Annotated in this window: 50 protein-coding genes and 3 pseudogenes; 25 read left to right on the forward strand and 28 right to left on the reverse strand. The window is 63.3% G+C overall.

From position 1 onward, the window contains the following. Positions 1-271: 271 nt before the first annotated feature. The 3 genes from NKJ91_RS26400 to NKJ91_RS26410 all read right to left on the reverse strand — a co-directional run bounded on the left by NKJ91_RS26400 (position 272) and on the right by NKJ91_RS26410 (position 4,950). On the reverse strand, positions 272-2,473 hold the full coding sequence (locus tag NKJ91_RS26400) for a mechanosensitive ion channel family protein (protein WP_352457874.1): 2,202 nt from the start codon (positions 2,471-2,473) through the stop codon (positions 272-274). A gap of 102 nt (positions 2,474-2,575) precedes the next feature. Then, positions 2,576-3,580, reverse strand: a complete 1,005-nt coding sequence (locus NKJ91_RS26405; protein WP_352457875.1) for a cytochrome d ubiquinol oxidase subunit II — start codon at positions 3,578-3,580, stop codon at positions 2,576-2,578. Beyond that, entirely contained in the window at positions 3,577-4,950 is a 1,374-nt protein-coding gene (locus NKJ91_RS26410; RefSeq protein WP_352457876.1) for a cytochrome ubiquinol oxidase subunit I, read from the reverse strand. The genes NKJ91_RS26405 and NKJ91_RS26410 overlap by 4 nt, the downstream gene beginning before the upstream one ends. 263 nt (positions 4,951-5,213) lie before the next feature. Between NKJ91_RS26410 and NKJ91_RS26415 the strand changes: the two genes are divergently transcribed. The 4 genes from NKJ91_RS26415 to NKJ91_RS26430 all read left to right on the forward strand — a co-directional run bounded on the left by NKJ91_RS26415 (position 5,214) and on the right by NKJ91_RS26430 (position 8,255). Further along, complete coding sequence (locus NKJ91_RS26415) at positions 5,214-6,140, forward strand: ABC transporter ATP-binding protein (protein ID WP_352457877.1); 927 nt, start codon at positions 5,214-5,216, stop codon at positions 6,138-6,140. 14 nt (positions 6,141-6,154) lie between these two features. Further along, a complete protein-coding gene (locus NKJ91_RS26420; protein ID WP_352451914.1) occupies positions 6,155-6,916 on the forward strand; it encodes an ABC transporter permease in 762 nt (253 codons plus the stop codon). A gap of 170 nt (positions 6,917-7,086) precedes the next feature. Continuing rightward, on the forward strand, positions 7,087-7,578 hold the full coding sequence (locus tag NKJ91_RS26425) for a MarR family winged helix-turn-helix transcriptional regulator (RefSeq protein WP_352451845.1): 492 nt from the start codon (positions 7,087-7,089) through the stop codon (positions 7,576-7,578). After that, entirely contained in the window at positions 7,575-8,255 is a 681-nt protein-coding gene (locus NKJ91_RS26430; protein ID WP_352457878.1) for a GNAT family N-acetyltransferase, read from the forward strand. Before NKJ91_RS26425 ends, NKJ91_RS26430 begins: the two co-directional genes overlap by 4 nt. Before the next feature lie 100 nt (positions 8,256-8,355). Here NKJ91_RS26430 and NKJ91_RS26435 read toward each other — a convergent pair whose 3' ends face one another. Next, the gene (locus NKJ91_RS26435; RefSeq protein ID WP_352457879.1) at positions 8,356-10,347 is read right to left on the reverse strand and encodes a PhoX family protein; all 1,992 of its coding nucleotides are present in this window, start codon (positions 10,345-10,347) and stop codon (positions 8,356-8,358) included. Positions 10,348-10,548: 201 nt separating this feature from the next. Here NKJ91_RS26435 and NKJ91_RS26440 point away from each other — a divergent pair, with 201 nt between their 5' ends. From NKJ91_RS26440 to NKJ91_RS26450, 3 genes and pseudogenes are all read left to right on the forward strand, one after another. Further along, positions 10,549-10,887 (forward strand): hypothetical protein, encoded by a 339-nt coding sequence (locus tag NKJ91_RS26440; protein WP_023679017.1) that lies wholly within the window; start codon positions 10,549-10,551, stop codon positions 10,885-10,887. A 14-nt stretch (positions 10,888-10,901) separates the two neighbouring features. Further along, the gene (locus tag NKJ91_RS26445) at positions 10,902-11,603 is read left to right on the forward strand and encodes a phosphatase PAP2 family protein (protein ID WP_352457880.1); all 702 of its coding nucleotides are present in this window, start codon (positions 10,902-10,904) and stop codon (positions 11,601-11,603) included. Positions 11,604-11,858: 255 nt separating this feature from the next. Beyond that, positions 11,859-12,072: pseudogene (locus tag NKJ91_RS26450) on the forward strand (STAS domain-containing protein); the annotation flags it as partial. A 36-nt stretch (positions 12,073-12,108) separates the two neighbouring features. On the opposite strand, the gene NKJ91_RS26455 reads toward NKJ91_RS26450, so the two are convergent. Then, on the reverse strand, positions 12,109-12,969 hold the full coding sequence (locus NKJ91_RS26455) for an SMP-30/gluconolactonase/LRE family protein (RefSeq protein ID WP_352457881.1): 861 nt from the start codon (positions 12,967-12,969) through the stop codon (positions 12,109-12,111). A gap of 115 nt (positions 12,970-13,084) precedes the next feature. Between NKJ91_RS26455 and NKJ91_RS26460 the strand changes: the two genes are divergently transcribed. Beyond that, positions 13,085-13,873: a helix-turn-helix domain-containing protein gene (locus NKJ91_RS26460; RefSeq protein ID WP_352457882.1), complete on the forward strand. Its 789-nt coding sequence runs from the start codon at positions 13,085-13,087 to the stop codon at positions 13,871-13,873. Here the strand turns inward: NKJ91_RS26460 and NKJ91_RS26465 are convergent. From NKJ91_RS26465 to NKJ91_RS26475, 3 genes and pseudogenes are all read right to left on the reverse strand, one after another. Further along, positions 13,870-14,687: pseudogene (locus NKJ91_RS26465) on the reverse strand (C40 family peptidase). The gene NKJ91_RS26460 and the pseudogene NKJ91_RS26465 overlap by 4 nt on opposite strands. A 41-nt stretch (positions 14,688-14,728) precedes the next feature. Continuing rightward, on the reverse strand, positions 14,729-15,670 hold the full coding sequence (locus tag NKJ91_RS26470) for a CHAD domain-containing protein (RefSeq protein WP_352457883.1): 942 nt from the start codon (positions 15,668-15,670) through the stop codon (positions 14,729-14,731). After that, positions 15,667-16,140 (reverse strand): CYTH domain-containing protein, encoded by a 474-nt coding sequence (locus tag NKJ91_RS26475; RefSeq protein WP_023679010.1) that lies wholly within the window; start codon positions 16,138-16,140, stop codon positions 15,667-15,669. The genes NKJ91_RS26470 and NKJ91_RS26475 overlap by 4 nt, the downstream gene beginning before the upstream one ends. Positions 16,141-16,228: 88 nt before the next feature. Between NKJ91_RS26475 and NKJ91_RS26480 the strand changes: the two genes are divergently transcribed. From NKJ91_RS26480 to NKJ91_RS26495, 4 genes are read left to right on the forward strand one after another with little or no spacing between them, the layout of a single operon-like run. Beyond that, positions 16,229-16,945 (forward strand): CerR family C-terminal domain-containing protein, encoded by a 717-nt coding sequence (locus NKJ91_RS26480; protein ID WP_352457901.1) that lies wholly within the window; start codon positions 16,229-16,231, stop codon positions 16,943-16,945. Then, entirely contained in the window at positions 16,942-17,895 is a 954-nt protein-coding gene (locus tag NKJ91_RS26485) for an HlyD family secretion protein (RefSeq protein ID WP_352457884.1), read from the forward strand. The genes NKJ91_RS26480 and NKJ91_RS26485 overlap by 4 nt, the downstream gene beginning before the upstream one ends. Further along, on the forward strand, positions 17,892-18,812 hold the full coding sequence (locus NKJ91_RS26490; RefSeq protein WP_352457885.1) for an ABC transporter ATP-binding protein: 921 nt from the start codon (positions 17,892-17,894) through the stop codon (positions 18,810-18,812). Before NKJ91_RS26485 ends, NKJ91_RS26490 begins: the two co-directional genes overlap by 4 nt. An 8-nt stretch (positions 18,813-18,820) precedes the next feature. Next, a complete protein-coding gene (locus NKJ91_RS26495) occupies positions 18,821-19,957 on the forward strand; it encodes an ABC transporter permease (RefSeq protein WP_352457902.1) in 1,137 nt (378 codons plus the stop codon). A gap of 36 nt (positions 19,958-19,993) precedes the next feature. On the opposite strand, the pseudogene NKJ91_RS26500 reads toward NKJ91_RS26495, so the two are convergent. The 3 genes and pseudogenes from NKJ91_RS26500 to NKJ91_RS26510 form a co-directional block, all read right to left on the reverse strand. Further along, positions 19,994-20,646: pseudogene (locus tag NKJ91_RS26500) on the reverse strand (glutathione S-transferase family protein). A 92-nt stretch (positions 20,647-20,738) separates the two neighbouring features. After that, positions 20,739-21,716: a threonine ammonia-lyase gene (locus NKJ91_RS26505; protein ID WP_352457886.1), complete on the reverse strand. Its 978-nt coding sequence runs from the start codon at positions 21,714-21,716 to the stop codon at positions 20,739-20,741. Positions 21,717-21,922: 206 nt separating this feature from the next. Further along, positions 21,923-22,240 (reverse strand): hypothetical protein, encoded by a 318-nt coding sequence (locus NKJ91_RS26510; protein WP_023679003.1) that lies wholly within the window; start codon positions 22,238-22,240, stop codon positions 21,923-21,925. A gap of 181 nt (positions 22,241-22,421) precedes the next feature. On the opposite strand from NKJ91_RS26510, the gene mbfA reads away from it, so the two are divergent. Next, a complete protein-coding gene (gene mbfA / locus NKJ91_RS26515) occupies positions 22,422-23,405 on the forward strand; it encodes an iron exporter MbfA (protein ID WP_352451856.1) in 984 nt (327 codons plus the stop codon). A gap of 6 nt (positions 23,406-23,411) precedes the next feature. Here mbfA and NKJ91_RS26520 read toward each other — a convergent pair whose 3' ends face one another. The 3 genes from NKJ91_RS26520 to NKJ91_RS26530 form a co-directional block, all read right to left on the reverse strand. Further along, entirely contained in the window at positions 23,412-23,756 is a 345-nt protein-coding gene (locus tag NKJ91_RS26520) for an antibiotic biosynthesis monooxygenase family protein (RefSeq protein WP_023679001.1), read from the reverse strand. Beyond that, positions 23,753-24,085 carry an NIPSNAP family protein gene (locus NKJ91_RS26525; RefSeq protein WP_352451858.1) on the reverse strand — a complete coding sequence of 111 codons (333 nt, stop codon included), beginning with the start codon at positions 24,083-24,085 and terminating at the stop codon, positions 23,753-23,755. Before NKJ91_RS26525 ends, NKJ91_RS26520 begins: the two co-directional genes overlap by 4 nt. A 96-nt stretch (positions 24,086-24,181) precedes the next feature. Beyond that, the gene (locus tag NKJ91_RS26530; RefSeq protein WP_352451859.1) at positions 24,182-24,397 is read right to left on the reverse strand and encodes a DUF1127 domain-containing protein; all 216 of its coding nucleotides are present in this window, start codon (positions 24,395-24,397) and stop codon (positions 24,182-24,184) included. A gap of 69 nt (positions 24,398-24,466) precedes the next feature. Here NKJ91_RS26530 and NKJ91_RS26535 point away from each other — a divergent pair, with 69 nt between their 5' ends. Continuing rightward, positions 24,467-25,141, forward strand: coding sequence for an ArsR/SmtB family transcription factor (locus NKJ91_RS26535; protein ID WP_352457887.1), 675 nt, complete (start codon positions 24,467-24,469; stop codon positions 25,139-25,141). Positions 25,142-25,260: 119 nt separating this feature from the next. Here the strand turns inward: NKJ91_RS26535 and ligD are convergent, their stop codons facing one another. The 3 genes from ligD to NKJ91_RS26550 form a co-directional block, all read right to left on the reverse strand. Continuing rightward, a complete protein-coding gene (ligD, locus tag NKJ91_RS26540; protein ID WP_352457888.1) occupies positions 25,261-27,762 on the reverse strand; it encodes a DNA ligase D in 2,502 nt (833 codons plus the stop codon). 9 nt (positions 27,763-27,771) lie between these two features. Further along, positions 27,772-28,623 carry a non-homologous end joining protein Ku gene (gene ku, locus NKJ91_RS26545; RefSeq protein WP_352451862.1) on the reverse strand — a complete coding sequence of 284 codons (852 nt, stop codon included), beginning with the start codon at positions 28,621-28,623 and terminating at the stop codon, positions 27,772-27,774. A 136-nt stretch (positions 28,624-28,759) separates the two neighbouring features. Beyond that, on the reverse strand, positions 28,760-29,266 hold the full coding sequence (locus tag NKJ91_RS26550) for a YciE/YciF ferroxidase family protein (protein WP_352451918.1): 507 nt from the start codon (positions 29,264-29,266) through the stop codon (positions 28,760-28,762). Between the two features lie 407 nt (positions 29,267-29,673). Here NKJ91_RS26550 and NKJ91_RS26555 point away from each other — a divergent pair, with 407 nt between their 5' ends. The 3 genes from NKJ91_RS26555 (at position 29,674) to NKJ91_RS26565 (ending at position 32,259) form a co-directional block, all read left to right on the forward strand. Next, positions 29,674-29,820 (forward strand): hypothetical protein, encoded by a 147-nt coding sequence (locus NKJ91_RS26555; RefSeq protein ID WP_023678994.1) that lies wholly within the window; start codon positions 29,674-29,676, stop codon positions 29,818-29,820. A gap of 257 nt (positions 29,821-30,077) precedes the next feature. Then, positions 30,078-30,458, forward strand: coding sequence for a thiol-disulfide oxidoreductase DCC family protein (locus NKJ91_RS26560; protein WP_352457903.1), 381 nt, complete (start codon positions 30,078-30,080; stop codon positions 30,456-30,458). Between the two features lie 49 nt (positions 30,459-30,507). Further along, positions 30,508-32,259: a saccharopine dehydrogenase family protein gene (locus NKJ91_RS26565; RefSeq protein ID WP_352457889.1), complete on the forward strand. Its 1,752-nt coding sequence runs from the start codon at positions 30,508-30,510 to the stop codon at positions 32,257-32,259. Here NKJ91_RS26565 and NKJ91_RS26570 read toward each other — a convergent pair. From NKJ91_RS26570 to NKJ91_RS26580, 3 genes are all read right to left on the reverse strand, one after another. Next, the gene (locus NKJ91_RS26570; protein WP_352457890.1) at positions 32,148-32,531 is read right to left on the reverse strand and encodes a DUF1850 domain-containing protein; all 384 of its coding nucleotides are present in this window, start codon (positions 32,529-32,531) and stop codon (positions 32,148-32,150) included. The genes NKJ91_RS26565 and NKJ91_RS26570 overlap by 112 nt on opposite strands. Then, on the reverse strand, positions 32,528-34,624 hold the full coding sequence (locus NKJ91_RS26575) for a TRAP transporter permease (RefSeq protein WP_352457891.1): 2,097 nt from the start codon (positions 34,622-34,624) through the stop codon (positions 32,528-32,530). The genes NKJ91_RS26570 and NKJ91_RS26575 overlap by 4 nt, the downstream gene beginning before the upstream one ends. A gap of 161 nt (positions 34,625-34,785) precedes the next feature. Further along, a complete protein-coding gene (locus NKJ91_RS26580) occupies positions 34,786-35,745 on the reverse strand; it encodes a TAXI family TRAP transporter solute-binding subunit (protein WP_352457892.1) in 960 nt (319 codons plus the stop codon). Between the two features lie 253 nt (positions 35,746-35,998). Between NKJ91_RS26580 and NKJ91_RS26585 the strand changes: the two genes are divergently transcribed. Both NKJ91_RS26585 and NKJ91_RS26590 read left to right on the forward strand, forming a co-directional pair. Further along, entirely contained in the window at positions 35,999-36,352 is a 354-nt protein-coding gene (locus NKJ91_RS26585) for a YciI family protein (protein ID WP_352451868.1), read from the forward strand. Next, positions 36,352-37,608 carry an RNA polymerase sigma factor gene (locus NKJ91_RS26590; protein ID WP_352457893.1) on the forward strand — a complete coding sequence of 419 codons (1,257 nt, stop codon included), beginning with the start codon at positions 36,352-36,354 and terminating at the stop codon, positions 37,606-37,608. The genes NKJ91_RS26585 and NKJ91_RS26590 overlap by 1 nt, the downstream gene beginning before the upstream one ends. A 15-nt stretch (positions 37,609-37,623) precedes the next feature. On the opposite strand, the gene NKJ91_RS26595 is transcribed toward NKJ91_RS26590, so the two are convergent. The 6 genes from NKJ91_RS26595 to hrcA form a co-directional block, all read right to left on the reverse strand. Further along, positions 37,624-38,244, reverse strand: coding sequence for a glutathione S-transferase family protein (locus NKJ91_RS26595; RefSeq protein ID WP_352457894.1), 621 nt, complete (start codon positions 38,242-38,244; stop codon positions 37,624-37,626). 134 nt (positions 38,245-38,378) lie between these two features. After that, the gene (gene cysK, locus NKJ91_RS26600; RefSeq protein ID WP_352457895.1) at positions 38,379-39,359 is read right to left on the reverse strand and encodes a cysteine synthase A; all 981 of its coding nucleotides are present in this window, start codon (positions 39,357-39,359) and stop codon (positions 38,379-38,381) included. Positions 39,360-39,525: 166 nt separating this feature from the next. Beyond that, positions 39,526-40,143: a LysE family translocator gene (locus NKJ91_RS26605; protein WP_352451872.1), complete on the reverse strand. Its 618-nt coding sequence runs from the start codon at positions 40,141-40,143 to the stop codon at positions 39,526-39,528. 87 nt (positions 40,144-40,230) lie between these two features. Continuing rightward, entirely contained in the window at positions 40,231-41,586 is a 1,356-nt protein-coding gene (locus NKJ91_RS26610) for a PQQ-dependent sugar dehydrogenase (RefSeq protein ID WP_352457896.1), read from the reverse strand. A 99-nt stretch (positions 41,587-41,685) separates the two neighbouring features. Then, positions 41,686-41,883: a hypothetical protein gene (locus NKJ91_RS26615; protein ID WP_023678983.1), complete on the reverse strand. Its 198-nt coding sequence runs from the start codon at positions 41,881-41,883 to the stop codon at positions 41,686-41,688. Between the two features lie 36 nt (positions 41,884-41,919). After that, positions 41,920-43,032 (reverse strand): heat-inducible transcriptional repressor HrcA, encoded by a 1,113-nt coding sequence (gene hrcA / locus NKJ91_RS26620; protein ID WP_036239090.1) that lies wholly within the window; start codon positions 43,030-43,032, stop codon positions 41,920-41,922. A gap of 146 nt (positions 43,033-43,178) precedes the next feature. Between hrcA and rph the strand changes: the two genes are divergently transcribed. Genes rph through NKJ91_RS26645 form a run of 5 tightly spaced genes read left to right on the forward strand, consistent with a single transcriptional unit; the run spans position 43,179 to position 46,488 of the window. After that, positions 43,179-43,895, forward strand: coding sequence for a ribonuclease PH (rph, locus tag NKJ91_RS26625; protein ID WP_023678981.1), 717 nt, complete (start codon positions 43,179-43,181; stop codon positions 43,893-43,895). Between the two features lie 32 nt (positions 43,896-43,927). Beyond that, positions 43,928-44,338, forward strand: coding sequence for a VOC family protein (locus NKJ91_RS26630; RefSeq protein ID WP_352457897.1), 411 nt, complete (start codon positions 43,928-43,930; stop codon positions 44,336-44,338). Next, on the forward strand, positions 44,338-45,000 hold the full coding sequence (gene rdgB, locus NKJ91_RS26635) for an RdgB/HAM1 family non-canonical purine NTP pyrophosphatase (protein WP_352457898.1): 663 nt from the start codon (positions 44,338-44,340) through the stop codon (positions 44,998-45,000). The genes NKJ91_RS26630 and rdgB overlap by 1 nt, the downstream gene beginning before the upstream one ends. After that, positions 44,997-46,160, forward strand: a complete 1,164-nt coding sequence (hemW, locus tag NKJ91_RS26640; protein ID WP_352451877.1) for a radical SAM family heme chaperone HemW — start codon at positions 44,997-44,999, stop codon at positions 46,158-46,160. The genes rdgB and hemW overlap by 4 nt, the downstream gene beginning before the upstream one ends. Positions 46,161-46,164: 4 nt before the next feature. Then, positions 46,165-46,488 carry a low molecular weight protein tyrosine phosphatase family protein gene (locus NKJ91_RS26645; protein WP_023678977.1) on the forward strand — a complete coding sequence of 108 codons (324 nt, stop codon included), beginning with the start codon at positions 46,165-46,167 and terminating at the stop codon, positions 46,486-46,488. A 70-nt stretch (positions 46,489-46,558) separates the two neighbouring features. On the opposite strand, the gene NKJ91_RS26650 is transcribed toward NKJ91_RS26645, so the two are convergent. Next, entirely contained in the window at positions 46,559-46,744 is a 186-nt protein-coding gene (locus NKJ91_RS26650; protein ID WP_023678976.1) for a hypothetical protein, read from the reverse strand. Between the two features lie 7 nt (positions 46,745-46,751). Continuing rightward, positions 46,752-46,937 carry a hypothetical protein gene (locus NKJ91_RS26655; RefSeq protein WP_352457899.1) on the reverse strand — a complete coding sequence of 62 codons (186 nt, stop codon included), beginning with the start codon at positions 46,935-46,937 and terminating at the stop codon, positions 46,752-46,754. Positions 46,938-47,113: 176 nt separating this feature from the next. Between NKJ91_RS26655 and NKJ91_RS26660 the strand changes: the two genes are divergently transcribed. Next, on the forward strand, positions 47,114-47,443 hold a 330-nt coding region (locus NKJ91_RS26660; RefSeq protein ID WP_352457900.1), incomplete at its 3' end, for an SAM-dependent methyltransferase.

Raw genomic sequence — 47,443 nt, forward strand, 5'->3', positions numbered from 1 at the left:
GCCGCCGATGCTGCCAAAGTTCCCATCAGCCATCGCATCAAGAAATGCGCCTGGAACGACGACTATCTCATCAATGCCATCACTCATATGCGATAGCCCTGCCCCTTGAGGGGAGATGGCCGGCAGGCCAGAGGGGGCCGGTTCGGTTGGCGCGACGCGGTCCGGCATATCGAGGAAGACGAAGTTGGCACTCCACGCGCGGCGACCCCTCTGTCGCTTTCAGCGACATCTCCCCCTCAAGGGGGGAGATCAGCAGTTTCCGCGCTTCGCACTACTCCCCCTTTTTCCAGGGCAGGCTCCAGCGCACCTTCTCCAGCGTCGCCTTTGCCTCGGCCGAGTCCGGGTCGGGCTCTGTCTCGCGATAATGCGCCGAGCCCTCAGGCGGGTAGGCAAGTGTGTTGTTGAGGGCGAATTTGTCGATCTGGCTGAAGTCGGGGAAAGGCAGGTTTTGCGCCTCGCGCCAATCGCTGACCCTTTTCTCCGCGGCGATGCGTTTTTCGTCGTCGACCGGAAGGTCGGTGGCTCTGTATTCCAGTGACGAAGGGAAGGCGAACTGCGCGCCGGCATCATCCATGATGTTGATCATGGACAACAGGATGTCCTCGCGGATGGCTTGAAAATCGGCCACGTCGGCGGTTTTGATATAAGTGAACACGTCGATATCGAGCGAATAGGCGCCGAAGCCGGCAAAGCGCACGCGGCACGGCTCATCGATGACGCGCGGATGGGCAATCAGCAGCTTGCGCTGCTCGGCCAGGACGTAACGTAGCTGATCGGGCGTCGTTTCGTAGCGCAGCTGCAGCGTCGTCGCGAACCGGGTGCGGTCGCGATGCGCGTAGTTCTCGATCTGCATGCCGGCGAAATCCGAGTTTGGCACCGAGATGATCGTGCGGTCGAGCGACCGGATGCGCGTCGAGCGCATGCCGATATGCTCGATCGTGCCGGACTGGTCGCCGAACTTGCAGAAGTCGCCGACGCTGACCGGCCGGTCGGCATAAAGCGTCAGGCCGGAGAGGAAGTTCTGCAGCGTCGGCTGCGCGGCCAGCGCCACCGCCAGACCGCCGATGCCGAGACCGGCAATGACGCCTTCGTAGGGGATGGCGAGCACTTCGGCCAGCAGCAGGAAGGCGACGACCAGCACGGCGACGCGCGCCACGCCGGTGGACAGCGAAATCAGCATCGGGCCGGCGCGGGTAAGCAGGCCGGGGCTGATCTCGCGGGCGAGGCCACGGGCGATGAAGAACGGGTCGGTGCTGGCGAAGGCGGCGAATTCCGGCGCCACCGGCACGTCTTCGACATCGGCGTAGAGCGCGCGGATGTGGGCGAGCGTCTCGGGCGTGAACTGCCAGATCTTGCCCTTCTCAGTCTCGACCGGGCCGATGACGATGTTGCCGGCGGGATGCTCGAAATAGACGAAGGGGGTGTTGCTCTTCGGATCGTCGGGGATCTCCTGCCAATAGACGTAGCCGATGCGGTCGATGACCTTTTTGAGATAGCGCTCGAGCAGGAACGCCTCGTCGCCACGCACCGCCTGACTGTAGTTGCGCAGGTCGAGCGCCGCCTGGGCCGGGTCGCCGGCTTCGGTGAGGCCGCTCAACAGTACCTTGAACGTGTCGCGCGGCGAGGCGAGCCTGCTCGGATCGTCGACCATGTCGACGGCTTCGCCACGCGCTTCCTGGAATTCGGCGAGCTTGGCCTGGAGCTGGGCAAGTGGCGGCCCGACGATGAACCAGTCGCCATTCTTGCGACGAACAGTGACGTCGAAGGAGATCCTGGTTCCGTATTGCGGCAGCGTCGACGTCACCTCGTCTCCGGAAATCGCATCATGCGGCAGGCTCCACAGACGGAACGTCGCGTTGTCGATGACGGTGAACAGAAGCTTGGTGTAATCGGGCATGTTGAGGCCGCCGCGGTCGGCCTCGGTGACGTCGACGAGACCCGCTGCCAGACCGGCAAGACCCATGCCGCCGCCGGTGGCGCGCGGCACGTTGTCGGCGCCGCTCTCGTTCATCGTCTGCAGGAACGAGCGCATGGTGCTCATCGGGCTCGACTGGTCGACGCGGACGTCCTCGACGGCGCTGACGCGCACGCCTGTCCACCATTCGGCGGTGGCGGCGTCGAAGCGGCCCATGAAGCTGCCGCCGTCGGGCGATTGGACGAAGGTGAAGGCGCCCTGGCGGGCGCCTTCGAACCAGTGGCCGACAAGCTTGTCGCCTTCGGCCTTGGCCTCGATACGGCCGTTATAAAGCGGGTACATGCCCTTTACGTCAGTGCCCGTCTGCTCGAACTTGATCTGGGCGCCGCCGCCGCGCCACTTCGTGTCCCACACGCCCGTCCAGTTGGCCGCGTCCTGGGCATGCGCCTGCGGCATGGCCGGCAGCAGGCCGGCAAGCGCGAGTGCGCCGATCAGCGCGACCGTCCGGATCAGCAAAAGCAGCAGCCGATCCTGTCCTGCCGCAGAAAAGGGGGTCATTCTGTTGCCCTTCTTCTTGCCGGCGATTCTGCTGGGCCGGCCAGAGAAGGTTATTCCGCTTGAAGATGAATATTCTGTTTCAGGCGGCGGCGACGATGCCGGTCAGTCATAGGTCAGGTCCGTCGCCTTGCCGGCGAATACCCGGTAGGCAAAGAACGAATAGAAGATGATGATCGGCAACACGACGACCGTCCCGACCAGGATGACGGCCAGGCTTTCGGGTGCCGAAGCAGCCTGCCAGATGGTCAGCCGGTCGGGCACCACGAAGGGGTAGAACGACCAGGCGAGGCCGGCAAAGCCGAGCGTGAAGATCGCGGCCAATGTCAGGAACGGGAGCAGCGCGTGGCGGTCGCCGGGTTTCGGCAGATGGAAGGTCTGGCGCCACAGCCACAGGAACAGCACTGCCGACAGGATCGGGAGCGGCGACAAATAGAGCATGGCCGGCCAGACGAACCATTTGTCGAAGATGCGCGCGCTGGCAAAGGGCGTGGCCAGCGATACCGCGACCATGCCGAGCGCGGTCAGCACCAACGCCGTGCGCAGCCACAGCACCGCCTTCTTCTGCAGATCGCCTTCGGTCTTATAGATGACCCAGGCCGCGCCCATCGCCGCGTAGGCCGCGGCAAGGCAGAGCGCCACCAGTGCGCCGAAAGCGACGCCGCCAGGGCCGACGTCGAGGCCGAGCACATAGACGCCGAGCATATAACCTTGCGCCAGCGACGCGATGACCGAGCCGAGGAAAAAGATGCGGTTCCAGCGGTGCTTCCTGCCGGCAGGCACCTTGGCGCGGAAATCGAAGGCGACGCCGCGCAGGATCAAGCCGACCAGCAGCACGAAGACCGGAATGTAGAGCGCCGTCAGGATGGTGCCGTGCGCCAATGGGAAGGCGACCAGCAGCAAGCCGACCGCCAGCACCAGCCAGGTCTCGTTGGCGTCCCAGAACGGGCCGATGGCGGCGATCATCGTATCCTGCTCGGTGTCTTCGGCCGCGGCGAACAGGATGCCGATGCCGAGATCGAAGCCGTCGAGGATGACGTAGATCAGGATAGCGAGGCCCATCAGGCCGGCGAAGATCAGAGGCAGCAGGGTCGGCCAGTCGACGCTCATGATGTTTCTCCTGGTTGCGCAACCGGCTGCGACAGCGGCCTGTTCATGACGCCCGGCAGCGGCGAGGTGTCACCATCCTTCGCCGCCTTCAATGCCAGATGCACCAACACGCCGAGATAGGCGATCAAGAGCAGCACATAGAGGATGAGATAGACCGCGAGCGACAGCGCGACATGGCTGCCGGCGACGGGGCCGACGGCATCGGCGGTACGCAGCACGCCGGTGACCAGCCAGGGCTGGCGGCCGATCTCGGTGGTGTACCAGCCGGCCAGCGTCGCCAGCCAGCCGGACAGCGCCATCGGCACCATGATCAGCGCCAGCGGCTTTGGCAGGCTGTGGCGGCGCTTGAGGAAGAAGGCCGCCGACCAGGATACGCCGAGCATCAGGAGGCCGGTGCCGACCATGATGCGAAAGCCCCAGAACACCGGAAATACCGGGGGATGGTTGCCGGCATAATCGTTCAGCCCCGGTACGATGCCGCCGGCGCTGTGCCTGAGGATGAGGCTGGCGCCATCGGGAATGGTGAGCTCGAACCTGTTCTCCTTGGCCGCTTCATCGGGAAGCGCAAACAGCACCAGCGGCACGTTGGGACCGGTGTTCCAGTTGGCCTCCATCGCGGCGATCTTCTGCGGCTGGTGTTCCAGCGTGTTGAGGCCGTGCTGGTCGCCGGCAAAGATCTGGATGGGAATCAGGATCGCGGCGGTGAAGACGCCGGTGCGCAAGGCCTTCCACATCGATTCCGAGCGATCGCCGTAGAGATAGCGGAGCGCCGACAGGCCGGCGACCAGGAACGAGACGGTCAGCCCCGAAGCAAGCAGCATATGGACGAGCCGGTAGGGCATGGACGGATTGAAGACAACGGCCCACCAGTCGGTGGCGTGCGCTACACCATCGCGCATCTCGAAGCCGGCCGGCGTCTGCATCCACGAATTGAGTGCGATGATCCAGAAGGCGGACAAGGTGGTGCCGCCAGCCACCAGCACCGTCGCCAGCGTGTGGACGCGGTTCGAGACGCGGCGGAAGCCGAACAGCATGATGCCGAGGAACGCCGCCTCGAGGAAAAAGGCGGTCAGGATCTCGTAGGCCAGCAGCGGGCCGGCAATGTTGCCGACCGTCTCCATATAGCCCGGCCAGTTGGTGCCGAACTGAAAACTCATGGTGACGCCGGAAACCACGCCCATGGCGAAGGACAGCGCGAATACCTTAACCCAGGTGAAATAAGCGCGCATCCAGGCGGAATCGTTTGTCGCGTTGTAGCGGAGCTTGAAGAACAGCAGCACCCAGCCGAGCGCGATGGTGATCGCCGGGAACAGGATGTGGAACGAGATGTTCGCGCCGAACTGTATGCGCGACAGAATGAGCGGGTCCATGGCGGCTCCGGCTGCTGCTTGTTTGTTGAAGGATAGGCTTGATGCACCGGACGGTCAAAGCGGCGTCCCGCCGCGAGGCGGAACGCCGCAGTGCGGTTAATCTGCTTTTACGTGGAATTTGGCTGGACGACCGGGCAGGTGTTGCCTATTCCGGCGAACCTCGATGGTCCAGAACTGTCAGGAGCGCCATTGACATCCGGATTTGCGAACCGACATTCAGCGGATTAAATCAACAACTCTGTTTCAAGCAGTCGTTTTCAGCCATGCAGCCGATCATCTCGATTTCCGGGGTCACCAAGACCTACGCCACCGGCTTCAAGGCGCTGAAGGAGATCAATCTCGACATCGTGCGCGGCGAGATCTTTGCGCTGCTCGGGCCGAATGGCGCCGGCAAGACAACGCTGATCTCGATCGTCTGCGGCATCGTCAACCGCTCGTCGGGTTCCGTCACCGTCGACGGCCATGACATCAACCGCGACTACCGCGCCGCGCGCAGTCTGATCGGGCTGGTGCCGCAGGAACTGACCATCGACGCCTTCGAGAGCGTGTGGGCGACGGTCAACTACAGCCGCGGCCTGTTCGGCAAGCCGGCGGACAAGGCGTTCGTCGAAAAGGTGCTGCGCGACCTGTCGCTCTGGGACAAGAAGGACGCCAAGGCGATCACGCTGTCCGGCGGCATGAAGCGCCGGCTGATGATTGCCAAGGCGCTGTCGCACGAGCCGCGCATCCTGTTCCTCGACGAACCGACGGCAGGCGTCGATGTCGAGCTGCGCCAGGACATGTGGGCGATGGTGCGCCGGCTGCGCGAAGACGGCGTCACCATCATCCTGACCACGCATTACATCGAAGAAGCCGAGGCGATGGCCGACCGCGTCGGCGTCATCAACCGCGGCGAGATCGTGCTGGTGGAGGACAAGGCCGAGCTGATGCGCAAGCTTGGCCGCAAACGGCTTGTGCTGGAACTGCGCAGTCCCCTGGCCACCGTTCCCGATACTTTTTCGCACTACGCGCTGGAGCTTTCGCCGGATGGCGGACAGCTGACCTATACTTATGACAACCAGAGCGAACGGCCGGGCGTCGCCTCGCTGATCCGCGAGCTCGAGGCGGCCGGCATCCAGTTCCGCGACATCGATACGGAAAACAGCTCGCTCGAGGAGATCTTCGTCAATCTGGTGAGGAAACCGGCATGAACCCGCGCGCGGCCATGAATCTTCATGCGGTATGGGCGATCTATCGGGTGGAGATGGCGCGCGCCCTTCGCACTGTGCTGCAGAGCATCGTTTCGCCGGTCATTTCGACGTCGCTCTATTTCGTCGTCTTCGGTTCGGCCATCGGCTCGCGCATCACCGAGATCGACGGCATCAGCTACGGCGCCTTCATCGTACCGGGGCTGATCATGCTGTCGCTGCTGACGCAATCGATCTCCAACGCCTCTTTCGCCATCTATTTTCCGAAATTCGTCGGCTCGATCTACGAATTGCTGTCCGCGCCGGTGTCCTATCTGGAGATCGTCATCGCCTATGTCGGGGGCGCGGCGACAAAGTCGATCGTGCTTGGCCTGATCATCCTGGCGACGGCCTCGCTGTTCGTGCCGCTGACGATCGAGCATCCGTTCTGGATGCTCGCCTTCCTGGTGCTGACGGCGGTGACCTTCAGCCTGTTCGGCTTTATCATCGGCATCTGGGCGAAGAGCTTCGAGCAGCTGCAGCTCGTGCCGCTGCTGATCATCACGCCGCTGACCTTCCTCGGCGGCAGCTTCTATTCGATCAACATGCTGCCCGGCATCTGGCGCACGGTGACGCTGTTCAACCCGGTGGTCTACCTGGTCAGTGGGTTCCGCTGGAGCTTCTACGGCAAGTCCGACGTTTCAGTCGGCGTCAGCCTCGGCATGACGGTGGTCTTCCTGCTCATCTGCATAGCGATCGTCGCCTGGATCTTCAGGACCGGCTACCGGCTGCGCAACTGATCGAACGGGCCTCGTCCAGGCGAAGCAGCCTTATCGATCGACCTTTCCTTGCCGAAGGCGACATAGGCCTGCGCACGATGCCTGGAACTCGCGCTTGAACGCCTCGATCTTGCTTTTCATGCATTGTTATATATCATGTTATCGATGTTCACGGGGATGAAAATTGACCTATGGAAGACGTCATACGATCGCTTGGCTTCCTGTGCCTGGGCAGCAGGCTGAAGCGTATAGGCGAGCAACTGCAAGCGGAGGCGCAGCGCCTGCTCGACAGGCTGGATGTCCCGGTTCAGGCGAGCCAATACCCGCTGCTGGCCGCGCTCGACAGGCTGGGCCCACTGCCGGTCGGGGAACTGGCGCAATCCCTTGGCATCGCGCAGCCGGGTGTGACGCGAACCGTCTCGCTTCTGGCCGGATTGGGATTGCTCGAGGTCAGTCCGTCGAACGATGACCAGCGGCGCAGGATCGTCTCGCTTACTCGGGACGGCCGGCGGCTGGTCGATGTCGCAAAGCGCGACGTCTGGCCTTGCATCGAGAACGTGGTCGCGGATTTGTGCGCAGGTTTTTCGGGGCCGCTTCTTGAGCAGCTGGCTGCCATCGAGGACGGCCTCGCCGCTGCCCCTCTCGACCGTCGTGTAAATAAGCCTGAGGGTGCCGCGCAATGAGACATCTGCTCGACCGCCCTATCTGGAGCGCGCTTCAGACGCGACATCGGGCCTTCGCGGAGGGTGACAACCTCGCCATGCGATATCGGCCGTCGATCGTCCCTTTCGCCGCCACTGGCGCGGACGACCCGGAAAGCCTGCGGGCGCTCGAAAACCTTGTCTCCCCGGGCGAGAGTGTGATCCTGCTTCAAGCGGACGCGATTGCTCTGCCCACGGGGCTTTCCGCGACTTCGACCGCAGCCGGGGTTCAGATGATCGCCGAGCAGCCATTGCAGATCGTCTCCGACCCGCGCGTGCATCGTCTGACCCGAGACGATGCTGCTGAGATGCTCGCCCTGGCATTGCTCACCAAGCCTGGCCCATTCACGCTCGAAGCCTTGAGCCTGGGCGATTTTTGGGGTGTGAAAATCGAGGGCAGGCTTGCGGCAATGGCCGGCGAGCGCATGAAGCAACCTGGCTATACCGAACTCAGCGGGGTGTGCTCACATCCGGAATTTCGCGGCGGTGGCCTGGGAAAGCTGCTGTCCCTATTCGTGGCAAACCGGATAGTGGCGCGCGGCGAAGTTCCCTATCTCCACGCCTATGCCAGCAACGCCGCGGCCATAGCGTTATACGAGTCCATCGGCTTCAGGTTGCGAAGCACAATGAATGTCGCCGTGGTTCAGCGCAGCGAATGATTAGTCGGCGCATGATGCGCAGCATGGATGCATCCCGTATCGGAAGGAAGGATTTCGTATGGCCGAAATCCTTCCTTGAGACTGCAAGACCTTGCTGATGTCAGACCGCGATCTTGCCGCCGCCTTGCCTGGTGATGGCAACGACCGCCGGGCGTACCGGCATGTCAGGCTTGAAATCGGGCCAGCGCGTCGACAGGTCCTCGTAGTAGGACGGACGGCCGAAACCCTCCCAGTCCTCGCCGCCGTCGCCCGGATGCTGGACGGCAACGAAGGCGGTCTGGTCGTCCGGCGCAAACAGGGGACCGCACATTTCGGCGCCGATCGGCACGCGGAAGAACAGCTTTGATGTCGCCCGTGCCGTCCCCTCCGTATCGACAGCCCACAGACCATCAGTGCGGCCGGTGGCTTTCGGGCCTTGGCCGTCGGTGGCGACCCAGAGGCGGCCGGCCGAATCGACCGCGCAATTATCCGGCATGCCGAACCAGCCATTGGCCGTGGTTGCGGTCGAGAAGGTGGCGCCGACGTCGGCCACAGCGGGATTGCCGCATTTCAGCAGGATTTCCCACCTGCCCCTTGTCGCGGTGAAATCACCGCCGTCCTCGACGATCTCGATGATGTGGCCAAAGGCATTTTCGGCACGCGGGTTGGCGGCGTCGACCTGGTCGGCCTTGCGCTTCGAATTGTTGGTCAGCATGACATAGACCCTGCCGTTGGTGGCATTGGGCTGGATGTCTTCCGGGCGGTCCATCTTGGTGGCGCCGAGCAGGTCGGCGGCGCGGCGCGTCTCGATCAGTACGTCGGCCTGGCTGTCGAAGCCGTTCTCCGCCGTCAGCGGCCCTTGGCCGAAGACGATCGGCAGCCACTCGACCGAACCGTCGTCGGCAAACTTGGCGACATGCAAGGTGCCGTCGTCGAGCAAATCCATGTTGGCGGCGCGGTCGTCCGGATCGAACTTGCCTGTGGTGACGAACTTATAGGCATAGTCGAAGCGCTCGTCGTCACCGAGATAGAAGACGACACGGCCATCCTTGGCGACGATCGATTCGGCGCCCTCATGCTTGAAGCGCCCCATCGCGGTGCGCTTCCTCGGCGCCGATGTCGGATCCTGGACGTCGACCTCGACGATCCAGCCGAAGCGGTTCGGCTCGTTCGGCTCCTTGCCGATGTCGAAACGGTCGTAATGCGCTGCCCATTCATAGGCACCTTCGGGAATGCCGAGGCGCTTGTAATTGGCGGCTTCCTTATGCCCCTGCGGCAGCTCGCCCGAGAAATAGCCGTGGATGTTCTCCTCGGCCATGACATAGGTGCCCCATGGCGTGACGCCGCCGGCGCAATTGTTGATGGTGCCGATGACTTTCGTGCCGGTCGGATCGGCGCTGGTCTTGACGCGGTCGTGGCCGGCGACCGGGCCGGAGAGCGCGATCTCGGTGTTGGAGGTGATGCGGCGGTTGAGCTTGCCGTCGCGAACGACCTGCCATTTGCCTGATACCTTGCGTATCTCGACGATAGTGCCGCCATGCGCCGTCATCTCGACGTCGACTTGTTCCTTGCTGAGGGGCGCCTGCTTGGCCTTGCCGTCGACGATGGTGACGAGGCCCGGAAACATCAGGTGCGGATTGGTGTATTCGTGGTTGACCACCAGCAGGCCGTGCTCGGCCGAGCCGTCGATCGGGATATATCCGACATAGTCGTTGTTGTAGCCGAATTGTCTGGCCTGGGCTTCCGCCGACTGTTTTGTCGGATCGAATTCCGGCGAATCGGCGAACAGTGGATCGCCCCAGCGCAGCAGTACATCGGCGTCATAGCCGGGTGCGACGTGATGCTTGTCGTCGATGCCGGCCTCGAGCTCGTCAAAAGCGAAGGCGGAGCCTTCGGCGGCGCGGGCATTGTCGGCGGTGATCAGCGCCAGCGGGCTGACGGTAGCGGCTATGGCCGAGACGGCAAGCGAGCCCTTGAGGAAGCCGCGGCGCGAGAACCGCGCGGCGATGATCTCACCCATGGTGCGGTTGTCGGTGGGATTGGCTCCTGGCCCATCGTTTTCCTCGAGCAGGCTGGTGCGGAAATGGGCGTCAGGGGAGCGATGTTCGGTCATTGGGCCTGCCTCTGGCTGGATGGATTGCTGGAGCGTGTTGCCTGGCCAATCCGGTATCGCCGGCAGGTCACAGTTTGATGACATGCCGGCTAATTGCCGCCTGCGATTTCGTATCCAACATCGGCCCCGCTTGACCGCGACCGGCGCTTCGGAAACAAGAGCTGCGGCAGGCGCGTAGGGACACATCGGGAGAGAACAAAAGTGAGTTTCTGGGGACTTGGGCAGCTCTGCGTTTCGACGGTGATCTTCCTGCTGGCGGCGATGGCCGCAAAACAGTGGGGGCTGGCGCCGAGCCTCGGCAAGATTGTGCTGACGTTGGCGCTCTATTCGCTGGGCAATCTGATCATGCTGAGGCTGATCCGTGAATTCGGCATGTCGGTGTCGTTCAGCCTGTCGGCGGTGATCCAGCTAGTGTCGGTGAATGTGGTGGCGCTGGTCTTCTTCGGTGAGCGCGTCAATGCCTTACAGGCAACCGGCATCGTGCTTGCCATCGCAGCTGTGGCACTGATCACGCTCGGGCCCTATCTGCAAAGGCTGTAACTGCGATCGGGCCGATGACGAAGATTGCAAGCAGACTGCGCAACTGGCTGGAGTTCCCGGTTCTGCTGGCCGGGCTGGTCATTGCCGGCGGGCTGTGGGGGTTCGAGGAGCTGATGGAGCTGGCGCGGGCCACCACGCCGCATGCCTTCGACACCGAAATCCTGCTTGCCTTCCGCAAGGCCGGGCAGCCCGACAATCCGATCGGACCGGCGTGGCTGGAAGGGGCGATGCGCGACATCACCAGCCTCGGCAGCGCCAGCGTACTGGTGCTGATCACGGCAGCAATGATCGTCTATCTGCTCCTTATCCGCAGGCCAGGCGCGGCGCTTCTCATGTTCGTCGCGGTAGCGGGCGGCCAGCTCCTGTCAAGCGTGCTGAAATTCGACATCGACCGGCCGCGCCCCGATCTGGTCTCGCATCTCGCCGACGTGGCATCGCTTTCGTTTCCGAGCGGCCACGCCATGCTGTCGGCGGTGACATATTTGACGCTGGGCAGCATGGCGGCGCGGTTTTTGCCCGGGCGGACAACGAAGATCTATGTACTCGGGCTGGCGGTGCTGACGACGGTGGTGGTCGGCATCAGCCGCATCTATCTCGGCGTCCACTGGCCGTCCGACGTATTGGCCGGCTGGTGCGCCGGCTTTGCCTGGGCGATGCTGTGCTGGCTTGCGGCACGGTTCCTGCAGCGATGGCTTGGGCGGGCCGACGGCACCTGACTCAAATCAGCCTGTTGATCAGGCCATGACCGCAGCCTGCCAGCAGGAAAACCATCGACAGCAAGGCTGTCGAGGTCGCCAACGCTTTGAATTCACCCGCTCATCCTTTTGAAGTCGTGCCTGTGAAATCGGGATCGCAGTGGATGTCCCGCCAAACGATGCCGAGGTTTGTAGCATGACAGCGCATCGGCTGGCAAAGAGTGCTGCATGTTTGGAGGCAGACCATCAATCCTTGGTGCAGGAAGACGTCGCCGACCGCGCCAGCGCAGGAACTTCATCCTCGACTGTTCGGCGGTGCCGTTCTTCGATTCAACGGCGGCCAATGTCATCGAGGGTGCGGCCCACAAGGCGAGCCGCGCCGGCGTTCGCTTCATTATATCAGGCGCTTCGCCGCATGCTGATCAACCACGGCGTCAAGCGGCCGCTGGTGACTTATGCCGCCTCGATCACGGATCGCGGGCGCAGCTGAAGAAAGCCGCGCCCGCCGCCTGAGCCGATGACTGGCTTAGTCGAGGCCCAATGCCGCGATCTCGCCGTCGTTCATCAGCGGCACGAAGATTGTCGACTTGCCGTCGGTGCCGATGTCGGCGCTGCCCGGCTTGAACGTCGCAACCGCTTGCGGCGTGCCGCCGGCTTTGTAGCGGTAGAGCGTGCCGGTCATATACGCGGTGGCGTAGATGCTGCCGCCGATGGCAACGACGCCATCGAGGTTGGCAAACTTTTCCGCGCCGGGCAGTGGCGAAACGGCCTTGGTAGCAAGATCGACCGAGAGCAGGCCGCCCGGCTCCGCGGTGCTGAAGTCGGGCTTGATGCCCTTGCCCCAGGAAGCGACGATCAGCCGGCCGCCATCGGCGAAGATGCCATTCGGCGAAGCAAGCGCCGCATCCCTGATGAACAGTTCGGGCCGGTCGCCGTCGATGCGATAGATCGTATCGGCAAGCATATCCGTGACATAGATCTTGCCGGACGCGTCGGCGGTCACGTCGTTGAGGAAGACCGCGTTCGGCACGTCGATCGTCGATGTTAGCTTGCCGCTTGCGAGATCGACGACGCGCACATGGGTGAGGTCGGCGACGTAGAGTTTGCCGCCGACAATCTCCATGCCCTTGGGCGCGTCCATGCCGTCGGTCCAGTGTTGCGTGACTAGCTTGCCGTCCATCGACAGGATCGACAGATAGCCGTTGCCGTCGGCTTCGCCGGGATTGCCGACGATGTTCGAGACGACAACGCGCTGGCCGGCGGCGTCGAACAGCGCCGATTCAGGCTGCTCGAGGCCGCCGGTGCGCCAGAGTTCAGCGGCCTGAACTGCCGGCGCGGCTGCGATGCCGACCAGGGCGAGAAGTATCGAGGTGAAGAGGCTCTTCATGGCTAGTCTCCTGTAATGGACTGGCGGAGAGCTAGGCCTTTCGATACTTTTCGGGAAGAGCTATCAGGACTAGTACCGAAGGCTGATACCAAATCGTGCAAAAGAGGTGCATCCCATGAACGGCCTGATCTTCGAAGCGCTGAAGCGGACGCTTAAGGCAAAGGGCATCACCTATCGCGTCCTTGCCGAGCGGATGGGTGTTTCCGAGCCGACGGTGAAGCGCATCTTCCACGAGCGCAACTGCAAGCTCGACCGGCTGATGGAGATCTGCACTGCCGCCGGCGTAGAGTTGGAGAACGTGCTCGGCTCTATGAACAGAGGACCAGGACCCGCCAACCAGATCGCGCCGGAGATCGAGCGCAAGCTCGCCGGGCGGCCGGCACTGCTGTTCGTCTTTGTCATGCTTTCCGAGAAATTCACGCCGGAAGGCATCATGCGCTCACAAGGATTGAGCGAGGCTTCGATGTTCCTCTATTTGCGCGACCTCGAGGAACTCGGCCTTATCGCGCTCGGTCGCGGCCTGTCGGCGAGGCTGCTGGTCGAGGCGCCGATCCAGTGGAATTTCGAGGGGCCATTGCGGCCGCTGTTCGAGACGACCAACAAGAATTTCATCGGCTGGGCCATCACCCATCTTGAGCGCGAGTCGACGTTCGTCAGCTTCTCCAGGCGGATGCGGCCGGAAACGGCGGAAATGGTCAGGCGCGAGGCGGAGGAATTGGCGGAGCGCGCCAAATTGCTTGCTCATCACGACCAGCACACGACGCCCGAAGACGGACTGGTCGGCTACAAGTGGACGTTTGCGTTCGGTGCAACGCCGTTCCCGGTGATCATGCCGATCGGGCCGCATCCGCGCGACGCAGGCGCACGGATACCCGGCCGGGCCGCCGCAAAGCTACCGGCCTAGCCGCCACCCTGAACCCTTGTCTCGGCATCGGCAATCCTGGGCTTGTCGTCCCAAATCATTTGCCGATAGTCAAAACCATATTCCAACGTCGGCTTGACGATACGGAAATAGGGCGACAGGTCGAAATCGCGCGGCGTGTAGAGCGAGTGATGGCGGATGTGCAGGATTTCCCTGCGCGAATAGCTCGACTGGGCCGAGGCACGGCCAGGCGCCCGGGTAATCTCCGGCAGGATCGGGTAGCGGATCAGGCCATAGGCCTCGGCGATCAGCGACGAGCAGATGGCGCGCGTCGGGTCGCCGGAACCGAAAGCCAGCATGCGGCGGCGCCAGCGCACCGGCACCGGCGGCGTCGGCAAGAAGTAGCGCAGCATGTCGAATATGTTCTTGAGATCGTATCTGAGACCGAGCCTGCCGATCATGAACGCGACGACCGCTTCGCGGTCATCCGGAGCCAGGCCACTCGCACGGCAGATGCGGGTGTTGTAGCTGCGATAGCGCGACAGCGGCACGGCGATGCAGCCATCGCCGAGCGTGACCTCGATCAGGCGCCGCCGCTCCGATCCGTCCTCCGGCTCCGGTAATGCATCGCCGATATAGAAGGCGGCATGCGACCAGGTCGACTGGGTGAGGTATTTGATCGCCGCCGAGATCTTCTGGTTGCCTTCGATGAGCAGGATGTCGCCGGGCTCGAGCGTGCGGCGCAACGTTTCGGCGTCCGACGGCGTGTAAGGCTCGTAGCCGGACGATTCCTCCTGCAGCAGGCCTGCAAGCCAGCGGCCAAGTCGGTCAGAAGCGTGTCGCCGGGCTCGGTCATGCCAGACGGCGATTACCACAGGGCGGCAAGTTAGACCATGATCAGCCCACGCCCGGCGTGCCGGCGTCTTCGTGCGCAACTGTGAGATCTTCGCGCGCCTTACGGGCGAACTTCCTCGTCGAGCGCTTCGGGCTGTCGCCGAAAAGCTCGGCCGCCTCGGCGAGGCAGGTCTTTTTCAGGCTCTTTTCCGAACGCTTCAGCAGCTTGGCAAGCAACCGCGTCTCTTCAGCAGGACCGAGTGGCTGGTCCTCGGCATCGAGAAGCGCGCGCATGACGAACACATCGTGCAGCTCGCCGAGCCGCTCGCCCAATTCGTCGACGGCCTTGCGCCGCGTTTTGATCGGCGTCGGCCACAGCCGGCCGAGCAGCGACAGGTGCATGCCATGCGTCTTGGCCGCCTTGCGCAGGTCGTGAAAGTCATCGGCTTCGCCGCGCGAAGCCGCCTTGTCCAGCGCTTTCCTGGCGCGGCGCAAAGTGGTGCGCGCGCCTTCGGCGAGCACGTCGGCAGCCTGCTCCGGCTGGTCGGGCAAAGCGAGCTTGTCGATCCGGGCGACACCTTCCTCGCAAACGGAAATCGCCGCGCCTATCGCAGCATCGAGGCCTGCTCCGCCATGCAGTTCATGCTGGCGCGCGACGAGCCTGTCACGCACGGCACCGAGGCCATCGCCGGCACTTTGCTCGGGAAAGCTTGCCGCCAGCCGGTCGATTGTTTCCACCAGTGCGGTCGCCTCGCGCGGGCCGGCAAGCAGGGCCGCCACCTGGCGGTAGCACTGATTCTCCGTCACGCAGAATGTTTCGTCTCCGGAACGGACAAGGCGCAGCAAGGCGCGGACGTTCTTCAGCCGTTTGCGGCATTTGTGCAGCCCCTGTTCGGGCCTGTCACGCGCGGCGTCCAGATGGACAAGCGCCTTGCCGATCTCCTCGGCGAGGATGCGCCTGACCTCTCCGGTCAGCGACATGCGCGGATCGATACGAAAGCTCATGCGACGATCTCCGGAATCCCCCCAAGGGCGAGCGACGCGTTGTAAAATCTTGGCTCGCCGGTGACTTCACGGCCGAGCCAATGTGGCAGCATTTCGTCCTGTACATCATCCGGCGTCTCGAGCTCGGCGATCACCAACCCCGCAAGCGTCCCGCCGAAGACATCGACTTCGTAGCGATAGCCGCGGTGTCTAACATGGTGGCGTGTCTTCTCGATGACATGTCCGATGGCAAAGGCCTGCATCTCCTGCGCCTCCGCCAAAGGTACCGGATATTCGAATTCATCGCGCTCGCGTGCCTGGCTGCCGAACTTGAGCGTCAGCTTGGCGGCCGCATCGTTGCTGATGCGCACACGCACCGTGCGGCTGGGTTCGGCGACTAGATAGAATTGACGGATATGAATGTCCGCCTCGACCATTGCCCGCCATTCCTCACCTGAGACCAGGAACTTACGCTCGATTTCCTTGCCCATGGCCAGGCACTAAAGCGCGCACGGCCAGAGTTGGCAAGCCGCTTGACCGCACTTGACTTTAATCATTCGATTGATTAAATTGTTGACCATGATCAAATCGCCCAGCGCCAGCGGCCTTCCTCATGAGGCGCCCAAGACCGCCGCGGATGTGACGCGGACGGCACTCGTGCGCGCGGCGCTGAAGCTGTTCGGACGCCAGGGTTTCGACGGCACGTCAACGCGCCAGATCGCGGCCGAGGCCAAGGCCAATATCGGCTCGATCGCCTATCATTTCGGCGGCAAGGAAGGGCTCCGCAACGCGGCGGCCGACTACATCGTCGACACCATCCAGACCGTTGCCGGCCAGGCGATCGGCAATCTGCAGGCGCCGGCCGCGGCATTGGCGGACGCCGAGGCCGCGCGGGCACATTTGGCCGTCGCACTGGAGCGGATGGTCGCCTTCATCGCGGCAAGGCCGGAAGCCGGCGAGATTGTACAGTTCGTCCTGCGTGAGCTGTCGCATCCAACCGCCGCGCTCGACCGTATCTATGATGGCGTGTTCGAACCGGCGCATCACCGACTCTGCCTGATCTGGGAACAGGCGACGGGCGAGCCGGCCGAGAGCGAGCGCACTAAACTCACCGTATTCACGCTGATCGGCCAGGTCGTCTATTTCCGCATCGGCCGCGAGGCCGTTATGCGCCGGATGGGCTGGCGCGAGATCGGCGACGACGAGGCCGGCAAGATCGCGGCAACAATAACCGACAATCTCAGCGCGATTTTAGCTCGGCGCGATTTGGCTGTCAGGAAGGATCGTGGATCATGAGCCTGCTCTGTTCTTTGCCGCTTGCCGCCCAGCTTTTCAGCGCCTGCGCGCCGGCAGCACCGCTCGCCGTCGGCTACGTCGAGGGCGATTATGTGCTGCTCGCGCCGATCGAGGTGGCGCAGGTCGAGACGATTGCGGTTAAGCGCGGCGACCGCGTCGCGCCCGGCACGCCGGTGGTGACGCTGGAAAACGCCGACGCCAAGATCGCCATCGCACAAGCCGAGGCGGCGCTTGCGCAGGCCCAGGCGCAACTCGCCGATCTGCAGGTCGGCAAGCGGCCGGAAGAGATCGCGGTGCTCAAGGCCGAGGTCGACATGGCCAAGGCGCAAGCCGCCGACGCCAAACGCCGATACACCCGCGCCAGCGATCTGTTCAAACGCGGCACCGGCACGCAGGCCGACTACGACACGGCTTCCGCGACGCTGGAGACGGCCAACGCGCAGGTCGGCCAGGCGGAGGCCAATCTCGCCGTCGGCGGCCTGCCGGCACGGCCCGAGACTATCAAGGCCGCCGACAATCAGGTCAGGCAGGCGCAATCGGCGCTGGAGCAAGCGCAGTGGCGGCTGTCGAAGCGCGTGCTGACGGCGCCCTCGCCCGGCCGGGTCAACGATGTCATCCGCTATCCAGGCGACACGGCCGGTCCGACCGCGCCGGTCATCTCGATACTGCCGGACGGCGCGGTGAAACTCAGCGTCTATGTGCCGGAAAGCGCGTTCTCGTCGGTCAACGTCGGCACGCTGCTCAACGTCCATTGCGACGGCTGCGGGTCGGGCGTGAAGGCACGCGTCAGCTATGTGTCGCCCGATCCGGAATTCACGCCGCCGGTGATCTACTCGCTCGAGACCCGGCAAAAGCTGGTCTATCTGGTCGAAGCGCGGCCGGAGGGCGACGCCAGCGCCTTGCAGCCCGGGCAGATCGTCGACGTCGATCTGGCGGACATCAGAAAATGAACGTCATCGACGTGCACGGCCTGGTCAAGCGCTTCGGCGACAAGACCGTCGTCGATCATGTGACTATGGCTGTGGCCGAGGGCGAGATCGTCGGCTTCCTCGGGCCGAACGGCTCGGGCAAGACGACCACCATCCGCATCATGTGCGGCTTGCTGACGCCGGATGAGGGCGAAGGCACGGTTCTGGGCTTCGACATCCGCACCGACAGCCTGCGGATCAAACGCGAAGTCGGCTACATGACGCAGAGATTCTCGTTCTACGAAGATCTGACGATCGGCGAGAATCTCGAATTCGTGGCACGGCTGTACCGGCTGAAGCCGCTCGACGAGCACGTGGCTAAGACGCTTGAGGAGCTCGGCCTGACATCGCGCAGGGACCAGTTGGCCGGTACCCTGTCCGGCGGCTGGAAGCAGCGGCTGGCGCTGGCCGCCTGCATCATGCACAAGCCGAAACTGCTGCTGCTCGATGAACCGACGGCGGGCGTCGACCCGAAAGCGCGACGCGAATTCTGGGACGAGATCCACCGGCTGGCGAGCGGCGGCCTGACCGTGCTGGTCTCCACCCATTACATGGATGAGGCCGAGCGCTGCCATCGCATCAGCTACATCTCCTACGGCAAGATGCTGGCCACCGGCACGGTCGAGGACGTGGTGAGGAATGCCGGGTTGACCACCTTCGTCCTGCAAGGGCCGCGGCTCGATCTGGTCGCTGCCGCACTTCATGGCCGCCCCGGCGTCGACCAGGTGGCGCCGTTCGGCGCGACGCTGCATGTCGTCGGCTCCGACAGGACGGCACTTCAGGCAGCGCTCGCCGATGTCGAGAAAGAGCACGAGGGCGTTACGGTGACGCCCGGCGAGACCAGCCTGGAGGATGTGTTCATCCAGTTCATGTCCGGTTCGAAGGACAACATGGGATGAAAAATGGGATAAACAGCATCTTTTCGTTCGCCAGGCTAGGCGCGTTGCTGATCAAGGAGTTCATCCAGATGCGGCGCGACCGCATCACCTTCGCCATGATGCTCGGCGTGCCGTTGATGCAGCTGGTGCTGTTCGGCTATGCCATCAACAACGATCCGAAGAGCCTGCCGGCAGCGCTGGTGGCGATGAGCAGCGATCCTTACACACGAGCCATGGTTTCGGCACTGCAGACCACCGGCTATTACCGCTTCGACCACGTCGCGCAAAGTGCCGTCGAAGCCGAATTCCTGATGGCGCGCGGCGATGTTGCCTTCGTCGTCACCATTCCCGCCGATTTTGCCCGGCGGGTCGAGCGCGGCGACAGCCCGCAGATCCTGATCGAGGCGGATGCGACCGACCCGGCCGTCGCCAGCGGCGCCATCTCGACGCTCGGCACCGTCGCCAACCAGGCGCTGCTCAGGGCACGCGGCATGCAGGAAACGGCGGCCGAGGCTGCCCGGGGCCAGCTCCAGGTGGTGGTGCACCGGCGCTACAATCCGGAAGCCGTCTCGCAATACAACATCGTGCCCGGCCTGCTCGGCGTCATCCTGCAGATGACGATGGTGATGATGACCTCGATCGCGCTGACACGCGAGACCGAGCGCGGCACGATGGAGAACCTTCTGGCGATGCCGTCAAGCCCGCTCGAGATCATGCTGGGCAAGGTGCTGCCCTATCTGGCGGTCGGCGCCGTGCAGGTGCTGGTGGTGCTGGCGGCCTCGAAGCTTCTGTTTGCCATCCCCTTCACCGGGTCGATGTCGCTGCTGTTGACGGCGGTCCTGATCTTCGTCTTGGCGCTGGTGCTGCTCGGCTACACGATCTCGACGATCGCCCGCACGCAAATGCAGGCCCTGCAGCTCACTTTCTTCTTCTTCTTGCCGTCGATCATGCTGTCCGGCTTCATGTTCCCCTATCGCGGCATGCCGGATTGGGCGCAGATTTTCGGCGAGGTGCTGCCGCTGACCCACTTCCTGCGCATCATCCGCGCGGTAATGCTGAAGGGCGCCGAGCTGCCGGCGGTAGCAACGGAGATCGGCTGGCTGGTGGTGTTCGTGGCGCTGTTCGCCGGCATTGCGCTGGTGCGGTTCCGCCGGACGCTGGATTAGGGTCGAACTCGATCCGCTTGTGCAAAAGATCGAGATTCACACGGACTTGGCCTGGCCCGGGACCGGTGTCAATTCAGGCTCATTGAGCCCTTCGAAGGGATCGCGCCAGGCGTCGATTTCTTCGAGTTGAAGATACCAGCGACTGACAGAGGGATAGTCATCGAGCGGCAATCGGGCGACATCGTTGAAGGGCAGAAACGTCGCCATTCGAAAGTCGGCATAGGAAACCGAAGCGCCGACCAGCCATTCTCGCTGGGAAAGCTCGGCATCAAGTATGGCAGCGGCGGTACTGAAGTCCCTCAGGCCCTCCTCAACCCGCGCCTGATCTATCGGGCCGAGCCCATAGCGCTGTTTGGTCCCGCGTTCGAAATGCACGACATCGCAAGCTCTTGCGAAGTTCTCTTTCCCCCAACTCAGCCATCGGATCATCTCGGGCTCGTCGTCGCCAGCGCGCCAGAAATCCGAATGCTATCGCGCGAAAGCCGACAGGCTATGGCGTCGGCCTCCCAGAGGCTTTTTCCCGAACCTATAAGGATGGGCAATGAAAGATTTGGATTGAGCGGCCGAAATCGCTCGGCCTGGCCCGGAGCGAAGGGAGAGGCGAATTCAAACTCGACCTTGGCGTTGAGATACCGTGCCACCGCGACCGCGAGGCGAGGATTGGGATTGCGGCTGAAGAACAGTTTCATTGATCTCAGTCTTTGAAGGGTACCGGTTCGACCGGGTGCAACGGACGCTTGAGCACCTCGAATCGGCACATGAGCTGGAACTGGTTGCTATCCTAGCCGGCAGCAATGATCTCGGCATAGGTGCTGAGATCGACATTGCCGCCGGAGAGCACCACGGCAATGCATTTGCCGGCAAGGTCGATTTCGCCTGACGACAGCGCGGCCAAGCCGACGCAACCGCCAGGTTCGACCACCAGCTTCAGACAAGCCATCGCGTCGCGCATCGCCTGTGTCACCGCGCTGTCGGAAACGGCGATGGCGCCGGCGAGATTCTTGCGGTTGATTTCGAAAGTGATCGCGCCCGGCTCGGCGACGAGAAGGGCATCGCAGATCGAGGTGTGGCCGGGCGCGTTCGACACCCTGGCGCCTTTGATCAGCGAACGGCGTGTGTCGTCGAAATGCTCGGGTTCCACGGCCCAGACGGCGGTGCCCGGCGAGGCGTCCTTGACCGCGATCGAAATGCCGCTGCTCAACCCGCCGCCGCCGCAGGGAACCACCACCGCATCGAGGCTGACGCCAAGCGCTCTTGCTTGGCGCATCAATTCGAGGCCGATCGTGCCCTGGCCGGCGATGATAGCCGGATCGTCGTAGGGCGGCACCAGGACCATGCCGTTTTCCACGTAAGAACGGACGACGGCAGTGCGATCGTCGCGGACCCGGTCGAAGGTGATCACTTCGGCGCCCATCTTCCTGACATTGCCGACCTTCATCGCCGGCGCATCGGCGGGCATGGCGATGACGGCCTTGACGCCGAACATCGCCGCTGCGGCGGCAACGCCTTGCGCGTGATTACCCGACGAGAAGGCGACGACGCCGCGGGCGCGTTCTTCCGCCGAGAGCGAGGAGAGCTTGTTGTATGCACCGCGGAACTTGAACGAGCCGGTGCGCTGCAACGTCTCGGGCTTGAACAGGATCCTGGCGCCGAAGCGCTTGTTCAACTCCGGCGATTCGATCAGCGGCGTTTCGACGATCAGTCCGGACAATCGCGCTGCTGCGCTGTGAATATCGGCGATGCCGGGAGGGGTGGTCATGGCTAGGGTCCTGCAAGAGATGAGACCGCCTATGCTGCACGGAAAGGGAGGCGGCGCACCAATGAAAAAATGTGACCGTTACAATTCGTCCTTGGAGGCAGGAGAGTGGGGCGTGACTGTCCCCACCGCCTCCTCGGCCCTCTGCCATGCATTCGTCGCTTCAGTCGACAAATCGTTGTCGATTGACCGGCATAGCCTGCCGCTCCTCACCCCAACAGCGTCTTTTGCCGTTTGGGGCCGCCCATCTTGCGCCAGGTGTTGAAGCGGTGGGTGGCGGCGGCGAAGGAGATCTTCATCTGTTGGGCGACCGAATAGCGCGACTTGCCCTCGTCGAACAGCCGATAGCAGCACTCGACGCCCTCCTCGGTCAACTTGCCGTCGGGAGCCTTGTTGTGCGGATTGGCGGGATCAAATTTTTCGACCTGCTGCTCGACTAGGCCTTTCAGGCGCTGCAGATCCGCCTCAATATTAGCGATAAGGTCGAGAACCGGTTTGGGATCAAACAGCTGCTGTTTTTCCGGCATCTGCGGCGTTCCTTTCTCTTGGTTGAGATTCGGTTATATAAGTGAACGTTTGCCGATAGCAACGGCGATGTGTTCGGAATTTTGAAGCCTGTACCTTTTGAGCATGAGTGGAGCGCACACGATTGACCGGCGACGTGCGAGGTCATAGTTTAGAACTATTCTAAACTAGGGTGAATTTCTCATGCTTTCCCGCGTTTTCGGCTTCGGCCGCCGTCCCTTTGAATCGCTCTCGGAACAGGAGATCCTGGCGCTCGCCATCTCCTCCGAGGAGGATGACGGGCGCATCTATCGCGCCTATGCCGACGGGCTGGCGGAGAGCTTTCCGCAATCGGCCAAGGTGTTCGAGGAGATGGCGGAGGAGGAGGACGGCCATCGCGATTCGCTGATCGAGCTTTACCGCAAGCGTTTCGGCGAGCGCATACCGCTGATCCGGCGCGAACATGTGAAGGGCTATTACGAACGCAAGCCGGACTGGCTGGTGAGGCCGCTCGGCATCGATCATGTGCGCAGCCAAGCCGAGGCCATGGAGCGGCAGGCCTACCTGTTCTATATCGAGGCGGCCAAACGCACAGGCGATGCGTCGACGCGAAAGCTGCTCGACGACCTGGCGATCGCAGAACAGGGCCACGAGACACTGGCGCAGCGGCTGGAGCAAAAGCATGTGCCGGGCGCGGTCAAGGACGAAGAAACAGCAGCCGAGCAGCGCCAGTTCATCCTGACCTATGTCCAACCGGGGCTGGCCGGGCTGATGGATGGCTCGGTGTCGACGCTGGCGCCGATCTTTGCCGCCGCCTTTGCCACGCATGATACGTTCCAGACCTTTCTGGTCGGGCTTGCCGCCTCGATCGGCGCTGGCATCTCGATGGGTTTCACCGAGGTGGCTTCCGACGACGGCAAATTATCGGGCCGCGGCTCGCCGGCAAAACGCGGGCTGACCGTCGGCGTCATGACGACGCTGGGCGGGCTCGGCCATGCGCTGCCCTATCTAATCCCGCTTTTTTGGACGGCGACCATTGTCGCCGCCGTGGTGGTTTTCTTCGAGCTGTGGGCGATCGCCTTCGTGCAGAACCGCTACATGCAGACGCCATTCTGGCGCGCCGCCTTCCAGGTGGTGCTGGGTGGCGCGCTGGTGTTTGCGGCAGGGGTGCTGATCGGGAATGCCTAACAGTCCTTAACCATTTACCGCCTGGCTGTCCTGAGGCGCCTCTGCGCGTTCGGTCAGGCCGTAATCGCGCACGACATGGGCGATGCGCAAACGATAGTCCGCAAAGATACCGCCGCGCCCGGCCTTCTGCGCCTGCCGATGTTCCTGCGTGTTGCGCCAGGTCTTCACCGCGTCCTCGTCGCGCCAGAAGGACAGCGACAGGATGCGGTTCGGATCGGCAAGGCTCTGGAAGCGCTCGATCGACAGGAAACCGTCGATGCCGTCGAGCAGTGGGCGTAGGTCGGCGGCGATGCCGAGATAGGCATCGCGCTTGCCCGCCGCCGGCTCGACCTCGAAGATGACGGCGATCATGGCTTCACCAAAGGAGCATGCGGCCCGGAGGCCAGCTTGAGGAAGATGCGGTCCTCCTTCAGAATGAATTTTTCCCGTCGGGCGAACTCGTAGTTCGCCTTGCCGGCGGGATCGGCGGCGAGCCGGGCGCGGTAGGCTTCGTAGGCCGCAAGACTGTCGATGTTGTAGGCGGCATAAGCCGTGGTGGCCGAGCCTTCGTGCGGCGCGAAATAGCCGACCAGATCGGCGCCGCAGCGCGGGATCGCCTGCCCCCAATTGCGTGCATATTCCTCGAATGCCGCCTTGCCGAACGGATCGATCTCGTAGCGGATGAAGCAGGTGATGGTCATTTTCGCCTCCTTGGCGGTGGATGTTTTCTTGCGGTCACAGTTCGAGCCGGATCGAAACGTTCCGAAGATCGATATGCTAGGCAAATCCCTCGCTGATCATGCCTGCCAGAACGATTTCGCGCATTCGCGGCGGACGTCTTCAGGTGTCAGGCCAAGGTCACGCAGCAGATGATCGTCGATCTCGGCGAGGTCGAGACGCTGCAAATGACGGTCGTACCACTGCTTCAGGAGCCGCAGCCGCAAGCGGCGCAAGACAATGAACGGGAACGGCCGGCGAGCAGGCGCGGCGCTGAGAATGGTCCTTGCAGGCATCGTTGTCTCCTTGATTTGCATCGAGACTAATGCTTTATCTGACGAGGATGCTTCGATGAGGAACGAACTATGCGCGAAGGACCTGACATAGCCCGCATTGCCAGCCTGGTGGGCGATCCGGCGCGGGCAAACATGCTGTCCGTATTGATGGGCGGCACGGCACTGACGGCGAGCGAACTGGCACTCGAAGCCGGGGTGTCGCTTCCGACAGCGAGCTCGCATCTGTCGAAGCTGATGGAAGGCGGGCTGCTGACACTGGCGAGCCAGGGGCGGCACCGCTATTACGGCCTCGCCGGCCCGCAGGTGGCGGGAATGATCGAAGCCATCACCGGCGTTGCCGCTGCGGTCGGACCGCAGAGGGTGCGACCCGGCCCTCGCGACGCGGCCATGCGCGTGGCGCGGGTCTGCTACGATCACCTCGCCGGCGAGCGGGCGGTGGCGATGCTGGACCGTCTTGTGGCTCGACAAGTGCTCCTGCGCGACGACAAGGTGATCCAGCTTGGGCCGTCGGCCGCCTCGCATTTCGCCGCGATCGGCATCGACATCCATACCAAAGCGCGGCGACCGGTGTGCCGCGCCTGCCTCGACTGGAGCGTGCGGCGTTCGCACCTCGCCGGCACGCTGGGCGCCGCCATTCTCGACAAGATCCTCGCCGAGAAATGGGCGCGGCGCGAGAAGGACAGCCGTGCCGTGATCTTTTCACCGGTAGGCAAGCAGGCCTTCGAGACGACGTTTCTCGCCTGACGGCTCGCTTCAATGCGCTAGAACGGTTCGTCGTTTCACGGAAACGCCGAACCGCTGTATCTTTTTGTTTTGAAGCATGTCGTTGTCGCAAACCGCTGCACATTTTTGCGCGACATGCATTAGCCGCGCTTGAGCGGCTTAGCCTGCTTGAAAAAATCCGCCCAGGGATCGGCTTGCCCGAGCCGCTTCAGCGTCGTCTTGTCGCCGATCGGAAAGGCGTTCGGCGGCAATCCGGCCTCGATTTCCGCCCAGGTCACTGGCATCGATATCGTGGCGCCTTTTTTGGCGCGCGACGAATAAGGCGCAACCGTGGTGGCGCCGCGGCCGTTGCGCAGATAATCGACGAAAATCTTGCCGGTGCGCGCCCTCTTCGACAGCGTCGCCGTGTAGCGGTCGGGCGCGGCCTGTTCGAGCGCTCGGGCGAACTCATGGGCGAAGCCTTTGACCTCGTCCCAATCCGCCGACGGCTTCAGCGGCACGACGACATGATAGCCCTTGCCACCTGACGTCTTGACGAAATTCGGCAGGGACAGTTCGTCGAGCCGGCCGCGGATATCGAGCGCCGCCGCGCGCACCGCCTTCACGTCGACGCCCTCGTCCGGATCAAGATCGAAGATGATCTGGTCGGGTTTTTCCAGATCGTTGGTGGTCGAGCCCCAGATGTGGATCTCGACGACGCCCAGTTGCACCAGCGCCGCGACGCCGTCGAAATCGCGGACGAACAGGATTTCCTCGCCGTCCGTCGGATCCTTCATCACGGCTATTTTTTCACTCATGCCCGCTGAGGCATGCTTCTGGAAAAACCGTGGGCCGCCAACGCCGTCCGGCGCCCGCACGAGGCTGAGCGGCCGGTTGATGATGAATTGCTTCATGCGCGGCCAGACCAGTGCGTAATGGTCGACTAGATCCTGCTTTGACACCTCCTCCTGCGGCCACAGAAGCTTGTCCGGGCGAGACAGCGTAACCGACGTTTTCGCCGTCCCGGCGGGTTTGGCGGGCTTTGCCTTGGGCTGCTCTGCCGGAGCTGAGCGTGCTTTCGGTTTCTCCTGCACGACTTCCTCCGCCGGCTTGTCCTCGCGCAATCCCTGGAACGACGCGTGGCGTATTATACGGTCCGACGTCCAACTGCGAAACTCCACTTCGCCGACAAGTTCGGGCTTGACCCAGACCAGCCCCTTGCCCCTTGGCACCGCCCTGTCGAAGGGCGAGGACGTCGTCTTTAGCGCATCAAGCCTCTTCTTCAACTCGTTGGTGCTTTTGGCCGTGAAGCCGGTGCCGACGCGGCCGGCATAGCGCAGCTTGCCGCCCTCGTGATAGCCGACCAGCAGCGAGCGCAGGCCGCGCCCGGTCTTGTCCGACGGCATATAGCCGCCGATGACGAATTCCTGGCGCGCCGTGCATTTCGACTTCACCCACGAGGGAACACGACCGCTGCGGTAGGGCGCATCGGCACGCTTGGAGACGACGCCTTCGAGCCCCAGCCGGCAAGCATGCTCCAGCATGATCTTGCCGGGCTCGGCAAAGTGGTCGCTGAAGCGCACAGCCTGATCCTCGGCCTGTCCGGCGAGCAAAGTGCGCAGCCTTTCCTTGCGCTCGACCAGCGGCTCGGAACGGATATCCTCACCGTTGAGACGCAACAGGTCGAAAACGTAGTAGATGAAACGATCCGTGCGGCCCGCCGACAGATCTTGCTGCAGCAGCGAGAATGACGACACGCCATTATCCGCCAGCACGACGATTTCGCCGTCGATGATGGCGTCGGTGCATTTCAGGCCGCCAAGTGCGGCGACAATCGCGCCACCGAATTTGTCGGTCCAGTCGAGGCCGGTGCGCGTCAAAAGCCGCACCTCGGTACCGGCAAGCTGCGCCTGCATGCGATAGCCGTCGAACTTCACCTCATGCAGCCAGTCCTTGCCGGGCGGCGCGTCCCGCTCCAGCGTTGCGAGCGCCGGTTCGATGAATTCGAGCCGCCTTGCCGCGACTGCCTTCTTGCCGGTAGCCGGCCTGTCGGACTGCCAGACGCTTGGCTTCTTGCCGTCGGCGGTCTTGCCTTGGCCGACCTCCTCGATGGTCAGGCCGGATTTCACCGATTGCGGCGCCTCCTGCAAAATGTCCTCGCCCGGACGCGCGGCGGCATCGTCGGATTTGATCAGCAACCAGTTGTCACGCTTTTCGCCCGGACGCGGCTTCAGCCGCACCAGATGCCATGCGCCATGCAATTTGTGGCCATGCAGTTCGAAACTGATATGGCCTTTCTTCATCGCCTTTGCCGGGTCGCCATCGGGGACCCAAGTTCCCTCATCCCAGACAATGACCGAGCCGCCGCCATATTGGTCCTTCGGGATGGTGCCTTCAAACGGCGCATAGTCGATCGGGTGGTCCTCGACATGCACGGCGAGCCGCTTTTCGTGCGGGTCGAGGCTCGGGCCTCGCGTCACCGCCCAGCTCCACAGCACGCCGCCGTGCTCGAGACGAAGGTCGTAGTGAAGCCTGGTGGCGGCATGCTTGTGGATGACGAAGATGCCACCCGGCACGGCTTTCTTGCCGCGCGAAACCTTGCCGGCTGGTTCGGCCGTCTTCTTGAAATTGCGCTTGGCGTGATACTGCTCGAGGCCGGCCATGGGCGGATCCTAAGCAGATTTGCGCCGGGCGGCTTTGGACTTGGCGCCTTTTGCCGGGCGTCCGGTCTTTGCCGGCGCACCGGCTTCCGACGAAAGGCTCTTCTTCAGCGCATCGAAGAGGTTGACGACGTTGGAGGGCCGTGGTTCCGCCTTGGTCTTCGGTGCCTTCTTGCCGGCCTTCTTGGCGCGGACCAGCTCCATCAGGGCGCTTTCGTATTTGTCCTCGAATTCGGAAGGATCGAACTTCGCCTGTTTCTCATCGACGATGTGTTCGGCCAGCCTGATCATCTCGGCGTCGGTCTTCACCGGCTTGATGTCGCCGAACACCATCTCGGGCCTGCGAACCGTATCGCCATAGCGCAGGGTCGTCAGCAGCAGACCCTTGCCCAACGGCTCGATGACCACCGGACGTTCGCGGCGATAGAGCACAATGCGGGCTAGCCCCGCCGTCTTCTTGGCGGCCATGGCGTCGCGGATGACGGCGAAGGCCTCTTCCGAGACCTCGTCCGCAGGCGTCACATAATAGGGCGCATCGAGATAGATCTGCTGGATCGAGGATTTTTCGATGAAACCATCGAGGCTCATCGTATGCGAGGATTCGATCTGCACGGCTTCGATCTCCTCCTCCTCGATTTGGACGAAGTCGCCGTCGCCGATCTCGTAGCCCTTGATCTCGTCGCCTTCATCGAGCGGCTTGCCGCTTGCCGAATCGACATAGACGCGCTTGACGGTATTGCCGGTCTTGCGGTTGAGCACGCGGAACGAGACTTTCTCGGCCTGGGTGACGACATTGGTCAGTTCGACGGCGCAAGTGACCAGCGAAAGCTTGAGATACCCTCTCCAGGCGGGTCGCGGCGCCATGACAAACTCCCTGCGCGACAATGTTCAACCGATAACGGCGTTCAACCGAGAACGGCCAAAGTCCGTTCCGGTTCCGGCGGCGCAAAAGGCAAGTCCGAGCTTTCAACCCAGCCTTGCCTTGTTCTCGCTCGCTGCCCTACTCGGCGGCTTGCAGGTTGACCTTGCTTTCCGCTATTTCGGTAAGCTTGCGGTCGGTTGCCTGCTCCTCCTTGAGGTTGTTGGCCAACACATTGGCGCAGTCGCTGCGGCCCAGTTGCTTGGCCCAAGCAATCAGGGTGCCGTAACGGGTCATCTCATAATGCTCGACCGCCTGGGCGGAGGCGATCAGCGCAGCGTCGAGGACCTCCTTGTCGGCGATGTCGCCGCTGACGTCGTCGGCTTCTTCGAGAATGCCGTCGATGGCCGGGCAGTCGACCTGCTTGGCCTTCACGCCGTGCAGTTCGAACACCTGCTCGACACGCTGGATATGACCCTTGGTCTGAGCGAGATGTTTCTCAAAGCCGGCTTTCAGCTGCGCATCACTCGCCTTGTCGATCATCTTCGGCAGCGATTTCTCGATCTGTTTTTCAGCGTAATAGATGTCGCGCAGCGTGTGCACGAAGAGGTCGTCGAGGGTTTTGATATCCTTCGAAAAGAAACCCATGGCCTTTGCCTTTCCATTGCTCTTGCAGTTTCGGATTTTTTTGGCTGCGGCCCACCCGAGCACCACAGCCTGCGGCGCCGGTTCGTCCCGGCACTGGGAATCAACGTGCGGCTGACGGGCCGGTTCCTGGTTTTCCGGCCGCGTGCACGGAAATTTCGCGGTCCGGCAAAACCTGAAACAAAACCGCGCCTCTGCGACATTCAGGCGAAACATATGTGATGCAAAAGTCACACTGGACGAAATGCCGCCGGACTGCATGGAAACACCGCGAATCAGCCGCATTCCAGCCATGAACAAAGGCATTTTCGACCAGAGATTAACATCGCGTTCACCGACTATTCACGCCTGGACGCTATGATCCCCGCAATTCGGAAGGGACATCCGAAACGGGACAGGGACCGAGTAAAATGAGCTTCTGGAATCAAATCGCCGGCTATGCCGCCGCCATCCGCGAATTCGTCGCGCCGACCTATCGGCCTGAGCGCTATTATATGCGCGGCCCAGGCCCCGCCTGCGCGCGCCGTGGCAACACGCTTGGGATCAGCGTGCGCTGATGATGAGCATGGAGAGCCGTCACGACAGCCGAATCTGCCGGCCCGACGCCGACAATCGGTCAACGACCTATCGCGCCGAGCGGCCTGCGCTGACCGACAGACGGCGTGCGACAACGCCAAGCCTCTAGCATTCCGGGCTTTGATCCAGCCGCCGGCAGGCCTAGTGTCGCCTGACACCAGCTGCCGGGCGTCACGTGATCGTCAAGCCGAACCATTCTCCTGAGCCGCCAGAATTCGAATCAAGTCGCCCGTTGATCGTGTTCGACGGTATTTGCGTGTTGTGCTCGGGCTTTGTGCGCATGGTGGTGAAGCTCGACCGCAAGGGCCGCTTCCATTTCGTAACGGCGCAGTCGCCCTTCGGCGAGATGCTGTTCAAGAAATACGGGCTGCGGACGGATCGCTACGAGACCAATCTCGTCATCCTCGATGGCGCGGCTTTCACCCGCCTGGACAGTTTCGTTGCCGTCATGGCCGAACTCGGCTGGCCGTGGCGGGCGGCGCGGATCCTGCTGCTGTTGCCGCGCCCGCTTCGCGACTGGCTCTACGACCGTATCGCAAAGAACCGCTACGCCCTGTTCGGCAAGAAGGACAATTGCGAAATCCCTTCCGCCGAGGTGAGGGCAAGATTGATCGGTTAGGTTCGTTGCCGTGGCCGGGAGCGGGCGGGGCATTTTGGGGGAACTGCGGATGAAGGTTCTTGTCGTCGGCGGCTACGGCACCTTTGGCGGTCGCACCGTCGAGCTTTTGGAGGGCGAGCCGCATCTGATCCTCTTTGTCGCCGGGCGCTCGCTCGCCAAGGCTGACGCGTATTGCAAGAAGCGCGCCCCGACAGCAGCCCAGCTGGTGCCGGCACTGTTCGACCGTGACGGCGATCTCGCCGCGCAACTCGCTGCATTTGAGCCTGATATTGTAGTCGACGCGAGCGGTCCGTTCCAGGCCTATGGCGAGGGACGCTATCGCCTGATCGAGGCCTGCATCGCCCGGCGCATCAACTATCTCGATCTAGCCGACGGCTCGGATTTCGTCGCCGGTGTCTCTGCGTTCGACGAGGCGGCGCGAAACGCCGGCGTCTTCGTGCTGTCCGGCGTCTCGAGCTTTCCGGTGCTGACGGCGGCGGTGGTGCGTCGCCTGTCTTCGGACCTGACGCGGGTCGACGGCATTCGCGGCGGCATCGCGCCTTCGCCCTTTGCCGGCGTCGGCGGGAACGTCATCCGGGCTATCGCCGGTTATGCCGGTCGGCCGGTGCGGCTTGTTCGCAATGGCCGTCCCGAACAAGGCCGTCCGTTTACCGAGCAGCTGCGCTACACTATTGCGCCGCCGGGCCGGCTGCCGCTTCGAAACACGCTGTTTTCTCTGGTCGACGTTCCGGACCTGCGCGCTCTGGCCAAGCTTTGGCCGGAGGCGAAGACCATCTGGATGGGCGCCGGGCCGGTTCCCGAGACGCTGCACCGCGCCCTGATCGGCCTCGCCTGGCTGGTGCGCGCCGGATTGATCGGTTCGCTTTCGCCGCTGGCGCCGCTGATGCATCAGGCAACGAACCGGCTGTGCTGGGGCGAGCATCGCGGCGGCATGTTCGTCGAGGTGGAGGGATCGGACCGGGCGGGCGCCACCGTTAAGCGCTCGTGGCATCTCTTGGCGGAGGGCAATGACGGGCCGCTGATCCCGTCGATGGCGGTCGAAGCATTGGCCCGCAAAGCGCTGGCCGGACATCAGCCCGCACCGGGCGCACGGGCGGGGGTGCGCGATTTGGAGCTCCGGGATTATGAAGCCCTGTTCGCCGGGCGGACAATCTACACCGGCTTCAGGAACGGGGCGGCGGACGAGGACAAGCCGCTTTATGCCGAGCTGCTCGGTGCCGCCTGGCAAGGCCTTCCCGAGGCAATTAGGTCAATGCATGACCGTACGATCACGGCCGCAGACCGCGCGCGCGTCGAACGCGGGCGCAATGTTCTTGGCCGGCTAATGGCCTGGACGGTCGGCTTCCCCGGGGCAAGCGAGGACATCCCGGTTCATGTCCGCTTCGACACCGACAAGGACGGCGAGACCTGGACCCGGACATTCGGCAAGCACAGTTTTTCGAGCCTACAGTCCGCAGGCCGGGGTCGATCGCAGCGCTTGCTGTGCGAACGCTTCGGCCCGCTGACCTTCGCGATGGCGCTGGTTGCCGATGACGGCCGGCTGGCGCTGGTCTTGCGCCGCTGGAGTTTTTTTGGCCTGCCGCTTCCGATGTGGCTCGGTCCACGCTCGACTTCCTACGAATCGGTGAAGGATGGCCGCTTCCGCTTCCATGTCGAGATCTCGCATCCGCTTGCCGGCATGATCGCCCGCTACCGCGGCTGGCTGGAGCCCTCCTGCCCGCACGGCTCCAGCGAGATCGTGCCGCCTGCCAGCTTGGCCAGTTCGCGACAGTCCTGCGCCGTGCACAGCGTCCAGCCCTGACCCGTGGCGCCCGAGGCGGCGAGCGCGAGGCGCCGCTGTGGCCCGACCTTGGGCGCATAGACCCACCAGCCGTTTCTCAGCACCGAGCCTTGCGGCGGCTCCATCCCGGCGCCCGATCCCTTGATGCGGGCCTCGACCAGCTGCAGGCCGGACGGCAGCACCTTCCAGTCTTCCTGCCACTGGGTCTTCTCCACCGAATGCACCCAGGAGAGCGTGAAGGCAGCGACCGCGAGCGTCACCGTCTTGCCGGCCGCGACGATGCAGAGGCTCATGCTGAATTAGCCAGCGAAGCCTGCCGCGCGCGCCAGCAGTGCCAGCCGATCCAGGCAAGGGACAGCGCCCAGCCCGCCTCGTCGGTGAGCGGCAGCGCCGCAACCAGCAGCACGCCGGCGGCGAAGGCGACGAGGCGTTCCCACCAGGCCATGCGCCGGGCGAGAAATCCGACCGCCGCGGCGCCCCACAGGACGATACCCATGCAGGCTTTGATGACGATATAGGCGACCTCGACGGGATAGCCGAACTGGGCGGCGATCGGGCCGGGGTCCTGCAGCATCAGCGCCGGGGTATAGACCGCCATGAACGGCACAACGAAGCCGGCAATGGCAAGCTTGGTGGCCTGGATGCCGATCTTGAGGCCGCTTTCCTTGGCCATGGGTGCGGCGGCGAAGGCGGCCAGCGCCACAGGCGGGGTGAGATCGGCCATGATGCCGAAATAGAAGACGAACATATGGCTGACCACCAACGGCACGCCGAGCGACAGCAGCGCTGGCCCGGCCAGCGACGAAGTGATGATGTAGTTGGGAATGGTCGGTATGCCCATGCCGAGCACCAGGCAGGTGAGCATGGTCAAAAGCAGCGACAGGAACAGATTGTTCTCGCCGATCGAGATGATCCAGCCGATGAAGGTCGAGGCGATGCCGGTAAGCGTCAACGTGCCGATGACGATGCCGACAATGGCGCAGGCAATGCCGACCGGCAGCGCGTTCTTTGCTCCTTCGGCAAGGGAATCCACGCATATGCGCAGCGTCTCGCGCCCGCCCTTGAAGGTGAGGCAGGCGGCGACCAGCACGGCGATGACCAGGCTGAGGATGTTGACGCCGAATTTCATGAAGGAAGCCGCGGCAAGCCCGAGCGCCAGCCAGAAGACGATGCGGAAGGCGAGCGGCCCGATCGATGCTGCCAGCGGCGTGCCGAGGATAAGCACAATGGTCAACGCCAGGCCCATGGTGCCGGCGAACACCGGTGTGTAGCCGGCAAACAGCAGGTAGATCAGTGCTGCGAGAGGCAGTACCAGCGGCCAATGTTGTCTCACCGCATCCCACGGATTGGGCAGGTCAGCCTTGGCCATGCCGTGCAGGCCGGCCTTGCCGGCTTCCAGGTGCACCTGCCAGAAACAGGCGCCGAAATAGAGCAGCGCCGGAATGATCGCCGCCTTGACCACCGCGGCATAGGGGATGTTCAGGGTCTCGGCCATGATAAAGGCAACCGCTCCCATCACCGGCGGCATGATCTGGCCGCCCATCGACGAGGTCGCCTCGACGGCGCCGGCGAAGGCCGAGCGGAAACCGAAGCGCTTCATCAGCGGGATGGTGAACTGGCCGCTGGCCACCACATTGGCGACGCCGGAGCCGGAAATGGTGCCCATCAGCGCCGAGGACAGCACGCAGACTTGCGCCGGGCCGCCGCGCCATGAGCCGACCAGGCCAAGCGCAAAATCGTTGAACAGCGCGATCATGCCGGCGCGCTCAAGAAAGGCGGCGAAAACGACGAAGATGAAGATATAGGCGGCCGAGACATAGATCGGCGTGCCGTAGATGCCTTCGGTGCCATAGGCGAAGGTGTCGACGAGCTGGGCGAAATCATAACCGCGATGGATGAACGGCGGCGGCAGATGATTGCCGGCAAATGCGTAGGCGAGAAAGATAAAGGCAATGACGGCAAGCGGCAGCCCCATTAACCGCCGCGCCGCCTCGAAGACCAGCACGACCAGCACCGCGCCGACGATCAGGTCAGGCGTGGTGAGAAAGCCGGAGCGGCGGATGAGGTCGGCATAGAACACCCAATTGTACAGACCGGTGGCGAAACCAAGCAGGCCGAGCGTCCAGAACACTGCTTTCGCCGGGACGCTTTTGGCGCGCAGATTGGCGATTAGGGCAAAGCCGAGCAGCAGCAGGAAGCCGACATGCATGGCGCGTATGACCTGGCTCGGCAGGCTGCCATAGGCGGCGATGTAGATTTGGAAGATGGAGAAGGCGATGGCGATAAAAAAAGCCGCCTTGCCGGCGATGCCTTCGCCGAAGCCAGGCGGCAATCCTTCGACAGGAGCTTCCGCTGTGGGGGAAAGAACGGTCGGGATTACGGTCATTAGCGGGGTTCCTGGCGGGGCGGTCCCCTCCTCGAGGGGAGGGTGCCGAGCGAAGCGAGGCGGGTGGGGTCGGTGCGGCAGTGCGCGGCCTCAACCGACCCTACCCGTCCATTCGCCTTCGGCAGCTGTTCACCTTCTCCTCAAGGGGGAGGGATGGCTCCTTACTTCACCAATCCCTTTTCCTTGTAATACCTCTCGGCGCCTGGATGCAGCGGCACCGGCATGCCGTCGAGCGCCTTGGCCGGGTCGATCGCCTTGGCGGCGGCGTGGGCAGCGGTGAGCTGGTCGAGATGCTCGAACAGCAGTTTCGTCATCTGGTAGGCGGTCTCGTCGGAGACATCGGCGCTGGTGATCAGGAAATTGCCGACGGCGGCGGTCGCAACATCCTCGGTCTGGCCCTCGTAGGTGCCCTTGGGGATGACCACGGAAAGATAGGGCGAGCCGATCTTGGCGACGTCCTCCGCCGGCACGGCAACGATGTTTACCGGCACTGAGGTGGCGAGGTCACGGATCGACGCGACCCCAAGGCCAGCCGACTGCAGCGTGGCGTCGAGCTGGCGGTTCTTGATCAGCTCCACCGATTCGGCGAAGGGCAGATATTCGATCCGCCCGAGGTCTTCGTATTTCAGCCCGGCAGCGGCAAATATCGTGCGGGCGTTGAGCTCGGTGCCTGAGGCCGGCGCGCCGACCGAAAGGCTCTTGCCCTTGAGATCGGCGAGCGTCTTGATGCCGGATTCCTTGCTGGCGACGATCTGGATGTAATTGGGATAGATGGCGGCAATGCCGCGCAGCTTGTCGAGCTTGCCTGGGAAGCCTGCTTCGGTGTTGCCTTCGGCGGCCAGCTTGACGGAATCGCCGAGCGCAAAGGCGATCTCGCCCTTGCCCTGCTGCAGCAGGTTGAGGTTTTCGACCGACGCTTTCGTCGCCTGCACCTGGGTGCGCGCGCCTTCGATGCCCTTGCCGTAGATTTCCGACAGCGCGACGCCGAGCGGATAGTAGACGCCGGACGTGCCGCCGGTCAGCACGTTGATGAATTCCTGTGCCTTGACCGATACCGCGCCAAGGCCAAGCGACAGCGCCAGCACGCCGGCTGCAACAAATTTCGTCCTGAAATTGAGCATGCGATTTCCTCCCTGAAAATTCGCCGCCGTGCCCTCCTCGGCGGCACGAAGCGAGTTTAGACAGCGGGCGGGAAATGCCAACCCGCAATAGCAGCGATTAGACGAACGGCTAAGCAGTGCCGCAACACGTTGGCGCTTGCGCGAGGTCGCATCGCGGCAGAAAGATTTTTCCAGCGCTTGTCGAAATCCGGCAGGGCCGCGCGACATAAGTCCGGCTCGCAACGATGCGGCCTTCGAGAAACGGGAGAAGACCATGCGATACATGCTTTTGATCTATGGAAACGAAGCGGGGATGGCAGCCGCGCCAGCAGATGCGGTGACACAGATGTCGAGCGCGTACGTCGCCTACACCGAAGCGTTGAAGAAATCCGGAGCCTGGCTCGCCGGCGACCGGCTGAAGCCGACGCAATCCGCTACCTCGGTGCGGATGGCCAATGGCAAGTCCAACGTGCTCGACGGCCCCTATGCCGACACCAAGGAGCAGCTTGCCGGCTTCTATATGATCGAAGCGGAGGACGTCGACGCCGCCATTGCCTGGGCGGCGCGCTGCCCGGGCGCCAGCACCGGCACGGTAGAGGTGCGGCCGATCTGGGAACTCACCATGTGATGCCGGAATTGCCCGATACTGCGCGGGCGGCGGCGGAAGCGGCCGCCCGGCAAAGCTACGGCAAGCTGGTCGCTTATCTCGCCGCGCGCACGCGCGACGTGGCCGCTGCCGAGGACGCATTGGCCGATGCCTTTGCAGCGGCGCTCGAGCGTTGGCCACAGGCGGGCGTGCCCGATAAGCCGGAAGCCTGGCTGCTGGCGGTGGCACGCAAGCGCCGCGTCGACGCGGTCAGACGGCGGCTGACACGCGAGGCGGGCCGCGACCACCTCAGACTGATCGCCGAGGAGATGGAGGCGCGCATGGCCGAGGAAGACCTGCCGGACGAGCGGCTCAGGCTGATGTTTGCCTGCGCCCATCCCGCGATTGAGGCCGGCGTGCGAGCACCGCTGATCCTGCAGACGGTCCTGGGCTTCGACGCAGCGACCATCGCCTCGGCTTTTCTTGTCTCGCCAGCCACGATGAGCCAGCGCCTGGTGCGCGCCAAGACGCGAATTCGCGAGACAGGCATTCCGTTCCGCGTGCCGGAGCGGGCCGAGCTCGGCGAGCGGCTGGGCACCGTTCTGGAAGCGATCTACGCGGCGTTTGCCGAAGGTTGGTCCGACCCGGCCGGCACCGAAACGCGGCGCCGCAATCTCGCGACCGAAGGCATCTGGCTCGGCCGTCTGATCGCCTCGCTGATGCCGGATGAGCCGGAAGCACTCGGCCTGCTGGCGCTGATGCTGTTCGCCGAGGCGCGGCGTGCAGCCCGGCGCAATGCGGCGGGTGACTATGTGACGCTGGCCGAGCAGGATCTTGCATTGTGGGACGACACCCTGATCGATGAAGCGGAGGCGCTGCTCGGGCGCGCGGCCGCCGAGGGTGTTGTCGGCCGCTACCAGCTAGAGGCCGCCGTGCAATCCGCCCATACGACACGGCGGCTGACCGGTTGTACCGACTGGGTCGCGATCAAGGAGCTCTACGACGCGCTGTCGGTGATTGCCGGCTCGCCGGTGGTGTCGATCAACCGTGCGGTGGCGATTGCCGAGGCCGAAGGTGCTTCAGCAGGATTGGGCGCGCTTGATCAACTCAGCGGCGACAAGCGGCTGTATGACTATCAACCTTACTGGGCCGCCCGCGCGGGCCTGCTGGCCAGACTCGGCAAAGTTCCGCAAGCGAGCGAGGCCTATGACCGGGCTATCGGCCTCGAACGCGATCCGGCCGTGCGCCGGTTCCTGCAGGAACGACGGGCATGGCTCGGCCACGCGGAAAGACACTGAGACAAGGCGGAGTGCTTAGGCCGGCCACATGTCGTGGGAAGCATTCAGCCTCTTTATCACTCGATGTTCCCGCAAATTGGCCCACAGGCGTTCGATATTCGGCCAAGCGGTTGGAACCTTCGCGACCTCCGGATGCCAGGCCACCAACATGACGAGATAGATGTCGGCCAGCGAGAGCCGGTCGCCGGCCAGCCAGTCATGGCCTGCGAGCGCCGCATCGAGAATGGCGAAGCTTCGATCCATTTCCGAGACCGCCGCCTGTTTGACAGCGTCCACGCCGCGGGGATCGGTCGTGTAGCGATGAGCGTAGAAGAACCGCAGGTCAGCCGAATAGATGGAGGACATGAAAAACATCCAGCGCAGGAAGTCGGCACGGTCAGCCGAACTTGCAGCGGGCGCCAGTCCTGCTTCCGGGTGGCGCTCGGCCAGCAGGATGCAGATCGCCGCCGATTCGGTCATCGAGCGTCCGTCCGGCAAGATCAGGACCGGCACCTGGTTCAAGGGGCTGATATCTAAAAAGGCCTGGTCGGGTCGGCCCTTCGGAACGTCGATCTGGTCGAAAGGCACGCCCGCCAAAGCGAGCGCCGCCTCGATGACAAAGCCGCCTGTATTGGCACGCGTATAGAGCTTGTACATGAAGTCCTCCACCTGCCGGGCAGCGACGATTTGATACGGAAGGGACCCGCCGCTCCAGCGAACGATGTCGCTACAGGTATTTTCAGCGGCCCGCCGGAGGGCAGCGCGAAGGGATCGCTACTCGTGTCCAGACCCTAAGTCCCCAACCCCTCGAACAGGATCGTCGAGAGATAGCGCTCGGCGAAGGAGGGAATGACGACGACGAGGTTCTTGCCCTTGTTCTCGGGCCGCGAGCCGACGACGATCGCTGCTTGCAGGGCGGCACCCGACGAGATGCCGACCGGCACACCTTCGAGCCGAGCGACGAGCCGTGCATTGGCAACCGAATCCTCGTTCGAGACCTTGACGATCTCGTCGTAGATCGTCGTATCGAGGATTTTTGGCGCGAAGCCGGCGCCAATGCCCTGGATCTTGTGCGGGCCTGGCTGACCGCCCGACAGCACCGGCGAGGCTTCCGGTTCGACCGCGACGACATGCACCGAGGGCTTGCGCTTCTTCAGCACCTGGCCGACGCCGGTGATGGTGCCGCCGGTTCCGATGCCGGCAACGAAGATATCGACTTCCCCATGGGTGTCGTTCCAGATTTCCTCGGCCGTGGTGCGGCGATGGATTTCCGGATTGGCCGGGTTTTCGAATTGCTGCGGAATGACAGCGTCGGGCAGCGTTGCCGCCAGCTCGTCCGCCTTGGCGATGGCGCCCTTCATGCCTTTCGGCCCTTCGGTCAGCACCAGTTCGGCACCGAGCAGAGCCAGCATCTTGCGGCGTTCGACGGACATGGTTTCCGGCATGGTCAGGATCAGCTTGTAGCCCTTGGCAGCGGCGGCAAAGGCGAGCGCGATGCCGGTATTGCCCGAGGTCGGCTCGATCAGGGTGGTCTTGCCGGGCGTAATCCTGCCCGAAGCCTCCAATGCCTCGATCATCGACACGCCGATGCGGTCCTTGACCGAGGCGATCGGGTTGAAGAATTCGAGCTTGGCCAGCAGATTGGCGACGACACCCTTCTCCCTGGCGAATTTATCAAGCCGCACCAGCGGCGTGTCGCCGATCGTCTCGGTGATCGAATTGTAGATGCGGCCGCGGCCGGGCACGTGTGCGGGGGTGGCGGGCTTGTTCATTGATTTCCTCCCAGAGGTCAAGCGGCAAGAGTCGGGCGGGGCCTAGGATAGAGCCATCCGCCGCGCAAGATAGGCTGTCGACCGAAAAATATCCGAGTGAAGTTCGTGCTGAGTACCCCCGCCCTTGCAAGGCGTGGCAATCCTTGGGCGGATTGGCGAAAGAGATCTATTGGCGGGCGGCAATTGCCGCCGCCGCACCGACCATGAAGCCCGCGGCGGTGCGGTTGAGTACCCTCAGCGCCCGCGGCGACTTCAGGAACCAGCGCGCCTTGGCCGCCAGCGCCAGATAGGGCACCAGCACCACGAGCAGGACGACGATGGTGAGCGCGACGAGGATGCCGTAATCGGCCAGCGTGATCGTCTTCAGATCGACGATGGTCGGGGTGATGGCAAGATAGAAGATCATCGTCTTCGGATTGCCGAGCGTGACGGCGAGGCCGGCTACAAAGCTGGATGCCAAGCCGCCCTTGCCTTTCTTCGCCTCCACCGTCTCCGGCGTGATGCCGCTCGTCCAGAAACGCCAGCCAAGAAAGGCGAGGTAGGCGACGCCCAGCCATTTGATGGCCAGGAAGACCATGCCGAAAGTTTGTGCGACGAAAGCCAGGCCGAGCACCACGGCAGTGAGATAGGTCAGGTCGCCGAGCATCAGCCCGAACGACATGGCCAGCGACGAGCGGAAGCCGGAACCCAGCGCACGCGCAACGAGCGCGGTGACGCCGGGGCCGGGGATGGCCGCGGCGATGCCGAGGGCGGCGCTATAGGCGAGAAACCCGGTGAGTGTCATGATTCGCGCTTGTCGCACAATGTTGAAGTTGGGTGAATTCCCTCGGCCCGGATTCGATTGCGCCAGCGCAGCAGGCGACACCGCCGTTCAGGAGCGGCCGTCTTCGTAGGTAACGCGCCAGATGGTGCCGTTGCCGTCCTCGGTGACGATCAGCGAGCCGTCCTTGGCCATCGCGACACCGACCGGGCGGCCCCAGACGGCGTCGTTCGAGATGACGAAGCCGGTCATGAAGTCCTCATATTCGCCGGTCGGCTTGCCATCCCTGAATTTGAGCCTTACCACCTTGTAGCCGGTCCTGGCGCCACGGTTCCACGAACCATGCATGGCGACGAAGGCGTCACCCTGATAATCCGCCGGGAAGTTCTTGCCGTCGTAGAAGGCTATATTCATCGGCGCCGAATGCGCCTGCATCAATACATCGGGGACAGTGGCCTTGCCGGCGAGGTCTGGCCGCTCGCCCTGATGGCGCGGATCCTCGTTATTGCCGATGTAGTACCAAGGCCAGCCATAGAATCCGCCGTCCTTGACCGCTGTTGCAAATTCGAACGGCACATTGTCGCCGAGCTCGTCGCGCTCATTGACGACGCACCACAATGCGCCGGTGGCGGGCTGCACGGTCATGCCCGTACAGTTGCGCAGGCCGGTGGCGACAGTTCGGGGATTTTTCCCATCCGGGTCAAAGGCGAGCACATCGGCACGGCCGTCCTCGGAGCCCCAGGCCGCCCCGAGCGGCTTTGATTTGGCCCAGGCGTCGAGGCCGCTATCCGGCTCCTTGCCTATATCCTCGGCGACGTTCGAGGCGGAGCCAACCGACAAATAAAGCGTTTTGCCGTCCTGCGAGAAGGCGATGTCGCGGGTCGTGTGACCACCCGACGGGATTTGGGCGACAATGGTTTCTGGTTTTCCGGATGTCTTCAAGTCGCCATCGCGATAGGGGAAGCGGACGATGCTGTCGCTGTTCGCGACATAGACCCATTGCGGTTTGTCTCCTGGCGGATAGAAGGCGATGCCGTAGGGATAATTGAGCCCCTTGGCGAAGATCGCTTTCTCGATGGGCCTGGCGCTGCCCTCGGCGAGACGATAGACGCGTATTTGGTCGGCATGGCTGTTGGCAACAAACAGGTCGCCATTCGGAGCGACGCGCACGACACGTGGATTGACGATGCCGGATGCGATCATTTCAGCCGAAAAGCCCGACGGCAATTCTGGCTTGGCGCTTTCGGGCCGTTCCGCCACGCCGGCGCCGTTCGAAGCGGATTGGCCGGGGTCGGCTGCCGGCATGTCTCGCGGCCCAATCAGGCGTCGGACGCCAGGCCTGTCGGCTTGCCAATCGCCAAACGCGGCTTCGCCTTTGAGCACATTCTGGTCCGCCTGCTGGGCGGCTGCCGGTGTCGCAACAAGGAGGGCAGCGGCAACGGCCGCAAAGCCGCCAGATCGGATCATCAACGTCCTCCGGGATTCGCCTCGAACAGGGCAAACGGCATCAGGTATTGATCGTTCCAAGCGGCCGTCCAGCACACGAGGATTTGAAGCCGAACCCGTTCAGTTGCCAGAGGCGTAAAAGTCGTCGTCGAGGCGCTTTTCCAGCGCGACCAGATCGGCCGGCAGCGGCAAACCCATCGCCCGCATCTCTTGCAGCTTCTCGCGCAATTGCTCTTGCACCTCGTGCTGATCCTCTGGCTGGTTGATCATTTCTTCGAGCAGCAGACTGATCTGGGCCTTGAACGATTCCAGCGCCATTCTTTTCTCCTCCTTGCGGCAGGCCCGCGGCGGCTCCTAGCTCAGCATGCGCGAAATCAGCTGCGCGGTATAGTCGACCATCGGTACTATGCGCGCATAATTCAGCCGCGTCGGCCCGATGACGCCGAGCGCACCGACGACGCGCGCGTCCTTGTCGCGATAGGGTGCCACCACCAGCGAGGAGCCAGACAGCGAAAACAGCTTGTTTTCCGAACCGATGAATATGCGCACGCCTGGGCCTGCCTCGGCGAGGTCGAGAAGCTGGATCAGCCCATCCTGCGTCTCCAGATCCTCAAACAGATGCCGCAGCAATTCTATGTCGGCCTGGGCAGTGACGTTTTCCAGGAGATTGGCGCGGCCGCGCACGATAAGCCGCCCAGGCACGCCGCTTTCAGCGCCTGCCCAGACCGCCAGGCCCTTCTCGACCAGATCCTGCGACAGCGTGTCGAGGGCTGCCCTGGTCTCTTCCTTGATGCGGGCGATCTCGACCCGCGCCTCGGCCAGGGTGCGACCGCGGATATGGGCGTTGAGGAAGTTGGAGGCTTCGTGCAATTGCGAGATGGTGATGCCGGCGGGCAGATCGATGACGCGATTTTCGACGTCGCCGTTCTGCGAGACCAGCACGGCCAGCGCCTTGGTCGGCTCGAGCTGGATGAATTCGATGTGCTTAAGCGCCACCTCATTCTTGGCGGCGAGCACGAGGCCGGCGCCGCGCGACATGCCGGACAGCATCTGGCTGGCCTCGGTCAGCATATGCTCCAGCGTCGCGCCCGAGCCGGAGGCGCGCACCTGGGCCTCGATGGTGCGGCGCTCCTCGTCGGAGAGGTCACCAAGTTCCATGAAAGCATCGACGAAGAAGCGCAGGCCTGCCTGAGTCGGCAGCCGGCCAGCCGAAATGTGCGGCGCATAGATCAGGCCGAGATGCTCAAGGTCGCTCATCACGTTGCGGATGGTGGCCGGCGACAGCGATGACGGCAGGATGCGCGACAGGCTGCGCGAACCGACCGGCTCGCCATCCCTCAAATAGGAATCGACGATGCGCCGGAAGATGTCGCGCGAACGCATGTCGAGCGATTGAAGCGCGGGCGATTGCAGCGCGTGCGACGGGAGCACGTGCGACTGCAAACCGGGATCGACTGCCTTTGTCATTTCGAGCCAAAAACCTCCGCCCCGAAGATATAGACTTCCGCGGTGTCGGCGCAACCGGTCCATTTTCCTTTGCGCCTCACGCCCCGTGCGGCTACAAGCCGGCCAAGATTCCCCGGCCAAGATTCCGAAGAAAGAAAGAAGCCTGAATGCGCCCTTCCAAACGCCAATTCGACGAAATGCGCCCCATCTCCTTCGAGCGCGGCGTCTCCAAGCATGCGGAAGGCTCGTGCCTGGTGAAGTTCGGCGACACGCATGTGCTGTGTACGGCCAGCCTGGAGGAAAAGGTGCCGGGCTGGATGCGCAACTCCGGCAAGGGCTGGGTGACGGCGGAATACGGCATGCTGCCGCGTTCGACCGGCGAGCGCATGCGCCGCGAGGCTTCGGCCGGCAAACAAGGCGGCCGCACGCTGGAAATCCAGCGGCTGATCGGCCGCTCCCTGCGCGCCGTGGTCGATCTGCAGGCGCTCGGCGAGCAGCAGATCACCGTCGACTGCGACGTGATCCAGGCCGACGGCGGCACGCGCACCGCTTCGATCACCGGCGGCTGGGTGGCGCTCTACGACTGCCTGCGCTGGATGGAAACCCGCCAGATGGCGAGCCTGGGCAAGGTGCTGAAGGATCACGTTGCGGCGATCTCCTGCGGCATCCATGATGGCCAGCCGGTCATCGACCTCGACTATATCGAGGATTCCTCGGCCGGCACCGACGCCAATTTCGTCATGACCGGCAAGGGCGGCATCGTCGAGATCCAAGGCACGGCCGAGGGCGAGCCGTTCTCGGAAGAGCAGTTCGCGGCGCTGATGGGGCTCGCCAAGAAAGGTATTCAGCGCCTGGTCAGCTTGCAGCAAATGGCGGTGGCTTAGCTGCGGTCAATATTGATGAGATTGGCGATCCTGTGACTCCTTCTGCAATCCTGGAATCAGCACTCTACGTGACGGACCTTGCTGCCGCGGAACGGTTCTATTCGGGCGTGCTCGGGCTCGATCTGCTCGGCAAGGTCGATGGCAGGCATCTCTTCTTCCGCTGCGGCGACAGCGTGCTGCTTATGTTCAATGCCGAGGCGACCAAAGTGCCGCCGCCGGCCGACGCCAAGCTCAAAGTACCGCCGCATGGCGCGGTCGGCCAGGGCCATCTTTGCTTCGCCGCAAGCGCGGATGAAATCCCACGCTGGAAAGCGCATCTTGTGGCGAAGAAAATCGCCATCGAAAGCGAGTTCGAATGGCCGCAGGGCGGCCGCTCGATCTATATTCGCGACCCGTCGGGCAATTCGATCGAATTCGCCGAGCCAAGAATCTGGGGCATCTGATGCATTCGCCAACTGTTCATTCGCTTGACGGGCATAAGATCGTCGTCGCCAGCCATAACATCGGTAAATTGCGGGAATTCGCCGATCTGATGGCGCCATTCGGCATAGAAGCGAAGTCCGCAAAGGAATACGGCTTGCCGGAGCCAGACGAGACCGGCACCACTTTCGAGCAGAACGCCCTCATAAAAGCCTTGGCCGCCGCCAAGGCCACTGGATTGCCGGCGCTGTCGGACGATTCCGGCCTGTGTGTCGATGCGCTCGACGGCGCACCCGGCGTCTACACCGCCAACTGGGCCGAGACGCCGGACGGCTCCCGCGACTTCGGCATGGCCATGCAGCGCACGGAAGTGGCCTTGCAGGAAGTTGGCGCGATCACGCCTGCCCAGCGCAAGGGCCGCTTTGTCGCGGTCATCTGCCTGGCCTTCCCCGATGGCCAGGCGGAATATTTTCGCGGTGAGGTCGAGGGCACGCTGGTATGGCCGCCGCGCGGCGAGCTCGGCTTCGGCTACGATCCGGTGTTCTTGCCCGATGGGTTCGAAAAGACCTTCGGCGAGATGAGCGCGAAGGAAAAGCATGGCTGGAAGCCCGGCCAGCCAACCGCATTGTCGCACCGTGCCCGCGCCTTCCAGAAATTCGCGCAAGCCCGATTGGCCGCCGTATGACCATGCTGCTCGACCGCAGGCCTGGTTTCGGCGTCTACGTCCACTGGCCGTTCTGCGCGGCCAAATGCCCGTATTGCGACTTCAACAGCCATGTCCGCCACCAGCCGGTCGACCAAGAGCGTTTTGCCCGCGCTTTCGAGACCGAGCTGGCGACGATGCGCGGCCGCACCGGGCCGCGTGAGGTGACCAGTATCTTTCTTGGCGGCGGCACGCCATCGCTGATGAAACCGCAGACCGTGGCGGCGGTGCTGGATGCAGTGGCGAAGAACTGGACGGTGCCTGACGGCATCGAGGTGACACTGGAGGCCAATCCCTCCTCCGTCGAGGCCGAGCGCTTTCGCGGCTATCGCGCGGCCGGCGTCAACCGGGTATCGCTTGGCGTGCAGGCGCTGAACGACAAGGATCTGCGCTTCCTCGGCCGTTTGCACAATGTCGATGAGGCCCTGCATGCGATCGGCCTGGCGCGCGAGATTTTCCCACGGCTGTCGTTCGACCTGATCTACGCGCGGCCCGGTCAGACGCCGGAAGCGTGGCAGGCGGAGCTCGAGCAGGCGATCGGCCACGCCGCAGACCATCTGTCGCTCTATCAGCTGACCATCGAGGAAGGCACGCCGTTCCATGCACTGCATGCGGCAAGGAAATTCATCATTCCAGACAATGAGCTTGCCGCCGATCTCTACGCGTTAACGCAGGAGATCACCACCGCGCGCGGACTGCCGGCCTACGAGATTTCCAACCACGCCAGGCCCGGCGCCGAAAGCCGGCACAATCTCACCTACTGGCGCTATGGCGAATATGTCGGCGTCGGTCCCGGCGCGCATGGCCGGTTCGTCGAAAATGGCCGCCGCGTGGTGACGATCGCCGAGAAAATGCCGGAGACCTGGGCCAATCTGGTCGAGGCCAAGGGTCATGGCGTTACCGGCGGCGAGGTCCTGACGCGGTCGGAAGAGGCCGACGAGTTCCTGCTGATGGGGCTGAGGCTGGCGGAGGGCATCGACCTTTCCCGCTACGAGGCATTTTCAGGGCGTGGCCTGTCGACGGCACGGCTGTCGGTGCTGCAGGACGAAGGCCTGGTGGCGCCGATCGGCAATGCCCGCCTGCGCGCCACGCCGGCCGGCATGATCGTGCTCGATGCGGTCGTGGCGGATTTGGCCAGATAGCACGTTGAAGAACGTTCTCTTCATCTGCAGCCAGAATCGCTTGCGCAGCCCGACGGCGGAGCAGGTGTTTTCCAAGCGGCGGGACATCGAGGTCGCTTCGGCCGGCACTAATCACGATGCCGACATTCCGTTGACGCATGAACTCGTCGCCTGGGCCGACATCATCTTCGTGATGGAAAAAACGCACCGCGCCAAACTGCAGCAGAAATTCAAGACAAGCCTGAAAAAGGCTCGAGTAATCTGCCTCGATATTCCCGACGACTATGCATTCATGGACCCGGCTCTGGTGGGCCTGCTGGAGGCGCGTGTCTCGAAGTATCTGGGTTGAATGATACATCGCGGAGCATTCGCAACCGCGCTTCGAGAACTGTCTCGACCGATCGCTAAGGTTTGCGGGGTCAAGCCTCGTGCTTGTGGCGGTGTTTGGCGCGATCTTTTTCGCTGGTCTCTCCGGAACGGGCCGGCTTGATCTCGCTTTTGTCGCGTGAGGCGTGGTGCTGGTCGTCTGTGGAATGTGACGCTGCGCCATCGCGGGCGCTTTTTGTTTCGAGGCGGGTGATGAAAATGTCGAAGCGATTGGGCATCGTCCGGTCAGTGCTCCATCGTGCGGTCGGTTTCGTTTGCGGGCTTGCTCTCTGCCGTTCGCTGGCGTGCAAGCGGCTTCTTGGCTCTGCCATCTGCGGCTTCGGCAGGCAGGCTCTTCTCGCTTGGCGCGGCGAAGCGTTTGCGGCCGGCATAGTAGGGTTCGAAAACGTCCTGTATCGTCAGGCTGTTCATCCTGCTCCTCCCGAGATCAGGTGCAAAATTCGCCGGCAACGGTTTCGTTCCCTACTATGGCGAAGGCATGGCGGCTGGTTCACGTCGGCATCCCTTTTGGAACCAGGGCCTTTGCAACCCAGGCTTTTGCAACCAAGCGTGAGCCGTGCCAAACAGGGTCGAACGGAGTTGTGCAGGTGACCGGCGAATCGGCCAAACGCAGTTATGTGGTCGGGCAGACCGAAATCGCCGCCCGGCCGCTCGAGCCGGCGCTCTACCTGGTGGCGACGCCTATCGGCAATCTCGCCGACATCACGCTGCGCGCGCTGGAAACGCTCGCCGCCGCCGATATCGTCGCTTGCGAGGACACACGTGTCAGCCGCGTGCTGCTCGACCGCTACGGCATCCGCCGCCGCACCACCGCCTACCACGAGCACAATGCCGGCGAGGCCGGACCGAAGCTGATCGCGGCGCTGCTGGCCGGCCAAAGCGTAGCGCCGAGCTCGCAGGCCGGCACGCCGCTCATC

This window comes from Mesorhizobium sp. M0040, from assembly GCF_040323505.1.
In the GTDB taxonomy this organism is placed as follows: domain Bacteria; phylum Pseudomonadota; class Alphaproteobacteria; order Rhizobiales; family Rhizobiaceae; genus Mesorhizobium.

What these genes read in the sequence shown, in the direction of transcription:
- NKJ91_RS26460 (WP_352457882.1), top strand. Translation starts at nt 13,085, where the DNA reads ATGAACGGCCTGATCTTCGAAGCGCTGAAGCGGACGCTTAAGGCAAAG.
- NKJ91_RS26475 (WP_023679010.1), bottom strand. Translation starts at nt 16,140, where the DNA reads ATGGGCAAGGAAATCGAGCGTAAGTTCCTGGTCTCAGGTGAGGAATGG.
- NKJ91_RS26595 (WP_352457894.1), bottom strand. Translation starts at nt 38,244, where the DNA reads ATGTACAAGCTCTATACGCGTGCCAATACAGGCGGCTTTGTCATCGAG.
- NKJ91_RS26520 (WP_023679001.1), bottom strand. Translation starts at nt 23,756, where the DNA reads ATGATCGCCGTCATCTTCGAGGTCGAGCCGGCGGCGGGCAAGCGCGAT.
- NKJ91_RS26570 (WP_352457890.1), bottom strand. Translation starts at nt 32,531, where the DNA reads ATGAGCCTCTGCATCGTCGCGGCCGGCAAGACGGTGACGCTCGCGGTC.
- NKJ91_RS26455 (WP_352457881.1), bottom strand. Translation starts at nt 12,969, where the DNA reads ATGAAGAGCCTCTTCACCTCGATACTTCTCGCCCTGGTCGGCATCGCA.
- NKJ91_RS26550 (WP_352451918.1), bottom strand. Translation starts at nt 29,266, where the DNA reads ATGGGTTTCTTTTCGAAGGATATCAAAACCCTCGACGACCTCTTCGTG.
- NKJ91_RS26485 (WP_352457884.1), top strand. Translation starts at nt 16,942, where the DNA reads ATGAGCCTGCTCTGTTCTTTGCCGCTTGCCGCCCAGCTTTTCAGCGCC.
- NKJ91_RS26445 (WP_352457880.1), top strand. Translation starts at nt 10,902, where the DNA reads ATGACGAAGATTGCAAGCAGACTGCGCAACTGGCTGGAGTTCCCGGTT.
- NKJ91_RS26405 (WP_352457875.1), bottom strand. Translation starts at nt 3,580, where the DNA reads ATGAGCGTCGACTGGCCGACCCTGCTGCCTCTGATCTTCGCCGGCCTG.
- NKJ91_RS26425 (WP_352451845.1), top strand. Translation starts at nt 7,087, where the DNA reads ATGGAAGACGTCATACGATCGCTTGGCTTCCTGTGCCTGGGCAGCAGG.
- NKJ91_RS26410 (WP_352457876.1), bottom strand. Translation starts at nt 4,950, where the DNA reads ATGGACCCGCTCATTCTGTCGCGCATACAGTTCGGCGCGAACATCTCG.
- mbfA (WP_352451856.1), top strand. Translation starts at nt 22,422, where the DNA reads ATGCTTTCCCGCGTTTTCGGCTTCGGCCGCCGTCCCTTTGAATCGCTC.
- rph (WP_023678981.1), top strand. Translation starts at nt 43,179, where the DNA reads ATGCGCCCTTCCAAACGCCAATTCGACGAAATGCGCCCCATCTCCTTC.
- NKJ91_RS26480 (WP_352457901.1), top strand. Translation starts at nt 16,229, where the DNA reads ATGATCAAATCGCCCAGCGCCAGCGGCCTTCCTCATGAGGCGCCCAAG.
- NKJ91_RS26510 (WP_023679003.1), bottom strand. Translation starts at nt 22,240, where the DNA reads ATGCCGGAAAAACAGCAGCTGTTTGATCCCAAACCGGTTCTCGACCTT.
- NKJ91_RS26650 (WP_023678976.1), bottom strand. Translation starts at nt 46,744, where the DNA reads ATGCCCAATCGCTTCGACATTTTCATCACCCGCCTCGAAACAAAAAGC.
- cysK (WP_352457895.1), bottom strand. Translation starts at nt 39,359, where the DNA reads ATGAACAAGCCCGCCACCCCCGCACACGTGCCCGGCCGCGGCCGCATC.
- NKJ91_RS26655 (WP_352457899.1), bottom strand. Translation starts at nt 46,937, where the DNA reads ATGAACAGCCTGACGATACAGGACGTTTTCGAACCCTACTATGCCGGC.
- hrcA (WP_036239090.1), bottom strand. Translation starts at nt 43,032, where the DNA reads ATGACAAAGGCAGTCGATCCCGGTTTGCAGTCGCACGTGCTCCCGTCG.
- NKJ91_RS26555 (WP_023678994.1), top strand. Translation starts at nt 29,674, where the DNA reads ATGAGCTTCTGGAATCAAATCGCCGGCTATGCCGCCGCCATCCGCGAA.
- NKJ91_RS26525 (WP_352451858.1), bottom strand. Translation starts at nt 24,085, where the DNA reads ATGACCATCACCTGCTTCATCCGCTACGAGATCGATCCGTTCGGCAAG.
- NKJ91_RS26605 (WP_352451872.1), bottom strand. Translation starts at nt 40,143, where the DNA reads ATGACACTCACCGGGTTTCTCGCCTATAGCGCCGCCCTCGGCATCGCC.
- NKJ91_RS26430 (WP_352457878.1), top strand. Translation starts at nt 7,575, where the DNA reads ATGAGACATCTGCTCGACCGCCCTATCTGGAGCGCGCTTCAGACGCGA.
- NKJ91_RS26415 (WP_352457877.1), top strand. Translation starts at nt 5,214, where the DNA reads ATGCAGCCGATCATCTCGATTTCCGGGGTCACCAAGACCTACGCCACC.
- NKJ91_RS26470 (WP_352457883.1), bottom strand. Translation starts at nt 15,670, where the DNA reads ATGAGCTTTCGTATCGATCCGCGCATGTCGCTGACCGGAGAGGTCAGG.
- NKJ91_RS26585 (WP_352451868.1), top strand. Translation starts at nt 35,999, where the DNA reads ATGCGATACATGCTTTTGATCTATGGAAACGAAGCGGGGATGGCAGCC.
- NKJ91_RS26615 (WP_023678983.1), bottom strand. Translation starts at nt 41,883, where the DNA reads ATGGCGCTGGAATCGTTCAAGGCCCAGATCAGTCTGCTGCTCGAAGAA.
- NKJ91_RS26490 (WP_352457885.1), top strand. Translation starts at nt 17,892, where the DNA reads ATGAACGTCATCGACGTGCACGGCCTGGTCAAGCGCTTCGGCGACAAG.
- NKJ91_RS26435 (WP_352457879.1), bottom strand. Translation starts at nt 10,347, where the DNA reads ATGACCGAACATCGCTCCCCTGACGCCCATTTCCGCACCAGCCTGCTC.
- NKJ91_RS26590 (WP_352457893.1), top strand. Translation starts at nt 36,352, where the DNA reads ATGCCGGAATTGCCCGATACTGCGCGGGCGGCGGCGGAAGCGGCCGCC.
- NKJ91_RS26565 (WP_352457889.1), top strand. Translation starts at nt 30,508, where the DNA reads ATGAAGGTTCTTGTCGTCGGCGGCTACGGCACCTTTGGCGGTCGCACC.
- hemW (WP_352451877.1), top strand. Translation starts at nt 44,997, where the DNA reads ATGACCATGCTGCTCGACCGCAGGCCTGGTTTCGGCGTCTACGTCCAC.
- NKJ91_RS26535 (WP_352457887.1), top strand. Translation starts at nt 24,467, where the DNA reads ATGCGCGAAGGACCTGACATAGCCCGCATTGCCAGCCTGGTGGGCGAT.
- NKJ91_RS26610 (WP_352457896.1), bottom strand. Translation starts at nt 41,586, where the DNA reads ATGATCCGATCTGGCGGCTTTGCGGCCGTTGCCGCTGCCCTCCTTGTT.
- NKJ91_RS26505 (WP_352457886.1), bottom strand. Translation starts at nt 21,716, where the DNA reads ATGACCACCCCTCCCGGCATCGCCGATATTCACAGCGCAGCAGCGCGA.
- NKJ91_RS26400 (WP_352457874.1), bottom strand. Translation starts at nt 2,473, where the DNA reads ATGACCCCCTTTTCTGCGGCAGGACAGGATCGGCTGCTGCTTTTGCTG.
- ku (WP_352451862.1), bottom strand. Translation starts at nt 28,623, where the DNA reads ATGGCGCCGCGACCCGCCTGGAGAGGGTATCTCAAGCTTTCGCTGGTC.
- NKJ91_RS26575 (WP_352457891.1), bottom strand. Translation starts at nt 34,624, where the DNA reads ATGACCGTAATCCCGACCGTTCTTTCCCCCACAGCGGAAGCTCCTGTC.
- NKJ91_RS26420 (WP_352451914.1), top strand. Translation starts at nt 6,155, where the DNA reads ATGAATCTTCATGCGGTATGGGCGATCTATCGGGTGGAGATGGCGCGC.
- NKJ91_RS26580 (WP_352457892.1), bottom strand. Translation starts at nt 35,745, where the DNA reads ATGCTCAATTTCAGGACGAAATTTGTTGCAGCCGGCGTGCTGGCGCTG.
- NKJ91_RS26530 (WP_352451859.1), bottom strand. Translation starts at nt 24,397, where the DNA reads ATGCCTGCAAGGACCATTCTCAGCGCCGCGCCTGCTCGCCGGCCGTTC.
- ligD (WP_352457888.1), bottom strand. Translation starts at nt 27,762, where the DNA reads ATGGCCGGCCTCGAGCAGTATCACGCCAAGCGCAATTTCAAGAAGACG.
- rdgB (WP_352457898.1), top strand. Translation starts at nt 44,338, where the DNA reads ATGCATTCGCCAACTGTTCATTCGCTTGACGGGCATAAGATCGTCGTC.